The 57,671-nt window shown below is 52.2% G+C and carries 49 protein-coding genes and 1 riboswitch (2 of these 50 cut by a window edge); of the genes, 11 read left to right on the top strand and 38 right to left on the bottom strand.

Translation table 11 applies throughout. The annotated features are described in order from the left end of the window. Nucleotides 1-1,354: the 3' portion of a methyl-accepting chemotaxis protein gene (locus tag QQK89_RS21900; RefSeq protein ID WP_284240793.1), read on the top strand. 398 nt of this gene lie to the left of the window's left edge; the window shows 1,354 of its 1,752 coding nt (coding positions 399-1,752); the start codon falls outside the window, past its left edge; it ends in the stop codon at nucleotides 1,352-1,354. Nucleotides 1,355-1,421: 67 nt separating this feature from the next. Here QQK89_RS21900 and QQK89_RS21895 read toward each other — a convergent pair whose 3' ends face one another. From QQK89_RS21895 to nirB, 6 genes are all read right to left on the bottom strand, one after another. Next, on the bottom strand, nucleotides 1,422-3,446 hold the full coding sequence (locus QQK89_RS21895; protein ID WP_284240792.1) for an ABC transporter ATP-binding protein: 2,025 nt from the start codon (nucleotides 3,444-3,446) through the stop codon (nucleotides 1,422-1,424). A gap of 22 nt (nucleotides 3,447-3,468) precedes the next feature. Then, nucleotides 3,469-5,217: an ABC transporter ATP-binding protein gene (locus QQK89_RS21890; RefSeq protein ID WP_284240791.1), complete on the bottom strand. Its 1,749-nt coding sequence runs from the start codon at nucleotides 5,215-5,217 to the stop codon at nucleotides 3,469-3,471. 393 nt (nucleotides 5,218-5,610) lie between these two features. Then, nucleotides 5,611-6,387 carry a uroporphyrinogen-III C-methyltransferase gene (cobA, locus tag QQK89_RS21885; protein ID WP_284240790.1) on the bottom strand — a complete coding sequence of 259 codons (777 nt, stop codon included), beginning with the start codon at nucleotides 6,385-6,387 and terminating at the stop codon, nucleotides 5,611-5,613. Further along, on the bottom strand, nucleotides 6,387-7,250 hold the full coding sequence (locus QQK89_RS21880) for a formate/nitrite transporter family protein (RefSeq protein WP_284240789.1): 864 nt from the start codon (nucleotides 7,248-7,250) through the stop codon (nucleotides 6,387-6,389). The genes cobA and QQK89_RS21880 overlap by 1 nt, the downstream gene beginning before the upstream one ends. A gap of 203 nt (nucleotides 7,251-7,453) precedes the next feature. Beyond that, nucleotides 7,454-7,768, bottom strand: a complete 315-nt coding sequence (gene nirD / locus QQK89_RS21875; protein WP_284240788.1) for a nitrite reductase small subunit NirD — start codon at nucleotides 7,766-7,768, stop codon at nucleotides 7,454-7,456. Nucleotides 7,769-7,782: 14 nt separating this feature from the next. Continuing rightward, nucleotides 7,783-10,224 (bottom strand): nitrite reductase large subunit NirB, encoded by a 2,442-nt coding sequence (gene nirB / locus QQK89_RS21870; RefSeq protein ID WP_284240787.1) that lies wholly within the window; start codon nucleotides 10,222-10,224, stop codon nucleotides 7,783-7,785. A 342-nt stretch (nucleotides 10,225-10,566) separates the two neighbouring features. Between nirB and QQK89_RS21865 the strand changes: the two genes are divergently transcribed. Next, nucleotides 10,567-11,148, top strand: a complete 582-nt coding sequence (locus QQK89_RS21865; RefSeq protein ID WP_284240786.1) for an ANTAR domain-containing response regulator — start codon at nucleotides 10,567-10,569, stop codon at nucleotides 11,146-11,148. Between the two features lie 12 nt (nucleotides 11,149-11,160). Further along, nucleotides 11,161-12,219: an anthranilate phosphoribosyltransferase gene (locus QQK89_RS21860; RefSeq protein WP_284240785.1), complete on the top strand. Its 1,059-nt coding sequence runs from the start codon at nucleotides 11,161-11,163 to the stop codon at nucleotides 12,217-12,219. Nucleotides 12,220-12,347: 128 nt separating this feature from the next. On the opposite strand, the gene QQK89_RS21855 is transcribed toward QQK89_RS21860, so the two are convergent. From QQK89_RS21855 to QQK89_RS21835, 5 genes are all read right to left on the bottom strand, one after another. Then, entirely contained in the window at nucleotides 12,348-13,565 is a 1,218-nt protein-coding gene (locus tag QQK89_RS21855) for a multidrug effflux MFS transporter (RefSeq protein WP_284240784.1), read from the bottom strand. A gap of 118 nt (nucleotides 13,566-13,683) precedes the next feature. Further along, complete coding sequence (locus QQK89_RS21850; RefSeq protein ID WP_284240783.1) at nucleotides 13,684-13,914, bottom strand: cold-shock protein; 231 nt, start codon at nucleotides 13,912-13,914, stop codon at nucleotides 13,684-13,686. Between the two features lie 168 nt (nucleotides 13,915-14,082). Further along, a complete protein-coding gene (locus tag QQK89_RS21845) occupies nucleotides 14,083-14,541 on the bottom strand; it encodes a DUF2269 family protein (RefSeq protein WP_284240782.1) in 459 nt (152 codons plus the stop codon). 110 nt (nucleotides 14,542-14,651) lie between these two features. Beyond that, a complete protein-coding gene (locus QQK89_RS21840) occupies nucleotides 14,652-14,987 on the bottom strand; it encodes a hypothetical protein (RefSeq protein ID WP_284240781.1) in 336 nt (111 codons plus the stop codon). Nucleotides 14,988-15,172: 185 nt separating this feature from the next. After that, complete coding sequence (locus tag QQK89_RS21835; protein WP_284240780.1) at nucleotides 15,173-15,871, bottom strand: pirin family protein; 699 nt, start codon at nucleotides 15,869-15,871, stop codon at nucleotides 15,173-15,175. 116 nt (nucleotides 15,872-15,987) lie between these two features. Here QQK89_RS21835 and QQK89_RS21830 point away from each other — a divergent pair, with 116 nt between their 5' ends. Continuing rightward, nucleotides 15,988-16,164, top strand: coding sequence for a hypothetical protein (locus tag QQK89_RS21830; protein ID WP_284240779.1), 177 nt, complete (start codon nucleotides 15,988-15,990; stop codon nucleotides 16,162-16,164). A 122-nt stretch (nucleotides 16,165-16,286) separates the two neighbouring features. On the opposite strand, the gene yidC is transcribed toward QQK89_RS21830, so the two are convergent. Next, nucleotides 16,287-17,111 carry a membrane protein insertase YidC gene (yidC, locus tag QQK89_RS21825; protein ID WP_284240778.1) on the bottom strand — a complete coding sequence of 275 codons (825 nt, stop codon included), beginning with the start codon at nucleotides 17,109-17,111 and terminating at the stop codon, nucleotides 16,287-16,289. Nucleotides 17,112-17,698: 587 nt separating this feature from the next. Between yidC and QQK89_RS21820 the strand changes: the two genes are divergently transcribed. Next, the gene (locus QQK89_RS21820; protein ID WP_284240777.1) at nucleotides 17,699-19,792 is read left to right on the top strand and encodes a multicopper oxidase family protein; all 2,094 of its coding nucleotides are present in this window, start codon (nucleotides 17,699-17,701) and stop codon (nucleotides 19,790-19,792) included. 49 nt (nucleotides 19,793-19,841) lie between these two features. On the opposite strand, the gene QQK89_RS21815 is transcribed toward QQK89_RS21820, so the two are convergent. Continuing rightward, nucleotides 19,842-20,720: a LysR family transcriptional regulator gene (locus QQK89_RS21815; protein WP_284240776.1), complete on the bottom strand. Its 879-nt coding sequence runs from the start codon at nucleotides 20,718-20,720 to the stop codon at nucleotides 19,842-19,844. Between the two features lie 129 nt (nucleotides 20,721-20,849). On the opposite strand from QQK89_RS21815, the gene dapA reads away from it, so the two are divergent. Next, nucleotides 20,850-21,722 (top strand): 4-hydroxy-tetrahydrodipicolinate synthase, encoded by an 873-nt coding sequence (dapA, locus tag QQK89_RS21810; RefSeq protein WP_284240775.1) that lies wholly within the window; start codon nucleotides 20,850-20,852, stop codon nucleotides 21,720-21,722. 3 nt (nucleotides 21,723-21,725) lie between these two features. Here the strand turns inward: dapA and QQK89_RS21805 are convergent, their stop codons facing one another. Then, the gene (locus QQK89_RS21805) at nucleotides 21,726-22,139 is read right to left on the bottom strand and encodes a glycosyltransferase (RefSeq protein WP_284240774.1); all 414 of its coding nucleotides are present in this window, start codon (nucleotides 22,137-22,139) and stop codon (nucleotides 21,726-21,728) included. 220 nt (nucleotides 22,140-22,359) lie between these two features. Between QQK89_RS21805 and QQK89_RS21800 the strand changes: the two genes are divergently transcribed. Next, on the top strand, nucleotides 22,360-23,334 hold the full coding sequence (locus QQK89_RS21800; RefSeq protein WP_284240846.1) for an aldo/keto reductase: 975 nt from the start codon (nucleotides 22,360-22,362) through the stop codon (nucleotides 23,332-23,334). A gap of 237 nt (nucleotides 23,335-23,571) precedes the next feature. Here the strand turns inward: QQK89_RS21800 and QQK89_RS21795 are convergent, their stop codons facing one another. Beyond that, nucleotides 23,572-24,468: a LysR family transcriptional regulator gene (locus tag QQK89_RS21795; RefSeq protein ID WP_284240773.1), complete on the bottom strand. Its 897-nt coding sequence runs from the start codon at nucleotides 24,466-24,468 to the stop codon at nucleotides 23,572-23,574. 121 nt (nucleotides 24,469-24,589) lie between these two features. On the opposite strand from QQK89_RS21795, the gene QQK89_RS21790 reads away from it, so the two are divergent. Continuing rightward, the gene (locus QQK89_RS21790; protein ID WP_284240772.1) at nucleotides 24,590-25,630 is read left to right on the top strand and encodes a YeiH family protein; all 1,041 of its coding nucleotides are present in this window, start codon (nucleotides 24,590-24,592) and stop codon (nucleotides 25,628-25,630) included. A 48-nt stretch (nucleotides 25,631-25,678) separates the two neighbouring features. Here QQK89_RS21790 and QQK89_RS21785 read toward each other — a convergent pair whose 3' ends face one another. From QQK89_RS21785 to QQK89_RS21765, 5 genes are all read right to left on the bottom strand, one after another. Then, nucleotides 25,679-27,649 carry a GTP-binding protein gene (locus QQK89_RS21785; RefSeq protein ID WP_284240771.1) on the bottom strand — a complete coding sequence of 657 codons (1,971 nt, stop codon included), beginning with the start codon at nucleotides 27,647-27,649 and terminating at the stop codon, nucleotides 25,679-25,681. 213 nt (nucleotides 27,650-27,862) lie between these two features. Continuing rightward, complete coding sequence (locus tag QQK89_RS21780) at nucleotides 27,863-29,398, bottom strand: methyl-accepting chemotaxis protein (RefSeq protein ID WP_284240770.1); 1,536 nt, start codon at nucleotides 29,396-29,398, stop codon at nucleotides 27,863-27,865. Nucleotides 29,399-29,462: 64 nt separating this feature from the next. Next, nucleotides 29,463-29,552: riboswitch (cyclic di-GMP riboswitch) on the bottom strand. A 175-nt stretch (nucleotides 29,553-29,727) separates the two neighbouring features. Continuing rightward, nucleotides 29,728-31,947 carry a bifunctional 2',3'-cyclic-nucleotide 2'-phosphodiesterase/3'-nucleotidase gene (locus tag QQK89_RS21775; protein WP_284240769.1) on the bottom strand — a complete coding sequence of 740 codons (2,220 nt, stop codon included), beginning with the start codon at nucleotides 31,945-31,947 and terminating at the stop codon, nucleotides 29,728-29,730. A gap of 242 nt (nucleotides 31,948-32,189) precedes the next feature. Further along, complete coding sequence (gene map / locus QQK89_RS21770; protein ID WP_284240768.1) at nucleotides 32,190-32,936, bottom strand: type I methionyl aminopeptidase; 747 nt, start codon at nucleotides 32,934-32,936, stop codon at nucleotides 32,190-32,192. A gap of 155 nt (nucleotides 32,937-33,091) precedes the next feature. Continuing rightward, nucleotides 33,092-33,298, bottom strand: a complete 207-nt coding sequence (locus tag QQK89_RS21765; RefSeq protein WP_284240767.1) for a hypothetical protein — start codon at nucleotides 33,296-33,298, stop codon at nucleotides 33,092-33,094. 206 nt (nucleotides 33,299-33,504) lie between these two features. On the opposite strand from QQK89_RS21765, the gene QQK89_RS21760 reads away from it, so the two are divergent. Together QQK89_RS21760 and QQK89_RS21755 are read left to right on the top strand one after the other, a co-directional pair. Continuing rightward, on the top strand, nucleotides 33,505-34,008 hold the full coding sequence (locus QQK89_RS21760; RefSeq protein ID WP_284240766.1) for a hypothetical protein: 504 nt from the start codon (nucleotides 33,505-33,507) through the stop codon (nucleotides 34,006-34,008). A 197-nt stretch (nucleotides 34,009-34,205) separates the two neighbouring features. Next, on the top strand, nucleotides 34,206-36,467 hold the full coding sequence (locus tag QQK89_RS21755) for a sensor histidine kinase (protein ID WP_284240765.1): 2,262 nt from the start codon (nucleotides 34,206-34,208) through the stop codon (nucleotides 36,465-36,467). Here the strand turns inward: QQK89_RS21755 and QQK89_RS21750 are convergent. The 5 genes from QQK89_RS21750 to QQK89_RS21730 form a co-directional block, all read right to left on the bottom strand. After that, the gene (locus QQK89_RS21750) at nucleotides 36,464-37,336 is read right to left on the bottom strand and encodes an ABC transporter ATP-binding protein (protein ID WP_284240764.1); all 873 of its coding nucleotides are present in this window, start codon (nucleotides 37,334-37,336) and stop codon (nucleotides 36,464-36,466) included. The genes QQK89_RS21755 and QQK89_RS21750 overlap by 4 nt on opposite strands. A 3-nt stretch (nucleotides 37,337-37,339) precedes the next feature. Further along, complete coding sequence (locus QQK89_RS21745; protein ID WP_284240763.1) at nucleotides 37,340-40,183, bottom strand: ABC transporter permease; 2,844 nt, start codon at nucleotides 40,181-40,183, stop codon at nucleotides 37,340-37,342. Between the two features lie 39 nt (nucleotides 40,184-40,222). Next, nucleotides 40,223-41,242, bottom strand: a complete 1,020-nt coding sequence (locus QQK89_RS21740; RefSeq protein ID WP_284240762.1) for an efflux RND transporter periplasmic adaptor subunit — start codon at nucleotides 41,240-41,242, stop codon at nucleotides 40,223-40,225. Further along, nucleotides 41,220-41,945 (bottom strand): ABC transporter ATP-binding protein, encoded by a 726-nt coding sequence (locus QQK89_RS21735; protein WP_284240761.1) that lies wholly within the window; start codon nucleotides 41,943-41,945, stop codon nucleotides 41,220-41,222. Before QQK89_RS21735 ends, QQK89_RS21740 begins: the two co-directional genes overlap by 23 nt. 222 nt (nucleotides 41,946-42,167) lie before the next feature. Next, entirely contained in the window at nucleotides 42,168-42,734 is a 567-nt protein-coding gene (locus tag QQK89_RS21730; RefSeq protein WP_284240760.1) for a CatB-related O-acetyltransferase, read from the bottom strand. A gap of 189 nt (nucleotides 42,735-42,923) precedes the next feature. Between QQK89_RS21730 and QQK89_RS21725 the strand changes: the two genes are divergently transcribed. Further along, the gene (locus tag QQK89_RS21725; protein ID WP_284240759.1) at nucleotides 42,924-43,757 is read left to right on the top strand and encodes a lipoate--protein ligase family protein; all 834 of its coding nucleotides are present in this window, start codon (nucleotides 42,924-42,926) and stop codon (nucleotides 43,755-43,757) included. Nucleotides 43,758-44,114: 357 nt separating this feature from the next. On the opposite strand, the gene QQK89_RS21720 is transcribed toward QQK89_RS21725, so the two are convergent. The 13 genes from QQK89_RS21720 to QQK89_RS21660 form a co-directional block, all read right to left on the bottom strand. Further along, on the bottom strand, nucleotides 44,115-44,891 hold the full coding sequence (locus QQK89_RS21720) for a hypothetical protein (RefSeq protein WP_284240758.1): 777 nt from the start codon (nucleotides 44,889-44,891) through the stop codon (nucleotides 44,115-44,117). A 10-nt stretch (nucleotides 44,892-44,901) separates the two neighbouring features. Continuing rightward, the gene (locus QQK89_RS21715) at nucleotides 44,902-45,654 is read right to left on the bottom strand and encodes a GTP pyrophosphokinase (protein WP_284240757.1); all 753 of its coding nucleotides are present in this window, start codon (nucleotides 45,652-45,654) and stop codon (nucleotides 44,902-44,904) included. Nucleotides 45,655-45,753: 99 nt separating this feature from the next. Continuing rightward, nucleotides 45,754-46,635, bottom strand: coding sequence for a PhzF family phenazine biosynthesis protein (locus QQK89_RS21710; protein ID WP_284240756.1), 882 nt, complete (start codon nucleotides 46,633-46,635; stop codon nucleotides 45,754-45,756). A 3-nt stretch (nucleotides 46,636-46,638) separates the two neighbouring features. Beyond that, nucleotides 46,639-47,082 (bottom strand): threonine/serine exporter family protein, encoded by a 444-nt coding sequence (locus QQK89_RS21705; protein WP_284240755.1) that lies wholly within the window; start codon nucleotides 47,080-47,082, stop codon nucleotides 46,639-46,641. Nucleotides 47,083-47,100: 18 nt separating this feature from the next. Beyond that, nucleotides 47,101-47,874, bottom strand: a complete 774-nt coding sequence (locus QQK89_RS21700) for a threonine/serine exporter family protein (protein WP_284240845.1) — start codon at nucleotides 47,872-47,874, stop codon at nucleotides 47,101-47,103. A 25-nt stretch (nucleotides 47,875-47,899) separates the two neighbouring features. Continuing rightward, complete coding sequence (locus QQK89_RS21695) at nucleotides 47,900-49,288, bottom strand: MATE family efflux transporter (protein ID WP_284240754.1); 1,389 nt, start codon at nucleotides 49,286-49,288, stop codon at nucleotides 47,900-47,902. Between the two features lie 14 nt (nucleotides 49,289-49,302). Further along, nucleotides 49,303-50,439 carry an ROK family protein gene (locus QQK89_RS21690; protein WP_284240753.1) on the bottom strand — a complete coding sequence of 379 codons (1,137 nt, stop codon included), beginning with the start codon at nucleotides 50,437-50,439 and terminating at the stop codon, nucleotides 49,303-49,305. A gap of 39 nt (nucleotides 50,440-50,478) precedes the next feature. After that, a complete protein-coding gene (locus QQK89_RS21685; RefSeq protein ID WP_284240752.1) occupies nucleotides 50,479-51,651 on the bottom strand; it encodes a response regulator in 1,173 nt (390 codons plus the stop codon). A 6-nt stretch (nucleotides 51,652-51,657) separates the two neighbouring features. Continuing rightward, on the bottom strand, nucleotides 51,658-53,499 hold the full coding sequence (locus tag QQK89_RS21680; protein ID WP_284240751.1) for a sensor histidine kinase: 1,842 nt from the start codon (nucleotides 53,497-53,499) through the stop codon (nucleotides 51,658-51,660). Nucleotides 53,500-53,582: 83 nt separating this feature from the next. After that, nucleotides 53,583-54,458, bottom strand: a complete 876-nt coding sequence (locus QQK89_RS21675; RefSeq protein ID WP_284240750.1) for a carbohydrate ABC transporter permease — start codon at nucleotides 54,456-54,458, stop codon at nucleotides 53,583-53,585. A gap of 18 nt (nucleotides 54,459-54,476) precedes the next feature. Further along, entirely contained in the window at nucleotides 54,477-55,367 is an 891-nt protein-coding gene (locus QQK89_RS21670) for a carbohydrate ABC transporter permease (protein ID WP_284240749.1), read from the bottom strand. A 115-nt stretch (nucleotides 55,368-55,482) separates the two neighbouring features. Next, entirely contained in the window at nucleotides 55,483-56,853 is a 1,371-nt protein-coding gene (locus QQK89_RS21665) for an extracellular solute-binding protein (RefSeq protein WP_284240748.1), read from the bottom strand. 262 nt (nucleotides 56,854-57,115) lie between these two features. Then, nucleotides 57,116-57,671: the end of a polysaccharide deacetylase family protein gene (locus QQK89_RS21660; RefSeq protein WP_284240747.1), read on the bottom strand. It continues 656 nt past the right edge of the window; only the last 556 of its 1,212 coding nucleotides appear in the window; its start codon lies beyond the right edge, outside the window; its stop codon occupies nucleotides 57,116-57,118.

The following is a 57,671-nucleotide window of genomic DNA, read 5'->3' as shown; positions in this document are numbered from 1 at the left end:
GCCTTACGAGCTCTCCCCTCAATTTCAAGAAGGCTACGATACCGTCATGAAAGACGGCTTCGCCAAATTGGATACATACAAAGACGAAATGGGCACATGGGTCACTTATCTGATAGCCCTTAAAGACAATGCCGACAACACGGTTGCCGTGTTTGGCGCCGACTTCGACTACGATAACGTTCAAGCGGAGCTCGACCGCAGACAGTGGGAAGTCATCCGGATCGGGATCATTTGCGACATTATTGCCGTTATCATCATTGTCCTCGTCGTGAACTACGCCGTTAGACCTTTGAAACGTCTCAGCAAAGTCGCGGCCGTTGCCGCAAAAGGCGATTTGACCGTTACCGTCCCGGTTACAACGAGCAACGAAATCGGACAAGCCTCAAGCGCGTTTAATGATATGATCGGAAGCTTGCGCCAGCTGGCCAGCCAAATCCGCAATACGTCAAATGAAGTTGCCGAATCCTCCTCCACGATGCAAGAGAGCGCCGAGCAAACTGCCCGCGCTACCGAGGAAGTGTCCCATGCCATTCAGGAAGTGGCCGCGGGAGCGGATACGCAGCTTCAGAGCTTTCAGGAATGTCAGCGCGCCATGAGCGAGATGACCGTTGGCATTCAGCGGATTGCCGAATCCTCGTCTTCCGTCTCCGAGCTTGCCGTTGATGCTTCCGAGCTTGCCAATGCCGGCGATGCCGTCATTACCCGGACAGTCAGCCAAATGCAAGTGATTGAGAGCAATGTCAGCGAGACGGTAACGGTTCTTCAAGAGCTTGAGCAAATGAACAGCCAAATCAGTTCCATTCTGACCATGATTGGCGAAGTATCCAAGCAAACGAATTTGCTCGCCCTTAACGCTTCCATTGAAGCGGCCCGCGCCGGCGAGCACGGCAAAGGGTTTGCCGTTGTCGCCCAAGAGATCCGCAAGCTGGCTGAACGTTCGAAGGAATCATCCGACCAGATAAGCGACATCTTAAGCGGCATCGGCAGCCGCACCAGCGAAGCCGTTATATCGATGGAAAAAGCGGCCGAAGGCGCACGCGAAGGCTCCACGGTATCCCATCAGGCAGGCGAATCGTTCCGTTCGATCCGCGAAGCGATCCGCCAAGTATCGGCCCAAATCCAGGAGGTATCCGCCGCATCGGAGCAAATGTCCGCCAGCAGCGAAGAAATCGCGGCCTCGCTTGATCAGCTCGAGCATATCGCGGAGGCGTCTTCCATTCAAACGCAACGCGTTGCCGCAGCTTCGGAAGAACAGCTGGCCTCCATGCAGGAAGTCGCAAGCTCGTCCGCTCAGCTTCGCAGCCTTGCGGGCCAACTGAACAACGCCATCGATACATTCAAGACCGAAGAATAAACCGTACTCAAAAAGCACCTCCCGCAAGCCTTATCGGCTGCATGGAGGTGCTTTTTCTCATTCGATATTAGGATGCCGTAACGGCAGAACCTTGCTGAAGCTGGTACATTGCATAATATTTGCCGCGATGTTCCATCAGCTCGTCATGGTCGCCGCGTTCAACGATACGGCCCCGGTCCAGCACCAGGATTTGATCCGCTTGGCGGATCGTCGACAAACGGTGCGCAATAACAAAGGTCGTACGGCCTTTCTTCAGCACGTCAAGCGCGTTCTGAATAATCGCCTCCGTCTCGGTATCAATGCTTGCCGTCGCTTCATCTAATATAAGAATCGCCGGATCATAGGCAAGCGCCCTTGCGAACGAGATCAACTGCCGCTGGCCGGCGGACAACGTGCTGCCCTTCTCGATCACTTCAGCGTCAATGCCTCCAGGCAGTTGAGCAAACATGTCGTACGCTCCAACATCGCGGAGCGCTTGCTCGACTTGCTCCCGGCTAATCGCCGGATTGTTCAAGCTGATGTTGGACGCGATCGTGCCGGTGAACAGGAACGGATCCTGCAAGACGATGCCCATATGCTGGCGCAAATGCTGCTTCGGAATATCCAGGACATCCATGCCGTCGATTACAATTTTGCCCTCATTCGAGTCGTAGAACCGGAACAAAAGGTTCATGATGGAGCTTTTGCCGGAGCCCGTATGGCCAACCAGCGCAACGGTCTGGCCTTGGCGAGCGTTGAAGGAAATATTTTTAAGCACATATTCATCCTTCTTGTAGGCAAACGACACGTTATCGAACTTCACCTCGCCCTTATAACGTTCCATCGTACCCGGTTCCACCGGAGTGCCCGGTTGATCCATAAGCGTAAATACGCGCTCCGCGGATACCCTTGCCGTCTCCAGATTGGACAACTGGTTCACGACGCCTACAATCGGCTGGAACATCCGGTTCATCAGATCAACAAAGGCGTACAGCACGCCCACTCCAATCGCGGCACCAAACCAGTCGCCCCAGAAGAACCAGATTACTACAAGGAAAATAATGTTCCGAACGACGTTAACCAAGTTATGCGACGTTATGGAGTTGAGGCTGAGCAGCTTGTTCTGATACGTAAAATAAGTCTCGTTCAGCTCGTCGAATTCCTTGTATGTCTCCTTCTGACGGCGGAAAGCCTGGATAATCGCCATGCCTTGGATCGATTCGTTAATCATCGCGTTAATCTCGCTTAGCTTGGAGCGGATAATCCGGTTGTAACGGGCCGCGAACCGTCGGTACAGCTTAATCCAGACCAGCAAAATCGGAACGAGCGGCAACGCGAATAGCGCAAGCTTCGCATCGAGCAGAAACAACGCCCCGTAGATCGCCGTCATGTACACAATCGCCGAGAAAAAGTTCGCCAGTACCGCAACGTACAATTCGCGGATCGCTTCCGTATCATTCGTGATCCGGGAGACGACCTGCCCTGCGGCAAGCGTATCGTAATAGTTGACCGGAAGCCGCTGCGTATGGGCAAATACGTCATTGCGCATGCGGCGGACGATGCGGTTCGCCGACGTTTGCAGCAAAAGCCGCTGTCCGTATGTGAATACGGCACCTAGCAGCAGCAGGCCCACGTACAGACCGGCGAGCTTCATCAAGCTTGGAATTTCCGGCTTATAGAACGGATACAGATCCTTGGCCGAGATCAATGATACCGGAAGCGTCGCCGACTTACCGGTTTCTTTATCCGTGATGGTCATTTGACTGCCCGTCACCTTCCGCACGCCTTCCACCGCGGGAAGAGCGCCTTCATGCCAATAAAATTTTCTTCCGGACTGGAGCAGGTACACTTCCGTCCCTCTCGTCTCTCCGGCCGCGAAGTGATCCTCGCGTTTATACCATTTCCCTTTATAATTGACCGCGTAAGGTTCATTCGCCGGAACCTCGTACCAGGTTTTCTCGATGCCGAGAATGTTCTGGTCGATCATTCGCTTGGCGATAAACGGCCCTGCCAGCTCCGCGCACACGGCGAGCAGAAGCAGGACAAGCGCTCCGATAATCGGTTTTTTATAAAGCATGGCGTATTGAAACAATCGTTTACCTGTTTGACCCATTGTTCGTAAACGCCTCTCTTTCCTATGATTCAATAAGCGACTCAAGCTGCTGCCGCTCATATTGTTCTCTATACCAGCCATCCTGTTTCACAAGCTGGTCATGGTTGCCCTGCTGCACAATTCGTCCATCGTCAAGCACGACGATATGGTCCGCATGCTGCACCGCGGACAACCGGTGCGTCGTAATAAGCGTTGTTTTGCCGGCGCGTTCCGTCCGTATGCCTTCGATAATCTCGGCTTCCGTCCGTCCGTCTACCGCGGACAACGCGTCATCCAGCATAAGAATGTCCGGATCGGCTATAAGCGCGCGCGCAATGCTGACCCGTTGCTTCTGGCCGCCGGAGAGAGCTACGCCTTTCTCGCCAACCATCGTTTCCAGCCCGTCGGGCAGGAACTGAATATCTTTGGCGAACGACGCTCTTGCCAGCGCACGCTGCAGATCCTCTTCCGATGCGTTGCTCTTCTTGCCAAACATGATATTCTGGCGGATTGTCTTCGAGAACAGTATCGGCTGCTGCGGCACATAACCGATCCAGCCAAGAAGCCGTTCCATCGGAAGCTTCTCGAGCGGCTGTCCGGTAATATGGATTTTCCCCGCTCCAACCGGATATTCTCTCAGCAGCTGCTTGAGCAGCGTCGTCTTGCCGCTGCCCGTACGGCCCACGATTCCTAACGTTTGGCCTTGGCGCAGTCGAATCGTTACATCGCTTAAGTTATCGACAACCGACGAAGGGTAACGGAAGGTAACCTGTTCAAAAGCAATCGTTGCCGGCGCGGTCACATCAATCGTGCTATCCGCATCTTCCACATCCGGCTTGTAGCCAAGCGTCTCTTCCACCCGGTCAAGCGAGGCATTGCCGCGCTGCATAATGTTGATTAACTCGCCGATCGCGAACATCGGCCAGATCAGCATACCGAGATACACGTTGAAGGAGACCAGCTCGCCAAGCGTAATCTCGCTGTGGAATACCAGGTAACCGCCGTAGCATAGACCAATCAGATAACTAAGGCCGACGAGCACTTTAATCGTTGGCTCGAAGAGCGCATCGATTTTGGCTACCGCGATATTTTTCTGGAACACTTCATCCGTCTTCTTGCGGAATTGATCCTGATTCGCTTCCTCTTGAACGAAAGCCCGGATCACCCGCACTCCGGATACCGATTCCAGCACTTGGTCGTTCAATTCGCCAAACGCGTCTTGCGACTGCATGAAGCGCTCATGGATCTTGCCGCCAAAATGTTTCATGGCAAGCGCGATGAACGGCAGCGGCAGCAATGCCGCCAGCGTCAGCTTCACGCTGATCAGCGCCGCCATAATGCCAAGAATCGTCAGCATGAAGAAGGTCGAATCAATAAACGTAAGAATGCCGAACCCCGCTGTGGTAGCCACCGCATTCAGGTCATTCGTGGAACGCGCCATCAGGTCGCCCGTCCGGTTCCGTTCATAGAAGGTTGGCGACATCTTGAGGAAGTGGCGCATCAGCCGCGAGCGGAGCAGCCGCTCCAGGACAAAGGCGCCGCCAAACAATTTATAATGCCACACATAAGTGATCGCATAGCCAACAACCGTAACGGCGATCCAGCCGGCCACCACCTGCATAAAGCCTTTGCTGTCCAGGCTGCCTTGATGAATGCCGTCAATCGTATGCCCTATCAGCCACGGCGGGATCACGTCAAGAAAGCCGGTAACAATCAGCAGTACGCACGCAAGCGTATATCTTTTCCAATTCATTGCAAAAAACCATCGAAGTTTCTTTAGTACGATAAACATAATTCTAGTTAGACACCTCCTGTATCCATCCATGCATCTTTCCTTACGCAAAAAAAGAAGCGCACCGTAAGTTACGATACGCTTCCTTTGGGCAGCAGATGGCACATAAAGTCCTGCTGCAGCAAAAAAGGCGCACGGTTACGGTTGCGTAACCATGCGCCTTTGATTTTATGGGATACCCCTAAAGATCAAAGAGAGTTGATGCGCGGATGGATTACGTTCATAAATTTAGTATGTTGTTGATTGTGATGATGAACGCCTACAATTGGATTCATGCCGTAACCCTCCTTTCGAAATGTTTAAGATATTTGTCACTTTACCATCTGATGAAATAACTGTCAATCGGCATTTTTGTAAATCTTCGCCTATTTTTCAATGCGGAGCCTAGGGGCATTACATGACCCAAGCTTCCGCCTGCCGCTCCGCAAGCAGAAGCTGCTCTCGAACCTTGACCACTTCGCCGACGATAATCAGGGCCGGGTTCGTTACCTTGAGCGAAGACGCCAGCTTATGAATATCAGCCAGCGTCCCGGTAATAACGCGCTGCTGGCTTGTTGTGCCACGCTCAATAACGGCAACCGGCGTAGATGCCGCCTTGCCGGACTTCAGCAGCTCCTCGCGGATATTCGCGAGCTGGCTGACGCCCATATAGATCGCCAGCGTATCTACGCTATGCGCCAGCAAATCCCAACGCACCGGCTCCTGATCGCCGTGACACCGGTTGCCGGTTACGCAGGCGAAGGAAGCCGCTCTCCCGCGATGCGTCAGCGGGATGGCTGCCGATGCCGCCGCGCCGATCGCCGAGGTAATACCCGGCACGATCTCCCATTCGATGCCATGCTCCGCCAGCTCAAGCGCCTCTTCGCCGCCCCGCCCGAAGACGAAAGGGTCGCCGCCTTTCAGGCGAACGACCGTTTTCCCTTGCTTCGCATAAGCAACAAGCGCTGCATTTATCGCTTCTTGCGGCATCGCATGCGCGTTAGGCGCTTTGCCGCAGTACACAAGCTCCGCGTCCGGCTGGGCGTAAGCGAGCAGCTCTTCATTCACGAGCCGGTCGTACATAACGATATCCGCCATCCCGATTCGTCTCATTGCCTTCACGGTAATGAGCTCGGGATCACCGGGACCCGCTCCAACAATGTATACCTTCCCCGCTGCCGCCGCCCGCATTAGAGACCGCTTTTCTCGGCGGCAAGCGCCGGTTTTGCCGGGATTTGCGCAGAGGAATTTGCATGTTCGGCGCCTTCCGCCTTCTTGTTATGCGACCAGTAGAACATAAAGCCGGTAAACAAGGCGCCGCCTACAAAGTTGCCAAGAAGCACCGGGATCTGGTTCCAGATCCACCAATCGCTCACGGTTACGTCCGCGCCAAGCATCATGCCGGCAGGGATTACGAACATATTCACGACCGCATGCTCAAAACCTTGCTCGAAAAACATTAGAATCGGCAGCCACATTGCGACGATTTTGCCCAATGTCGATTTGGAGGTCATCGCCATAACAACGCCCAAAGTTACCATCCAGTTGCACAAAACAGCCTTGATGAAGACGAGAATAATACCGTCAAAGCCCATTTTCTGATAACCAAGCGTCTTCGTTTCACTCACTTGAATGAGCATTTGGGCAAGCGGATTCGCCATATCCGTTCCCATCTTGGTGACCGCCATGCCGTATAAAGCCGCATATACGGCGCAGCCGATCAGGTGGCCGATAATAACCAGCACGTAATTTACGAACATGCGGGACAGCGTTGTTGTCCGTTGGAATACCGATAGAGGAATGAGAGCAAAGCTGCCGGTTACTAGCTCAAGCCCAAGCAGGACGATGATGACGAAACCGATCGGGAATATGACGGCTCCCGCGAGAGGAAGCGACGTTTGCGTTGTGGCCGTATAAGCGAGCGTTGTGGCAAAAGCCAAGATGCCGCCGCCAAGAAATCCTCTCATCAGCATTTGCGATGCGCCCATCTCCGTCTTGGCCGTACCCGCTTCGACCATCGTTTCCAGTACTTCAGCCGGTTTTACGTAGTCCATGTTCGATTCCTCCTAAAATGAATGATCACCGTAATAGCCCGAAGGCGGGCTATCGTGATGATTCATACTTCGAAAGCATAACCTAATGAATTATTACCACAATAGCCCGAGGGCGGGCTATCGTGATGATTCATACTTCGAAAGCATAAATCTCATTCTTCGAAAGCGTTCCGCTCGTTGTTTCTCTCCGCTTTTTCTCTATTTTATAAGGTGATATAGATGTTGCCGCTGGCAGGATCTAGCTCCGTCTCAAAGGTTTTGATACAGCCTTCATCCGGTTCCTGTACCCGCCCGCTTCTCAAATCGATCTTCCAGTCATGCAGCGGACAGTGTACGGCCGTGCCGCATACCATCCCCTCCGAAAGCCTGCCGCCTTTATGCGGGCATTTGTTCTCGACTGCCTTGATGCTGCCGTCCGACAAGCGAAAAATGGCAATGTCCGTATTGTCGATCTGCAGCGTACGAGAGCCTAATACGTCGATATCCGATATTTTTGCCACAAGCACCTTTGTCACCATACATTCAGCTCCCCCTATCCTTGCACTGGCTGCGGAGCGGATAATTGCTCGAAGTTTTTGCGCAGCTCTTTGTTCTCTACAATTTCTTTCCACGGATCTTTGGTATGGCTAAGCGTGGTCTCGAGGCGCTCCACCAGAGCCATACGGTCCTCCCGATTCTCCAGAGCTTTCTTCACATGATCGAGCCCTACGCGCTCAATCCATTGCGCCGTACGTTCGTTCCATGTCGCATTCTCGCGGTAGTATTGCAGGAAAGCGGAAGACCACTCCATCACTTCGTCTTCCGTCTTCACGATGCAGAGCAACTCCGTCGCCCGTACATGCACGCCGCCGTTGCCGCCGACATGAAGCTCCCAGCCGCCGTCGATCGCCACAACGCCAAAGTCCTTAATCGTTGCTTCCGCGCAGTTGCGCGGGCAGCCGGATACGGCAAGCTTTACTTTCGCCGGGGCAGTCATTCTCTCGAACGCTTTCTCCATCCGGATGCCCATGCCGATCGCATCTTGCGTGCCAAACCGGCAGAAGGTGTTGCCTACGCAAGTCTTGACGGTACGAAGCGTCTTGCCGTATGCGTGGCCGGAAGGCATATCGAGCTCCTCCCAAATCTTCGGCAAATCTTCTTTCTTGATCCCGAGCAGGTCAAGCCGTTGGCCGCCGGTGAACTTCACCATCGGAACGTCGTATTTCTCCGCGACGGTAGCGATCTTGATCAGGTCGGCCGGCGTCGTAACGCCGCCGTATACGCGGGGAACAACCGAATAGGTGCCGTCCTTCTGGATGTTGGCGTGATAACGTTCGTTCGTAAAGCGCGATTCCTTCTGATCCTCGTATTCCCCCGGCCACAACATGCCAAGATAGTAGTTAAGCGACGGGCGGCATTTCGAGCAGCCTTCTTCGTTTTTCCAATGCATCACGTTCATGACTTCCTTGACGGTCATCAGGCGCATTTCCTTAATCGCCGCCACGATCTCGTCGCGGGAATGATCGGTGCAGCCGCAGATGCCTTCTTTCGCGGGAACGCCCGCGGCATCGCCCGCGTACAGCTTCAGAAGTCCTTCGACCTGCGATTTACATCCGCCGCAGGACGCTGAAGCTTTCGTGCAGCCTTTTATGCTCGCTAACGTATTGCAGCCTTTATTTTGCACGGCATCGGCAATTGCGCCTTTTGATACGCCGTTACAGCCGCAGACGATTTCATCGTCAGCCATCGCGGCCAAGCGGTCCGAGACCGAAGAGCCGCTGCCTCCCGCCGCCGGCGAGAAACCAAGCAGCAGTTCCTTCTCTCTCCCTTCAACCGACTCGCCTTTTTTCATAATCGAGAATAGCTCGGGACCGTCCGCCGTATCGCCAAACAGTACGGCTCCTACCAGCTTGCCGTCTTTGAACACGATTTTTTTATACGTACCGGACAGATCATCCTGCATGCGCAAAGCTCTTGTGCCCGGGCCTTCATTAAATTGACCTGCCGAGAATACGTCCACGCCGGATACTTTCAGCTTGGTCGAAGTAACGGAGCCTTGGTAGCCTTCCGTCTCGACGCCGGCCAGAAGTTTCGCCAGTACGGCGCCTTGCTCGTATAGCGGAGCTACTAGACCGTATGCTCTGCCCCGATGTTCGGCGCATTCGCCAACCGCGTACACATCCGGTACATTCGTCCGCATAAAGTCGTCTACTACAATCCCGCGGTTGACTTCGATACCCGATGCTTTGGCTAATTCGACGTTCGGTCGGATCCCCACCGCCATCACGATAAGATCGGCTTCCACTTCGCTGCCGTCTGCGAACTCCAAAGCCTTGACGCGGCGTCTGCCGGTAATGGAAGCGGATTGTTTGTTAAGCAGGAACTTCATTCCTTGCGCTTCAAGTTCGCGCTGCAGCATGCGTGCGGCCGGCTCATCGAGCTCACGGTTCATCAGAATCGAGTTAATATGAACGACATGAACGTCCATCCCCAAGTTAAGCAATCCGCGCGCCGCTTCGAGTCCAAGCAGGCCACCGCCGATGACGGCCGCTTTCTTATACTTCTGGGAGGTTTCCTGCATGATTTCGGTATCGCGGATATCGCGGAACCCGATGACCCCTTCTTTGTTTGCGCCCGGCAGCGGCAGCATAAACGGATTGGAACCGGTCGCGATGACCAGCACGTCGTAATCCGCTTCCACCCCTTGCTGGGAGTAGACTTTTTTCCGCTTCGTATCAATCTTCGTCACCGCGTGGCCGGCATGCAGCTGTATATGATTGTCCGTATACCAATCCCAGTCGTTAATGACGATATCCTTCATGTCCGTACCGCCCGCAAGCACCGAGGACAACATAATCCGGTTATAGTTCGGATAAGGCTCCGCTCCGAATATCGTAATGCTATAGGCATCCGGCGCAAGCTTGATCAAATGTTCGATCGCCCTTACCCCCGCCATTCCGTTGCCAACCAGCACTAATTTCTTCCGATCCGCCATTGTCATTCTCCTCTCGACTCCACTCTCTCTAGCTCTAGATCCCGCTGATAAATAGAAAAAGCCCGACTCCGGATTTCGCGAGGCACACACGTGTGTTGTCCCGCAAAATACGAAGTCAGGCTTCATTGCCGCTTCAGATGAATACGCCATTGTATTCATGAAAGATTTTCAATTAGTCCCATAAAAACTAGTGGATGTTAACGTAACTATACAATGGCATGATCTTCATGTCAACATACTTAACATTAAAATTGAACATTTGTGCATATCGACAGTTTCACAGTTCCCATGTTATATATAATAACAAATGATATTTTGTTCGTAGGGGAAGAGGAGGATGACATGCGTTCTCTGTTAGTAATCGACAATCCCGGGGAGAAAGCTGAAATACAGTCGCTGGAGCAAATGTTGGAGGCGTACGGCTATTCCGTCTTATATGCCAGTTCGGATGAAACGGCCAAAACCCATCTGGTCAAAGCCGATGCCGTTGTGCTTCATCTGCCGCTTGGCGAAGTGAAGGCTTGGGGCAATAGGCTTCTCCAGCGCAAGAGAGTGCCTATGTTATGGTGGTGCAGCGCGGACACGGCAGCCCTGTCCGCCGCCTTTTGCGAGGATGATCTGCCGGTTGACGGCATTCTAACGCCATCGATGAGCGAGCAGCAGCTGCATTGGGCGCTGCATTTCGGCTCGAAAACCTGCTTTGAACGGCAACAGTGGCAAAACGAACGGAAACAGCTGGAAGCGCGGCTTGAAGAGCGGAAATGGATTGACATGGCCAAGGGGATTCTATGTAAAATAAAACAGGTATCCGAAGCGGAAGCTTATGATCTGCTGCGCAAGCAGGCCATGAACGAGCGGAAACGGATCGTTGATGTCGCGATGTCCATCGTGAAAGTTTATCAGCTGCTGCAAGAGCAGAAATAAGGGGTGCTGACGATGTTTACAAAACTATTAAAAGAAGTCGGCCGCGGTAAAAGAGGCGCTAGAGATTTGACCTACGAAGAAGCGCTGGAAGCGGCTGACTGGATCATGAACCGGAAAGCAACCCCTGCCCAAATGGGCGCCTTTTTTATTGCCGAACGGATTAAGATGGAGAGCGTCGAGGAGCTGGAAGCATTCGTAAATGTATGCCGCAAGAGCGCCTACCGCGCGCCTATTCTCGAAGGATTGGACTGCGCAGGACCATACGACGGTCGGGTAAAAAGCTTCTTCGCTTCGTTTGCGACAGCTTTCCTGCTGGCCTCTGCCGGCTTGCCGGTTACGCTGCACGGCGCGAAGTCGTTGCCGCCCAAATGGGGCGTTACGCTGCTTGATATGCTCGCCGAGATAGGAATTAGCAAGCCGCAGCTGGCGCGCGAACGGGTAATCCCCATAGCTGCCGCAACCGGGGTACTCTTTGTCGATACGGAGGAATGGTGTCCCCCTCTTAAGGAACTCCGGGGTATCCGGGAAGAGCTTGGCATGCGTACGGTTTTGAATACGGCGGAGAAACTCATTGATTTCTCCCATTCGCCTTACCTGGCTTTTGGCGTCTTCCACAATACCGTCTTTGACCGGATGAGCAAGCTGCTCACCGATTTGCAATACCGCCGCGCCCTTATCGTCCAAGGGACGGAAGGCTCGGAGGATCTGTTCATCGACCGTCCGACCCGTACGTATATCGTGGAGAACGGCGAAGCACGGCTGCATGTCATTGATCCGGAAACGTTTGGCCTGGAAGCGATCCTGCCCGAGAAAACCGAATGGACCGCCGCAGAGCAGATCGAGACGGCCGAAGCGGTGCTGCAAGGAAACGCGCATATCGGTTATGTGAATCAGGTTCTGCTGAATGCCGCGGTCCGACTTCGCCTCGCGGACCGCGCCGAATCGGTCGAAGAAGCGTTGTATCAATGCAAAGCGCTGCTCGACAGCGGCGTCGCCTGGGAACGTTATAAGACATGGCGCAGCAGCTTGCTCGGCGAAGAAACGCCGGCGCCGATCGGCGGCGTTAAGTAAGGTAACATCAACCTCTTCCATTCAATAAAAAAAGAGCGATTGCCCGGCTGAACCCGCCGAGTCATCGCTCTTTTTGTTGAACGCGCTGCTGGACCACCGAGTTAGATCATCGACGGACAAGCATCTCATTAGCGCAACCTTGCACGCCGCACTAGCAGGACGTAACTAAGCACCGCTGCCGTCTCCGCGGCGGCTATTACAATCCCCATCGGCAAGGCCGCATCGCTGCCGCCAAGTCCAACAAGCGGCGCCATGCAGGCGCCAAACACAAACGATAACAAACCTAGCAGCGCCGAGGCACTGCCCGCCGCTTGCTGCTGATTCTGCATCGCAAGCGAAAAGCTGGCCGTCTGCACGATCCCGACGCTGGACACGACGAAAAATAACGGAACCAGCACCGCAAAAAGTCCCCAGCCAGCCAAAATCGAGAGCAGAAGCACAAGTCCGCCCGCAAACGCGAGGCTAAGACCCGTAGCTAGCAAAGCCCTTGCGCTAACCTTGCCCGCGAGTCGCCCTGCCGTCTGGCTGGCCGCGATAATGCCAAGCCCGTTGATGGCAAAACATAAGCTGTAGCCTTGCGGAGAAACGCCAAACAAGTTCTGAATGACAAACGGCGAACCGGAAATATAAGCGAACATCGCAGCCACCACAAAACCTTGCGTTAGCGCATACCCCATAAATACGCGGTCCTTCAGCAAACCGCCAAACTTGCGCAACATGTTGCCAAGACCGCCCTGCGAGCGGTTGTCCTCCCGGAGCGATTCCTTCATCCCGAGCCACACTGCCACAAACATCACGGCGCCTATAACGGTTAACACAATAAACACGCCGCGCCATTCCGTCCATTTCAGAATTTGCCCTCCGGCGATTGGAGCCGCAATGGGCGCAACCCCGTTCACCAGCATTAACATCGAGAAAAACTTCGTCATTCCCGCTCCTTCGAACAAATCCCGAACGACCGCGCGCGAGATGACAATACCCGCCGCGCCGCCAAAGCCTTGAACAAACCGAAGCACAATAAAGGTTTCGATGGACGGCGCCGCCACGCACAGAATAGAAGCCGCTATATAAACAATAAGTCCAATTAACAAAGGCTTCTTCCGTCCCCTGACGTCGCTGATCGGGCCAATAAACAACTGCCCCAGGGAAATGCCAAGCAAACATGCCGTCAAGCTAAGCTGGGACATCGATGTCCCCGCCCCGAAATCGCCCGCCAATTCCGGCAAAGCCGGCAAATACATATCGATCGAGAGAGGCGCAAACGCGGACAGCGATCCTAGAAGCAAGGCCATCCACAAGACGGACCTTGGGGCTGCAGCCGGCGAGGGATCCATACCTTTTGCCATTAGCCATACACTCCAAACTAACGTACCGTTTTATCGCACCCATTCTAATGAGGATCGAGAGTCCTGTCAAGAACGCAAAAAGAAGGCGCCTCCTCAGGCGCCCTCCCATAACCGCCGACTACTCAGCCGTAGTGACGACAGCACTCAATTTCACTTGGTCATTCATATTCACAAGCAGCGGCAACATCCGTTCCCCGCTCGTCATTGGAGATTGACACAACACGCAGGACGGTGTGTGGTCAAACGAGAAATTAGCGCGCATCCAGCCATTGCAATCCTCGCTTGTGCAAGACCAGATTTTTGTAACGACTTCCGGAATGTCTTCTTGAATCTTCTTCCGACTGTACATGGGCACTCCTCCTTCTGCTCGGTCAATTGGTACGGTCTTCATCAACCCCGTCACTTTAGCGTGTCTAATCCTACGAATTTCATACATGCAAATTATCGGGAGATGCAACCAAAAAAAGCTCCTCCGCCTCCGGCAGGAAGCGAAAAAGCTTGATGTATGTACGTAAGGTTAGAAGGTCGGCTTAAACACCATAAGCAAAATAAGCAAAAACGCGAGGAAATGAGTGACAAGCTCCCATTGCAGGCTTTTTTTTCCGATCACGCGGAATTCGGAAGGAATATCTTCCGTACGATGATTCTCAAGCACGGCCATTTGCGCATTGGCGAACTTCGGGAACATGCCAATGACAATCACTTGCGCGAGCAAATAAAGAACGATTGATGCGATGTACCAGCCTGTCGTAAAGAGATCCGGCTCCTGAATAGCTAGAATTATTCCGGTCAGAAGAAGGGTAATGCTACCGACCTTCGGCATAATCTCCATATTCTTCAGTAGCTCCAGCGTAAACTTCGCCTGCGTAGCGTTTTTGGCGCTTCTGGCGAGCAGCGGGAATCCAAACGCCGTGCCAAGACCCATCACGGCTGCGAGGATATGGATAAATAACACAAGACTGTACCAGCTCAACATTGACTTTACCTCCTCCCCAGTCAATCCCAACCATGTCTATTGTACTAGGGACTAAAGGTATAGTAAATCAATATTTTTCCAAATTAATCTATATTTTCAACACGGTTTGTCTACAGCTTATATCCGTATTCATCGGGTACATATTCAATGCAGGAGCCCGCCGCAAACGTCAGCTTTTCCTCCGCCGCCACGTAATTAACCGTATCCGGCAAGACCGAGTACCAGATCTTTAACATAGGACTGCCATCGGTATAGCTTCGAAAAACAAACACGTTCAACTCCTGCTTCCAAGCCAGAATCTCATCGATTCCGGGATCCCGCGGCGTAACTACGGTGAACCGCCACTGCCCTTCCTCATGCGCAACCTGATAAGGCACCGCCTGTTTGGACGAGTCCACGAAAGTCCTTCCTCCAACGGCGTGTTTGATTAATAAGGTTTCTTTCATTGGTGTTTCCTCCTAAAAAGAATTGCTATTTTGATTTGGCAATACATTGCCATAAGTAGCAATTCTTACTTCGTAAGCATTCGCTTAAAGAATTGCCACATTGTGACCTGATACAGGTCAATCGTGGTGATTCTTATTTCGTAAGCATTCGCTTAAAGAATTGCCACACAGTGACCTGATACAATCTAAGGCAGATCGATCAGCATAACAAACGCCGGAACTTCGGCGGATAGTATATAGTCAGGCTCGAATTCAGCTCGAACCGAATCTTTGGGACCAAGTGCCATACCGTTCAGGTTAAGCTCGCCTTCCAACACCATAATAAACGCGCGGCGGCCCGTCTTCTGGTTGAAGAGAATCCGTCTGCCCTGCTGCAGGCGGCCCAAATAAATGGTCATGTCCTGATTGATGCTGGCCGTACCGTCAGCCCCATCGGGCGTTACAACCGGCACCAGCGCATTCTGAAGCTTCGCATCGTCATAGCGGGACATCTCGTAAGAAGGCGCAACACCTCTCTCCTTCGGCATAAACCACATCTGCAGAAAACTGCCCTCTTCCGTATCGGAATCGTTATATTCGGCGTGAATAATGCCGGTGCCGGCAGACATGCGCTGAATCTCGCCAGCGGCCGTTACTTCCGCGTTGCCGAGATTATCCTCGTGCTTCAGCCGGCCCGTAATCGGAATGGTTACAATCTCCATCTCGCTGTGAGGATGGGCGCCAAAGCCGCGTCCCGGCGCAATAACGTCATCGTTAAGCACGCGCATGACGCCAAAACTCGAGTTCTCCGGATCGAAATACTCGCCAAACGAAAAGCTTTGCGCACTACGCAGCCATCCAAGGTCGACGGCATGGCGTGCAGTTGCCGGAAAAAGTTTCATCATGAACAATACGCCTCCTTTTATTCAAATCAATTATTCAGTTGTATGTAAGGGTAATGGTGAAAGAGGTTATCGGGCATTCTAACGGCAGAAGCTGATTAAAAGGGGTGCAATGGGCGATGGACAACAAGGAAGATCTTGTGACAGAGAGAGATATCGATCCGAAATTCGGCTTATTTACAGAGGAGGAGCCTAACATCGTCTTGCCGGATCTAACAAGCAAGCTGATCGAGAGATATCCGACAAACAGCAGGACAGCGCCGCCTCCAAGCGGACCGTCGGACGGTTCGCGTTAAAGGCACTTATTTAAGTATAGCATTTTGGGGCATGCCGCAAACACCCCTTTCAGGGAATAGTTCACTAAATACTTTAAAAAAAGGACGCATGACCTGTCCGCGACAGGCGATGCGTCCTCTTCTTATTTCGCTGGAACAGCGGGCGTATCCGCTACCGGAGTTGCGGGCAGCGTAGGATAGAGCCGTTTGGATACCAACGTCTGAACAATCATAAAGACGCCCCCGACAACCCAATACAGCGGTACGGCAGCCGGCGCGCTGAAGGAGAAGATCCCCATCATAACCGGCGAGAGAAGCCCCATCACAGCCATCTGTTTCTTCTGGGCAGCGTCTACGCCAATCTGCGATACGCGGAACTGCACATAATAAATAGCGGCGGCCAGGAAAGGCAATACGTGATCCGGAGTTCCTAACTGGAACCAGAGGAACGAGTGCTGAGCAAGCTCCGGCGTCATTTTGATCGCATAATACAGCCCGGTCAAAATCGGCATTTGAATCAGCATCGGCAAGCAGCCAATCGCCATCGGATTGAACTGATGCTTGCTGTAGAGTTCCATCGTTTCTTTTTGCAGCTTGGCTTGATTTTCAGGCGTTTTTTCTTTGTATTTCTCTTTGATCTTGTTCAGCTCCGGCTGAATAAGGCTCATCTTCTGCTTCATGCCCTGCTGGCCTTTATATTGGCGAAGCATCAGCGGCAGGAGCACGATCCGCACGAGCAACGTCATAATAATAACGGCAATGCCGTAGCTACCGCCAAAGAAAGACGCAATGTGCTGAATCAGATAGGAGAACGGAAACACGACGTAATGATTGAAAAAGCCCGGCGTATCGGAATCAATCGTTCCTTGCGCGCCGCAGCCGCTGACGATAACCAGAATCGCGATTGCTGCTAGAATTCTATATTTTTTAGTAAATGCGGTGAATGCATTGTTTGTGTGTGTGCCCATATTGGCCTCCTCGTTTTGTGTGCATGCTTGGCATTATTCACAAACGAGTGAAGACAATCGGCTGAATCACCATCCGGCGCTTCTTTTCTTTTTATCCTTCTGGCGAGCCAGTGCTGAATCCGCTCAAAGCGGCTAATCATAACCACAACGGGAACGACCGGCTCCCACACAAACCGCTTCAATACGGTGCTAAATTCCGCATCCGCGCTCTGATGGGCGAAATACGCTACATAAGCGAGTGAACATAAGATGCTGATCGAGAAAAAGTATGGGATTAAATCCTGTAATTCCAACAATGCATTTCACCTCCTTCAAAGAATTGCGCCTTTCATTGGCTACGCCAATTGGCACCGTTCTTACTTCGCAAGCATTAGGCTCTCTATTACGCTAATTAACCGGCAAACGTTTCTTCTCCCGGCCTAAAGTCTAGTTTCAGTCCGTTCTATAGACGGTTAAGGCGGCTATCATGCCGCGCTACAATAACTATGACTATATTATCACATTGGAGACAGGTTGACCTCCTAGGCTTCTTGGAATCCGATGAACTATTTTCCGCGGCAACGGCCGGGACGGAGGAATGTAATTATATGTATTTTGCAGCTATTAGCGCGGCGAGGGGTTTTCTGCTTCTCACCCTGCTGCTCGCCTGGATCGCCGGCAACAAGGCATCCCTGCTGCTCTTCAGCAGTACAGAAGCGAATTTGAACCGTAAAGCGCGAAAATTAATGACCTGGGCGGTAGTGTTAACCTTATCCAGCGCCGGCGTTGTTGGCGGAATAGCGTGGCTGATGGCCATAACCGACTCTATATTCTGGCGGGATCGTCTGCTCATTCCGCCGTTGCTTATCGTACCGACGGTTATGATCTGGACGGTTTCCGTTCCCCGCCTCCGCAAAATCCGGCAAGCTACCGGACGGAAGACCAACTCGCCGCTTGATCTCAGGCTGCTTGTCCGCGCATCGCAACCGGCTATCATCGCCCCTTATCAATTCGTTGCGCTAGGCGCTTTAACGGGCATGTACTGGACTTTTACGACAACCGTGCCGTTTGATATATGGAATGGAGCCATACCGCTTATCTTGCTCCTCATCGCCGGCATGGCGCTGTGGCTGTCCCATCTTAACCGCAGTTCCAGAATTAGTCTAGACGGCAAGGCGCCGGCCAATCGTCCGTTCATGCGGTTAATGCGGCGGTTAGCTGTTCTTGTCGTCGCAATAGCCCTCGGAAGCGTCCCGTTCTATAGCGCTCTTAAGGCGAGCCGCCTGCCGGAGACGGTCTCCATGGCGGAAGGGCCGATGGATAACGGCAGCGGCATGTCACTTGCCCATCATAATCATAGCGAAGCCGTTACCGCTTCGGCAGAGCCCGTGAAGGAGATCTCCGTTGACAGTCTGACAGGTCCAGCCGAAGGCAAACCCGATGTATCTTATACGCTGACCGCCGAGAAGAAGACCGTCAAGCTTGCATCGGGGCGAGCCGTAGAAGCATGGACCTATAATGGTCAAATTCCCGGACCGGAGCTCCGGTTCAAGAAAGGGCAGCTGGTCGAGGTCAAGCTTGCGAATAAAGATATCGAAGAAGGCGTTACGCTGCATTGGCACGGTCTTGACGTTCCCAACGCCGAGGACGGCGTAGCCGGCGCTACGCAGAACGCCGTTATGCCCGGCGAAACGCATACGTACCGGTTCGTCGCCGAACAGGTCGGCAGCTTCTGGTACCACTCCCACCAGGATTCGCGGGAAGCGGTGGAAAAAGGGCTGTTCGGCTCGCTTGTCGTAGAGCCCGAAGAAGGGATGCCCGCGGATGTAAAGGACATCACGGTCATGACCCACTTATGGGATAACCATGGAATTGCCATTGGCGATAACGACGGTATCCAGCATATAAAGATTGAGCCCGGAACGCCGGTACGGCTCCGACTTGCGAATACCGACGATTGGATCCGGCAAACCTACAAGCTCCTCGGAACAACGTTCCAAGTGGCGGCCATTGACGGGACGGAGCTGCATGAGCCCGGCAATCTGAATAAGGTCAGCCTCGATCTTATTACGGGCGGCCGGTATGACGTGACCTTTACGATGCCGGACACGCCGGTAACTCTAAACGTCGGGCAAGGCGGCAAGCTTGGCATCGTCATGAGCCCTGACGGCAATGGCGAACTGCCCAAACATGCGCCTAACCTGCCGGTATTTGATCCGACCCATTACGGAACGCCAACCTCCACGCCATTTGATGCAAACAGCCATTTTGACCGGGAGTTTACGATGGTGCTGGATAATCAACTCGGCTTCTTCAACGGCAAGCTGGCGTTGAACTACACCATTAACGGCGAAGTATTCCCGAATACGCCGATGTTTATGGTACGCGAAGGCGAACTTGTAAAGACAACGATCGTAAACCGGGGCGCCGTTGACCATCCGATGCATCTTCACGGTCATCATATGCTTGTGTTATCCCGCAACGGCGAACCCGTTACCGGCAGCCCTTGGTGGACGGATACGCTGGATACCGCTCCGGGTGAAGTGTACGAGGTAGCTTTCGTAGCGGATAATCCCGGCCTATGGATGGACCACTGTCACAATCTCGCCCATGCGGCATCCGGCATGACCATGCATCTGATGTACGAAGGCATTACGTCGCCTTATACCGTCGGGACGGCAACGAGTAACCATCCGGAATAATAAGCAAAGACGCGCGCAGCTTCTTCCGGGAGCTGCTCCGCGTCTTTTGTTATTGCATTTCGCCGCCTAGCAGCCGGACAAACGAAGCAAGCGGCTGCGACATCCATTTGCGCGGATGAATCAAATATTGAAGATCAAAGCGAATTTCCGGATGGACAAACGGCAACGCGCGCAGCAGCCCCTTCCGGATATCTTCCGCCACGACCATTTGGGGCAGCAGCGCAAGGCCAAGCCCGTTAAGAGCGCATTGCTTCACTGCTTCCGGATTGCCAAGTTCGAACAATGCGGTATAAGCAATTCCATTCTCCTTCAGCACCTTCTCGAACATGCCCCGGTATACGCAGCTTTCCTCCGACATAATAAGCTCCATTCCGTTCAGATCATGAAGATCAATCTGCGAATGCCCGCATAACGGGTGATCAACTGGCGCAACGAGCAGCAGCGGCTCTTCCCGAAGCGTCTGGCAATTAAGCGCTGCATCCGCCGGCTTGGCATCAAGCAGCAGTCCGATATCGTATTCGCCGTCTTTCACTTTGCTGATGATCTGCGATTCGCGGTCCGGCTGAAGCTGAATGGTCAATTCCGGAAAAAGCTGACGCAACCGCTGCAAATACGGCGGAAGGAAATACGCCGCAAGCGAATCAATAGCCCCGATGACTAGCGTGCCTCCCGCATAACCCGCAACCAACTCCTTCGACTGCCCGTACAGCTCGAGCATTTGAACGGCTAACGCAAACAGCTTCTCGCCTGGCGGCGTTAGCCGCATTTGCCTGCCGTACCGCTCCAGAAGCGGTGCGCCATACTCTTTTTCCAGCTTCTGAATTTGAATCGTAACGCTGGATTGCGCATAACCAAGCTCTTCCGCCGCCCGCGTAATACTCCGTTTTCTCGCCACTTCGCAGAAGGTCTGTAAATAAACTAACTCCATAATCTGGCTCCAACCTTTCGATTATGAAAATTATTGATGATAAGCATGAATAACTATAGATAACTGTAATACTTCAGGCATGCTACAGTAAAGACAGAGATCGCACAACCATACGGGAGGCGTTGCAATATGCTGAATGAGCAAGATTTGAAAGGGATTTTTGTGCCTGTGGTTACCCCGCTGCTGGAAAGCGGAGATTTGGATTTGGCTTCATGGGAACCTTATTTGGGGAAATTGCTTGAGGATGGCGTGAGCGGCATTGTCGTTAACGGTACAACCGGCGAATCCCCCACGGTGACTTTAGATGAATTAGCGGCCCTTACTACAGCAGCCAAATCCGTCTGCCGCAAAGCTGAGCGGCCCGTTATCGTAGGTACCGGAACAAACGATACGGCATCCACCGTACGCAAAACGGCATTCGCCGGCGAGCATGGCGCGGACGCGGCGCTTGTCGTTGTTCCTTATTACAGCCGTCCTTCACAGGAAGGCATAATTGCGCATTACAAACAAGCAGCCCGTACCGGCCTCCCCATTATTGCTTACGAGGTTCCTTCGCGTACGGGAATACGACTAGCGCCGGATACGGTACGAACCATACTGGAGATCGACGGCGTAATCGGTCTAAAAGACAGCTCAGGCGGAATCGACCTGATGACGGAGCTTGCCCGGAGCGGCAGCCACAAGCCTGTCTTATGCGGGGAAGATGCCTATTTCCATGCCATGCTCAGCACCGGCGCAGCCGGCGGCATGCTTGCCTCCGCTAATATTCGGACCTCTTCGTTTATCGAAATATATGAGCAGTTCGGGCAAGGGCAACTTGAAGCTAGCCGAAGGTCTTTCGGCGCGTTGCTGCCTCTAATCCGCTTGTTGTTCCAAGAGTCTAATCCTGCACCGCTCAAATGGCTGCTGGCCCGGCAAGGCCGCATCCAATCGGATGAACTCCGTCTCCCGCTCACTCCAATCTCCAATGAGCTACGGGAGCAGTTGGCATCGTGGATCTAGCCATTAGGCAGACGGGATCATATCCCATAGCGGAGAATGCGTAAAACCTTCCATTGACCGGATTTTGTAACTAGGCTGCTTGCTCCCCAGCTCGTCCATATTGGCTTTTCGGTCTATCGGCTTTAACTCCATAACGGCAACTCCATTGCCAACCGCATGGTCAATGCCTGCCGCAATGGCGGCAGCATGGCCGCAGCGGCCGGATAAATAGATGACTCTAACCCGAACATCCGCCGCGCAAAACACGCGAAGCATATCGGCAGAACGGTCTGTACTATGATTATCTACAAATATAAATTCATAACTGGCGGCGGTAGGTTTCATAATATGCTTCAGGCGCTTATAGGCGCCAAACAACACTTCCTCGTCATTACATACCGGAACGATAATCGAGTAGGCAACAGGCTGACGTGTCATTTTCCCCATCCCCTTCGAAACAAAAATGTGCTCCATACTGCCATTATAATTGACGCAGCTTAAATCTCCCTTAATTTAGTATAGGTAAGCGCTTAACATTTATGTCAAATATAGCACGGAATGCCTGATTCGCATATAGCCCCCGGTCCGCGTGTTTTGCTATACTAACTGCAACGAAGGAACCATGAAAAAAAGCTTATACGGAGGGATTAGCATGGCAATGTTGTATAACCGGCTGGGAGGCAGCGGGCTGAAGGTGTCCTCGCTTGGACTTGGGACAAACTCCTTCGGTTCGCGGGCAGACGAAGCAGCTTCAGCGCGTATTCTGCATACGGCGATCGACCGCGGCATCAACTTTATCGATACGGCCAATATTTATTCCGGCACGGCTTCGGAATCCATCATTGGAACAGCCCTTGAAGGCAGACGCCATGAGGTTGTGCTCGCTACCAAAGCGGGCTTGCCAAGAGGGGATGGCCCTAACGACAAAGGTTCTTCCCGTTATCATCTGATGCTGGAGCTCGAGGGCAGTCTGAAACGGTTGAAGACCGATTATGTCGACTTGTACCAAATCCATACCTTTGATCCGGAGACCCCGCTGGAAGAAACGCTGCGGGCGCTTGAAGATATGGTGAGCTCCGGCAAAGTCCGTTATATCGGCGCGTCAAATTATGCGGCATGGGAGCTTATGAAAGCTCTTGGCATTAGCGACCGCCTAGGCCTGAACCGCTTCGTCTCGACTCAAACAAGCTATTCGCTTGCCGACCGGACGCCCGAACGGGAGCTAGTGCCGCTATGCCTGGATCAAGGCGTTGGCATTATTCCTTACTTCCCGCTGGCAGGCGGAATACTGACGGGCAAATACCGCGCCGGGGAAGCCGCGCCGGAAGGTTCGCGCGCCGCGACCAACCCGGGCTTCACCCGCTTCTTCGCAGGCAGCAACCTGGCGCTAGGCCATCAAGTTAGCGAGCTGGCAGACAAGCTGGGCTGCTCCGCGAGCGTGCTCTCCCTTGCATGGCTGATGAAGCAGCCAGCCGTTGCCACCGTCATCGTAGGCGCTAGCCATTCCGATCAGCTGGAGCATAATCTGGGCAGCGTTGAACTTGCGCTTGATGCCGAGGCTCTGGGCGAGCTGGATACGTTAAGCCGACCGTTCCGAAACGGCGAGCCGTTTGCCGTATACCGCTTGCCTTAACGAAACCCCATAAGCTTATTAGCCTCAAAAAACCGCAGCTCTAATTGCTAACGAAACACAGACACGTTATTGCCGCTTATTGAACGGCTATACCGGTTACATTGGACAAATAGCGATACAAGGATTCGTTAGAATCCAGAACCAGCTGCAAATGGACGAATGAGACTACCAAGATTCGTTAAAACAACTATACGAAAAGGCCGTTCCCGCAAGCAGTGCGTGGGGACGGCCTTTTTTTCACGCCTGCTCCGGCCAGCCTTTCCGCTTCCGCAAGATGCCGATGAACACCTCGGCTGCCTTCGTATGCTGCTGATGGTGCTGGGTAAGCAACGAAAATTCGCGTTCAACCGGCTTGCCGCCGATCGTTAGCTTGCTGATGGTCCCCAGCGATATTTCCTTGCGGACTGCCCAATGGGACAAGAGTGAGATGCCAAGACCCGCTTCAACGGACTCCTTGATAATCTGCGTACTGCCAAACTCCATTCGGGAAGATGGATTCAAGCCCTGCTCCAGAAACATCCGCTCCGTTACTTCCCGCGTTCCCGAACCTTCTTCACGGACTATCCACGTCTCCTGCCGCAAACTTGCGGCGCTGACATCCTCATCCTTGCCAAATCGATGCGACGACGATGTCACCACATACATAAGATCCCTGGCAAGCGATTCCGCGTGCAGCTTGTCATGTTCAAGCGCGCCCTCAACGATCCCGATATCGAGCTGCCCTCCGGCTACAAGCGAACTAATTTCTTTTGTATTTCCAATCGTGATCGTTGGTTTGATAAGCGGATAATGATGCTGCAAATAAGCGATGGCATGGGGCAGAACATATTCGCCGAACGTATAGCTCGCACCGATGGATAATGTTCCGCTGGCGGTATGCATCAGATCGTCCACCAGCCGCTGCATGCGCGTATATAAACCTTCAATCTCCTTGCCATGCCGATAGACGATCTCGCCTGCCTTGTTTAACCGGACGTGCTTATTGCTCCTGTCGAGCAGCTTGGTTCCGATACTGTTCTCCAGCGCCTGTATATGCTGGCTTACCGCGGGCTGGGTCATATGAAGCGCCTCGGCGGCGCGCGTGAAATTATGTTTCTCTGCAACGGTCATAAAAACAAGCAACGATTGATCCATAGCTACTCGCCCCAATCATAAGTTAATAATTATGACAATGATTATAACTATTTATTTTTCTTATCGTAAAGTCTGGCGTATGCTTTACTCATCAACCACTTACCTGCCGAGGTGATAACAGATGAGTATACTAACCATTCCTAAAAATAAACGATTCCTCCGTTACTACCCGCTCTTGCCATGGCTCGCCGGCCTCTTTCTAACAGCCGCCATTGCAACGGCCGCTTATGAACTGGCCCGCCTGCCCGGACTGGACCGCATCGGCCAGATGGCGATCGCTCTTGCCGGTACCATTATTGCCCGTCAATTTGTTGGTTATCCTGAAAAACTCCGTTCCGGCATTGGGTTCGCCTCCAAATATCTGTTAAGACTAGCGATCATCCTATGCGGACTACGGTTAAACATCAACCTGCTGCTTCACCAAGGCCCTGCTCTCTTGCTCCAGGGTGCGGTTACCATCATTGTTGCCTTAGGTCTGACGCTTGGGATTGCTCGCCTCTTGAAAGCAGATGCCCCTCTGTCGCTGCTGCTTGGGATCGGAACCGGCATTTGCGGAGCGGCAGCCATCGCTGCCGTATCGCCCCTCGTGAAAGCACGGGAAGAAGACACCGCGATTAGCGCCGGTCTAATTGCCTTGATCGGTACGGTCGCCGCTATCGGCTATACCTTGCTGCAGCCGCTGCTTCCGCTTAGCGCGGAACAATACGGGATATGGAGCGGCCTGACGCTCCATGAGATTGCCCACGTGCCTTTGGCTGCCGCCGCGGCAGGCCAAGACGCCGTGAATGCCGGCCTGCTCGCCAAGCTAAGCCGGGTACTGCTGCTTGTTCCGGTCAGCTTTATTCTCATGCTGATTATGAAGCGCAGAGGCGCAGGCGGTCCGGGAACGGCAGTATCCTTCCCTTGGTTTCTGTTAGGCTTTGCGGCTATGAGCCTGTTCGGCAGCCTGACGCCAGGCACGCCGCTCGAATTGCCTGCTCCCACAATGGATCAACTACTCAAAGCCCCTTCTTTCCTGCTTACGATGGCTATGGTCGGACTTGGTTTAAATGTTGATTTCCGCGCCTTAAGAGCCAAGGCCCTGCGTCCTCTGGCCGCAATGGCAGCCGCTACCGTCCTGCTCTCGGTTATGACCTACCTGCTGATCTTCTATATCTACTGAAAAAAAGCTGACCGCTCCTCCTAAATACGGGGAACGATCAGCTTCTTCTTATCCTTGCAGCGCCTTGCGCGCGCTTAATATATATTTGGACTGATCCAGCGGATTAACACCGCGTCGCGTCCGTTCCGCCGATACATCCGCGGGGCATTCCTCGTAACCGGCGAAAAACGTCGCCATCGTGCCGCGTCCCTTCGTCAGCGAGTTCAGCTCCATCGAGTACTCAAGCGACGTTGCCGCCGGCACGCGCCCTTCGATAACGAGCCGGTCGCCTTGCAGCATTGGCGCCTCAAACGTCCCGCGCATGAGAACAATATCATTCATGACGCGGCCGCCGCTTTCTTCCGGCACAACGATCCGGAAGTTTAATACGGGTTCAAGCAGCTTTGTGCCTACCGAAGCAAGTCCGTTCATAATCGCCATTGGCGTCGCGATTACAAAATCAAGCGGATGCGTATGCCACACATGATGCTGGCCTTCAACGAGCGTGACCTTGAGATCAACGACCTCCCAGCCTTTCAGCCCTTGCTGCAGCGCCTCCGGAACGCGCCTTGCCACTTCGTTCTGGTATTGGGGCAGCAGATCCTCCGAGCGGACGAACGCTTCATATTGCAGCCCGCTTCCCCGCTCGCCCGGCTCCATGCGGAAACGCAATATCGCCCAACATGGCTTTGGCATCAAATAAGCAATATAGCCCTCGCCAGGCTGGCTTAGCGTCTCCTTGTAAATAACCGAAGGCTGACCGAACTTCACCTGCAAGCCGTACCGGTTCTCCAATACGGTGGTCAGAATCTCGAGCTGGATCGGTCCCATTACTTTCACATGCAGTTCCCGTTCGTCCTGCAGCCACTGCACGTCCAGCAGCGGATCCTCATCCGACAGCTCTTGCAGCGCCGCGACGACCGCCGGATATTGCTGCTGCTCTGCCCAATGCGCTTGCACCGTAAGCAGCGGTACCGCAAGCCGCACCTCTTCCGGCACGGCATCCGGATCGCCGATAATATCGCTGATCCTCACATGCGACATGCCGCATACGGCCGCGATATCGCCGGCTTCCAGCAAACCAAGATCCTCCGAACGGTTGCCTTCCACCTTGCGGATTTGCGTTACCTTTTCTTCAATGTTCTGCATATGGTTCCGAATCACGTCGCGGTTGCGCATCGTCCCTTCATACAGCCTAACAAAAGCCATTCGTCCCATCGTCTTGTCGCGTTCGATCTTAAACACGATGCCTGACAAAGGGGCTTGCGCATTGCCGCCCGGTTCGGGCAAATAATCGATGACCGCATCCATCAGCTGCGTTACGCCTATTCCCTTGCCCGATGCGCCGTACATCACCGGGAACAACTCTGCCCGCTTCGCCATGCTCGCCGCATGACTTTTCCAATCCTCGGCTTCGCCGCTTATATATCGCTGCAGCAGCTGCTCATCCCGTTCCGCAATCGCTTCCACAAGCGCGGTCCTATCACCCTCGGCGGCATCTGCTCCCCACAAATCTACAGCGCCCGCGAACTGCTGCTCGCTTCCGACCGGGTGTTGCACCTCGATCAAGTCCGGCGTCAGATAGCTGCGTATATCGCGCAAGACCGCTTCCTTGTCAGCGCCAATGCGGTCCATCTTATTGATATAAATAATCGTTGGAATTCGCAGCTTGCGAAGCGCGCTCCAGATCATTTCCGTCTGCGCCTGCACGCCTTCAACAGCGGATACAATCAACACGGCGCCGTCCATGACCCGAAGCGAACGTTCGACCTCCGACAAGAAATCGACATGTCCCGGCGTATCCACCAAGTTGATGTTTGTATCCCGCCAGCTGAAAGAGGTTGTTGCCGCGCGCACCGAAATGCCCCGCTCCTTCTCCACCTCAAGCGAATCCGTCATTGCCGTTCCCGCGTCTACGCTGCCAAGCGCGCGAGTCCGCCCGCTTACGAACAGCATATGTTCCGTCGTTGTTGTTTTCCCCGCATCCACATGCGCGAAGATGCCTACGTTGCGCCGCCTAACGATATCTTTGCCTGTCATCGCTCCGGTTCTCCCATTCTTGCCGCGACTAAGCGGCCTGATGTCCTTGTTCCTTTCCTACAGACTAACGCAACGGGCCCGGTTGGACAATATGAAAATAGGCTCTTCCGCAGGCGACTACAACCACCCTGCACCAAGGGATAAATGAAACGGCATGCGCGGGTCAATGACCGCACATGCCGCTCAGCACTCTATTTGTCCTCTGTTTTGTTTCTATCCCATGCTAAAGCTTCGCTTCGTATCCACGATAATGCCGTTAAGGCTGTCGCTTTGCTTGGACAACATTGCCGCTAACTCCGAGGAACGGTGGATAAGCTCATTCTGCTCCTGCGCGCTGCCATTAACCATCACCACGCTGCTTGCAAGCTCAGCCGACTGATCGGAAATATTGGCTAGCGCCTCGCTGAACTGCCGGGTGCTTGCCGACATTTCCTGCGAAGCCGCGGAGATTTGTTGAATCTGTCCCGCGACCGAACGAACCGATTGCAGAATCCTCCCGAAAGCATCCCCTGCTTTCCCAACCGCCTGCTCGCTTCCTTGCACTTCATTCAGCACCTGATCCATCGAAGCCATCGACATCCGGTTGCTCATCTGAATATCCTGCACAAGCCCGGCAATCCGCTGCGCGGACTGGCTCGTTTGCTCGGACAACTTGCGCACTTCCGTCGATACTACCGTGAAGCCTTTGCCATGTTCACCGGCGCGGGCTGCTTCAATAGCGGCGTTAAGAGCAAGCAGATTGGTACGCGAAGCAATATCCGTAATGATAACCGTAATATCGTCAATTTCCTGCGACCTTTCGTTGAGCAGCTTAATCATGGCGGCCGTCTCATTGACGGACTGGCTAAGGGATTGCATTTGCCGGATCGTTAGCTGGATGGAATCATTGCCATTGTCAGCCTCGCGCGCAACTTCTTCCGAGAAATTCGAAGCTGCCGATGCCGTTTCCGCGATCATCATCATTTCCGCCAGCATCCCGCTGATGGCGCCTTTGCTTGATCTTACCCCATGTTCCTGGAGATGGGCCGTGCGGTCTACCTGTTCCATGGACTGAATGACGCCCGCCGCAAGCAGCCCAAGCGAGTCCGAGTTGCTTGTCAGCTCTCTCGCATTGCTTAGAACATGTCCGGAGGCTTCCGTTACCGTATCAATAATTTGATTAACGGCTTCTTTGATCTTCCGATCTTGCAAGTTTTCCATATCGCTAATTAATGTTTTGCGGGTCGTAATTTGGTAGAAGGCTACGCTGATGAACAAAATAACGAAGATCAAATGAATAGCTACCATGCTAAAGGAGTAGTTCGCTATTCCATATACTATTTCGGGGAAATATAAGAATCCAAGAAGATGCTGGGCGGCAAATACGACCGTACTGGCCAGCAGTAGAGGAATACTTTCATAGAACAAAATAATAGCCAGCACCATAAAAATAGAGAAGTGGTACTCGACCAAGCCCTTGCCGCCGGCAATAATGGCAATACTGCTGAAAGTAAGCGATAAGGTGACCAACAGCGCGGCCGCCCGATCATTGTGAAAGCGCGTACTAATCCAAGCAGCCAAATAGAAGAGAAGCGCAAGTCCAACAAACAGACCGTTAAGCAGAGGGTTGCCGCCAGTATGATGCGTCATTTCGGCACCGTGTTGATGCTGCATGCCCATTCCTTCAAGATCGAGAATTTGAATGAAACCCATTAACGCCAAAATCCCTAAAGCAATCCACAACATGACGCGATTCTTCTGTCTTAACACGTCTAATCCTCCTCAATGATTTATAAAGAAAGAGTTTACCATTAAATGGTGTTAACTCCTTATTACAGGTAACCGGTCCGCCATGGCACCCAATTAGGTACTTTAGGCCTCGGCTTTGCGTCCCATCATTTCTGATGGTTTGCCTTTTTCTAGTAAATATGACTTTATAATGATTGGGAAAATAGTTGGACGTTTTCGATTATACATCGGCATGGGATATTTTGTATACACCATCCTAGTCATATACAAAATATTAAATATTTTAAATATAATCCATATAAAAAGCTGACTTCCGATAGCATTCGGAAGTCAGCTTTTGAAATATATCTCTATTTATTTGCCGGAATCTTTATTTTTTGCCCAACGTAAATTCGGTTCGGATTGGTCAGCTTATTGTATTTCGCAAGCTTCTGCCACGTTGTCCCGTATTGACGGGCAATAGCCCATAATGTATCGCCTTTCTTCACCGTATAGATGAGATCGGCCGCTGTCTCCGGTTTGGGCTCAGGTTTAGGTTCCGGTTTGGGTTCAGGCTTCGGTTCAGGCTTCGCCGGCGGCTCAGGAGCAGTTGTCGCCGGTGCGGCAAAGCTTAATTTATACTCCGCATAACCGTCATCGGTTGGCCCTACATAAGTTAGCGACTTAACCGCGTTCGCAGCAGCTTTGGCATCGGGCGAGGTCTTGAAAGCAACATTCACTTTGTCATTGATTGGGGCAAGCGACCAGTTGCCGTCCGTTGCAGGATTAATGGTCTTGAACGAACGAATATAATCTATAATGACCTGGCGATTCTCGTCCGGCGAAGCAAGAATAATGCGCTTGCCGTCCGGATTGGCGAATTTGCTGGAAGAAGCCCGGTAGTTGTTCGAAGCTACCACGAATTTTTTCGCCGGGTCAATCGCTTTGCCCTCGTATTTCAGATTTACGATCCGGCTGGAGCCCGCGTTCAATACGGTTCCGTCCGCTTTGTATTTGGCAGGCTTCGATACGTCAATCTGATACGTGACCCCGTCAATAACGTCAAAGTTATAGGTCGGGAAGTCGTAGTTGACTAATTCTTGCTTCTCCGTTGCCGAAGGGTCGATTGTATTGAATTGGCCCGCCGACCATTCCAGCCATTCCTTTAGCTCCGCGCCGCTTACGAGCACGGCGTTTACCGTATTGGAGTATAAGTAGAGATCCGCTACGTTCTTAATCGCGATGCTTCCTTTTGGAATGTTCGTGTAGTAGGCCGGACCTTGGCGTCCGCCCGCCTTAAACGGCGCTCCAGCCGACAAGACCGGGATTCCCTCGTAATCGGTCCCCTGAAGCTGCTTCTCGACATACCACTTCTGCGCATTCGTTACGATTTGAATGGACGGATCATCTTGCACCAACGCGAAAAAGCTGTTGATCGGCGCCGTTGTTGTCCCTACCGGACCACGCACGTAATCAAGCGTATGCTGATGATCCTCTGCTACCGCGTCCAGCACCTCCTGATCGGCTTCGACCAGCGGCTTTTTGTTCGCCGAGTCATAGATCGGCTTCACGGACGTCTTCGAATCCGCAACGTTCCATTTGCCGCCTTCCAGCTGCAGCGTCAGGTCTATAATGCCCAGATTATTGCCCCAGAAACCAGGTTCTACCGCCGGCACCCCGTTGATGGTTCCTTTGGCTAGATCAACGCCGCTCTTGCCTTCAAACGACTTGTCCGGGAATACCTTATGCGCATGCCCAAACAAAATCGCGTTAATGTCCTTCACTTTGCTCAGATAGAGCACGGAGTTCTCCATCTGATCCGATTGGGGAATATCCTCAAAGCCGGAATGCGGGATCGCAACGATGATGTCTGCGCCTTTTGCTTTCATCTCCGGCACGAATTTCTCCGCTGTCTTCACGATATCCTTGGCGATTACCTTGCCTTCAAGCTTAGCCTTATCCCACTGGGTAATCTGTGGCGGAACAAACCCGATAACCCCTACCTTCAGCTTGTGCACGGCGCCGCTGTCGTCCGTTACATCCTTGTCGAGAATAAGATAAGGGGTGAAATAGTTCTTGTCATTGGTCTCGTCTTTATCGCCGTCATCGATATACACATTCGCGTTCACATAGGGGAAATCCGCTCCGCCAAGCGACGTCTTCAAGAAATCGAGACCGTAATTGAATTCATGATTCCCGACGTTCCCGGCATCGTAATCAAGCAAATTCAACGCTTTGTACACGGGGTGGGTTTCCCCTTGCTGCAGCGGGTCTACCGTAGCGACATAGTCGCCAAGCGGGTTGCCTTGAATCAGATCCCCGTTATCGAACAATAGACTGTTCTCCGCTTCCCCGCGGGCCTGCTTGATCAGCGTTGCCGTCTTGGCAAAGCCGTACTCATCGGTAGGCTTGTCCGCAAAATAATCGTAATTCACCATGTTCACGTGCAGATCCGTCGTCTCCATAATCCGCAGTTGAACGGTTGCGCCGCTTCCCGCCGCAGATGCAACCGCCGTGAACGGCAGAGCCGTTAGACTAAGCGCAACCGCTGTCGAGAGCGTACGCCTCCAAGCTGTGTTTGTTGCCTTCATCCCGTAAATCCTCCCTCTTTCTCCTCAAAATAGATCGATATTTAGCTTGCCCCCCGTTATTTTCCTCATTTTAGGGTAAGATATCTGAATTGTCACGCAATTATTATGTAAATTTCTTACTGAATATGTAAGGTTTTCTTTTGTTCATAAGAGGTCTTGAACAGATGTAAAACCTGCGCACATAAAAAAAGAGACTTCCCCCGGACATTGTCCAAGGAGAAGATCCCTTGTTGCTTTCGTTATTATTGCTCCGTCAGAATGATCGGACCGTTCGCCGTAATGGCAATCGTATGCTCGTATTGCGCCGACAGCTTGCCGTCTCTGGTGCGCGCCGTCCAACCGTCCTGATCAATCTTCATTTGGTAAGTTCCCACGTTCAGCATCGGTTCAATCGTAAATACCATGCCTTCCTTGATACGCGGGCCTTTGTTAGGCGGGCCGTAATGCGGCACCTGCGGATCCTCGTGCATTTCCTGGCCGATGCCGTGCCCGATGAAGTCGCGGACGACCGAGAAGCCTTCCGCTTCCGCGTACGCCTGAATCGCATGGGAGACATCCCCGATCCGATTGCCGGCTACCGCTTTTTCAATTCCTTTGTACAGCGACTCTTTCGTTACCCGCAGCAGGCGGTCCGCTTCTTCGGAGACTTGACCAACCGCGTAGGACCATGCGGAGTCGGCCAGCCAGCCGTTTAAGTTCACGACCATATCAATCGTTACGATATCGCCGTCTTTCAGCTTCTCCTTTTTCGGGAATCCGTGGCAGATGACATCGTTCAGCGATGCGCAAGTCGCATACGGATAACCTCTATAACCTTTCTGCTCGGGTGTCGCGCCGTATTGCTTCATCAGCTTCTCGGCGAACTGATCGATCTCTTGCGTCGTAATGCCAGGGGCGATCAGCGTGGCAATTTGTCTATGGATTTCGGCAAGAATTTTGCCGGCTTCATGCATGCGGTTAATGTCCGCTTCAGTCTTAATTGTAATCATTTGTACTACTCCCTCTTAACGTGATGGTTAATAAAGAGCATACCAAAGCGACAAGCTTACATGCAAATACTATATCTGCCCGAAATCGCAAATAATCCCCTTCGGGGCCGAAGGGGATTATCGAAAAAACGCTATATTTTATAAAATGACCGTAATCATTGTTCCTCTTCTTCGTCATCGGATGCTTCTTCAGCATCAGCCGCCTCTTCCTCTTCGGCTACAGCAGCTTCTTCTTCCGCTGCTGCCTCTTCTTCCTCAGCTGCTTCAGCTACCTCTTCTCCGGCAGCCGCCACAACCTCTTCAACGCTTTCTTCAGCAACCTCTTCCGCTGCTGCTTGAACTACTTCTTCTTCATGGCTCATTGTAATCACCTCCTGTATCTTTATACCTTAATAATAGCGCTTTCATAGAATTCTACAAGAGGTGTAAAATGTCGTAATTTAAGAGTTTATGACTAATACGACGAATTTTTTACAGGACTGGACTTTAGTCGGGTTTCACTTGTGACCTAAAGAATGAGGAATTATAAATAGGCTCATGATATGCTTTATCTAAAGGAGATGAGCGTATGAATAAAAGGTCCGTCCTCGGCCCTGTATTTATTCTTCTCGGTGCATACTTACTGTTGAATAAAGGAACGCATTTCGGTCCGGGCAACCTGTTCGGTTACTTCTGGCCAAGCTTGTTTGTGATCCCTCTGGGACTATTTTTCCACTGGTTATATTTTTCCGTTACGGGGCGAAAAGGCATTGGAGTCCTGATTCCCGGCGGAATCCTGCTGGTGTCCGGCGTAACCTCGCAGATCGCCATGTTGTTCGATAATTGGGCTTACATGTGGCCCGGCTTTATTATCGCGGTCGCAGCCGGCCTATTCGAGTTCTACTGGTTCGGCAACCGGAACAAGTGGCTGCTAATCCCGATCAATATTCTTGTCGTGTTAGGCCTGTTGTTCTTCGCTGTATTCTCGCTTGGAACATTCCTCAATCAGGTCGAGGTTATACGTCCGTTCCTTGCCATTGCCCTGATCATCGTGGGAGCAGCAGCACTGGTTATCCGCCGCAGAGAGAATTAATTCGCGGGCAAGAACCAAGCAAAAAGGAGTCGTCTTCCGCCGAAGACGGCTCCTTTTTGCTTGGTTTCCATCTCTTCACATGAATTATCGATAATTTCGACATATTCTGCTATGTCCCTGTTTTCCTATCTGCGATATACTAGATTTCATGTAAAATAATCTCATTGCTGTGCAATTTCATCAGGAGGAATACCGTTTTGTCTATCAAGACTAAGCTGGCCTGGTTCATATCGTTGACGGTAATCGTCATTCTAACGTTAAATCTATCGATTTATTATTTCTCTACCTCGTCTCAATTGAAACAAGACGCGGAGAAGCAAATGATCGGCGTGGCCAAGCAAGTCGGCGAAATGCTTGACGCTACGCAAAAATCAAAGCAGCTTATCGAGGACAGCGTTGGCGAGAAGCTGCGGCTTGCTTCCGTTACCGCGCAAGCAAGGCTGAATCCCGATCTTGCCCAGGTGACTAATGAAGAGCTGGTTAATCTAAGCCATACGCTGCACGTCGATCATATTACGTTATGGGCGAAAGACGGCGATGACATTACGGCGCAGAAATCATCCAATGCCAGAGCGATTGGAGCAAGCTCCAAGGCGCTTGGCTATTGGTATACCGCCTTCAATCAGCTATTCGAATTGCGTCAGGTCATTATCCCGCAAGGACAAAAGCTGAATCATTTCTGGTCGCCGCCTATTACGATTATTCCTTCCGACTTGAACGACGTAAACAAGCTTGGTTTTTATTACAACGACAAGAGCAATTATATTATTAATCTTATCGTGCATACCGGCGCCTTCTTCCCGCTTGATGATCTGAAGAGTCCCGATGCCGTTGCCCAGAAGCTTATCGAGGACAACCCTTCTATTCTGGAAGTCACGGGGTTTAACCCGGCTTACTATAAGGACCCCCAAGCGATTGCACAATTGGAATCGGTACCGCCTTATATACTCGACAGCCAAAGCAAGATTTTCGGAGAATATCATTATGCGGATATTCATGACTACGCGAATATGATGAAGGCTGATTTGACCGGGGACATCGTAACGACCAAAGCGTGGATTAACGGCAAAAAAGTAATGAAAAGCTTTATTCCGTTATCGGGAACAAGCCAATCGGTCATTATCGTCAATTTTGCCTACAGCGCCATAAAGGGCCCGCTTCTAGACCAGCTTCTTACGCAGATTCTCATCTCAGTAGGATTGATTGCGCTAGCTATCGCATCAAGCTCCTTTATTGCCGGTCTGATGATTCGGACGCTGGAGATGATTATGCTGCGGGTGCATGATATCTCGCGCGGCAATTTTGGCGAACAGATTATGATCGACAGCAATAATGAGTTTGGGGCGCTGGCTTCGCAGGTTAATGCCATGAGCACGAATCTGTACAGCTACCAGACGCAGTTAACCGCCGCAGCCAAGGAGCTCCTCCATACGAAGCAATATATGGAGTCCTTCGTCAACAACACCTCGGATGCGATTCATGTCGTGGATCTCGAAGGCAGAACCATTGACGCGAATAAAGCTTTTGAAGGGATGTTCAGCTGGACGCTCCAGGAAGCCTGCGGAGAAAAGCTGCCGATGTTTACGCCGGAGGTTCTGGCAGAGCTCGAGGAGAAGGGCCAGCTTGTGCTAGGCGGAGGACAAGTAACCGATTATGAAACGGTACTGTGCAGCAAACAGGGACAGCCCATAGACGTCAGCATTACCTTGTCGGGAATTAGGGATGAGCAAGGCGTGATCGTCGCCTATGCCTCTATCTGCCGGGATATCGCGGAACGGAAACGGACCGAAGAGATTTTGCGCCGCTCCGAGAAGTTGTCGGTTGTGGGCCAACTCGCGGCCGGCGTAGCCCATGAGGTACGAAATCCGCTTACAACGCTGCGCGGATTTGTTCAATTGATGCAGAGGGACAGTAAACTTGACCGCTCCTATATGAATATCATGCTCTCCGAACTCGACCGGATTAACCTGATCGTCAGCGAGTTCCTCGTGTTTGCGAAGCCGCAAGCCGATCGTTACCAGGAAGCGGATTTATACGCCCTTATGAATGACATCGTGGTCCTTCTGGACTCGGAAGCGAACATTCATAACGTTCAAATGGTTACTAGGCTTGCGCCAGGCATACCGCGTCTCCGATGCGAATCCAATCAGCTCAAGCAAGTGCTTGTCAATGTGATGAAGAACGGCATGGAGGCCATGCCGGAAGGCGGCGAATTAAAGCTGGAGCTCTTGCGCGAGTCGGAGAATGACATTCTGATCCGAATCCAGGATGAAGGCATTGGCATTCCGGAAGAGGATTTGGCACGGCTTGGCGAACCTTTCTTCACAAGAAAGACCGAGGGCAACGGCCTCGGTCTCATGATCAGTCAACAAATTATTCAGAACCATAAAGGGAATATCCAGTATAGCAGCAAGCCGGGCGAAGGAACCTGCGTCGAAATCCGCATTCCCCTTTCTTAACCTTCCTCTGGCGGAGACAGCATAATTCTGCCGTTCTCCAGCTCCACCCGCGCTTTGCGATGATCTTTGAATCCGGCCGCTTCCAAATAGCCATGTGGCACTTGGAGGCGGCCTGCTTTGTCTAGGACGGCGTATTCGACATGCGATTCCTTCTCGTCCTCCGCTAGTTCGGCAAGCTCTTCCATATACGATTTGCGCCGCAGCATCTCCGATGAGATTTTCCCGTCGCGGATGGCTACCACGCGGTCAACTTTCCGGGCCAGCTCCGGATCATGCGTAACGATAACGACGGTCAAGCCAAGCTCCCTGTTCAAGGTGCGGAAGAGCTCCAAGATTTGCGCCGCCATCCTTGTATCTACCGAACCGGTTGGCTCGTCGGCAAGCAATAGCTTAGGATGATTCGCCAGCGCGATGGCGATGGCCACCCGCTGCTGCTCTCCGCCGGACAGCTGCTGCAACTTATGATGGGCGCGGTGGGTCAACCCCACCGCTTCGAGCAATTCCCGCGCCCGCTGCTGCTTGCGCCTTCCGTTCAGCAGAATCGGAAGCTCGACGTTCTGCTGCGCCGTCAAATAAGGGATCAGGTTTCTGGCATTGTTTTGCCAGACGAAGCCTACGCTTTCCCTCTTGTATTTCACGAAATCCCGTTCCTTGAATTTCATCAGGTCCTTGCCGTCTACCGTCAAGCTGCCCGCTGTCGGGCGGTCGAGACCGCCCAGCATATTCAGGAGCGTGGATTTGCCGCTGCCGCTGTTGCCGATGATCGCCATCAGCTCACCGTCCTCCACATGGAGGTCAAGGCCCTGCAGCGCGAACACTTCCAGCTCGTTTGCCTTGTAGATTTTGACCAATCCTTCGCAGTGTATCAACGGTTAATCCTCCCCCAGCTTAATGGCCTGATGAATTTTGAGGCGCGAGAGCATGTAGCCCAGAATAAGAAGGCCGATCAGAATCGTCGAACCAACAAACACGTAAATCCGGATGGAATCGATCGGATCCACCATGACGCGGAACGGCGGTACCAGCTGTTTGGCATCAAACGCGTTCTGGAACAGCGGGACAAACAGCCGGCTTGTCGTTATGCCAGTCGCAAGGCCGATCACAATCGCCGCCCCGGATGTCAACAGCTGTTCTACCGTCAACATGCCTATGAGCTGGCGGAGCGAAAGCCCCATTGCCCGCATAATGCCGTTCTGCAGCATCCGCCCGCGCAGCACCAGCGTCCAATAGAGTAAGAAGCCGGCAAAGCTAATGACGAGCGAGATAATAAATCCAAGCGTTAGCGTACCGTTGACCGCCATCAGGAACGGATCCGATTTGGCCGTGGTCAGTTTGCTTTTCATATCGGTAATATCGACGATGCTTAACTTCTTCTCTTCGATATCGCGGTACAAGTCGTTTACGCTTGCCCCTTGCTTCAGCTTGAGCCACACCTGATAAGGCTCAAGCGACAGATAGGTTTGAATTTGGAGACGGCTGCCCACGATAAGCTTCGGCGCCGGCATCTCGGCATCCCTCGGGTTCGGGTTAAAGGTAGGGAAATAATCCACCACCGCATAGACCATAAACGGCTGCATATCGATGCCATCCCAGCCTACCCAAATCGTATCTCCGGGCTTCAGCTTTTCTTCGTCGGCGAGCGTCTTCGAGATTAATACCGCGTTAGGTGCCGCCGCCAACAGGTTCAAATACTCATAAAACGGATAATCGAGCAGGCCGTCGCGGAACCAGGCCGTCTGGCCGAATTCATCCGAATCAATGCCGAGCAGCTTGGCCGAACCGGAACCTTCCTCGGTGCTGTAGGAGGCATTGTCGTGAACAAGCACTTTAGCCGTGCTTTCCACGCCGGCAAGCTTCGTATACGGCTCAAACGGCGGCTCGACATAATGGATAACGTCCGGAGCCGCGACAGGCGATTGCTGCTGCTGCGGACCTCCTCCTGGCGTCTCCGGCGGCTTGTCATTGGGCCAATTCGCTTGAAGAACAACATCCGCCCCGCTCGCATACCGGATCCGGTCCTCGCCATTATGGTTAATGGTGCGGGCGGCGCTTGCGCTGAACATGCCGGTGGCGATCGTCATCATCAGGAACACCATCAGGAACTGGTAACCGGCGCTTGAACGGCCGACCTGGATAAGCGTCGCATACATCGATGGCGGCCACCATTTGCGCCCGACCCAATAGATGATCCGCAAGAAATAAGGATATACCCGGAGCAGCAACATGCCGCCGCCAAGAATGAATAAAGCGGGCACGGCGAATTGCAACGGATCAATATGGAGCGCTTCATTGTCGAGACCCAAGGTTTGCAGCGTCTTCATCCGCTGATGGAATACCCGCAGCCCGTACAAGGAAACGGCAAGAGCAATCACGTCAAGGAACAGCTTATGCCAGAACGGCGTCTGCTGCATGCGGGCCATCTGTTGCTTATGGCCGACAATTGTCGTTTTGGTAGCAAAGATAACCGGTACCAGCATAACGATTAGAGCCGTTATCGCGGCAGCCCCGGCATACAAATAAACCTCGCTGTTCAGATGGACGCGGATGCCGGAACGCTGGACGAAGGACATAAAGCCGTTCGAGGAACCAAGCACCTTCGTCAGGAACAATCCAAGCGGCGGACCCGCAGCTACGGCCACCGCGCCGAGCAGCGTATACTCAGCAAGATAGGACAGCAAGATCTGCCAGCGGGCCGCACCGCGGCTGCGCAGGACGGCGATCTCGGTTTTTTGCCTGTTCGTAATCAGGTTCGACACCATAAAGACGTACAAGCCCAGCATCGCCAGAACGGGAACGTTCAGCGACCACATCAGAATACGCAAATTGTCGGAGCTTTTAAAATAACGATCAATAACATCGACATATTGCGCTTCCAACGTGTATTGATAATTGGATTTCACTTGCGCTTTCAGCAATTCGGCCGCCTTCAAATACTGGTCAATATTGCGAAGCTCCAGATTCTCGTATTGAGGTACGATATGCCAGGAGTTGGCGTTCACAAGAAGACGATGGGTCTGAATGAATTCCTTATCCAGCATGTCGCTGTTCATCACAAGGGAATTGGAGAACCCGCCGAGATCCGGAGACAGGAAAAACAGATCGTCATCCTCTTTCTTCGTCATGACCCCTACCGGCTTCACCCGGACTTGCTGTTTGTTGATATCCTGGAATACAAACACCGTGCCGAGCACGGTACGCAACGTATTGAGTCCTTTTTCCGTTACGAGCACTTCATACACGCCGTCCACCGGCTTATCCGCCGGCATCCGTCCGTCAATCAGCTTAATGTGCTCTTCCAAGCCATTAACGCTGGTTATGCTGGTACGGAATACTTTTTTCTTCTCGCCTTCCGGGGTCGGCTGATCGACGCTAAGATCAAAGGCTGAAGTGATCAGATCGGAAGTACGCTCAATCAGAGGAACTGGGATTAACGGAAGCACCTTGTTCTCCATTAACTGCTTGTTCGTCTGCATCTGCTTAATCCGTTGCTCCGCGTTGTTCACCCCGATATAGGTAAACCGCATATTCATCGTGCCCGGATAAGAACTCAGCTGCGAAGCTTCCAGCTCCTTCACCAGCATGCGGGACAAGATAGCCTCCGTATAGGTCGGAATGCTGGAGACTAGGCCAACTGTAAGGACAAGTCCAATCAGAAGGCTGAGCTCCAGCCATTTGTTTTGCGTCATTTTACGCACAATCATGGACAATAAAGCCACAGGTAAGCCTCCACTTCACTAAAAGGGGTATAAAACGCATTAGTTCAGGACGATAGTCTGACCTTCCTTAAGTCCGCGTACGATTTCAACCTCCGTTGCCGACTGAATGCCTACCTCCACATCCACTTCGCGCAAAGCTTTGCCGTCCAGAACGCGGACAAACGTACGTCCAAGATAGGAACGAAGTCCGCTCTTCGGAATCAGAACGACGCCTTTGTGTTCCGTGAGGACGATGGATACGTTAGCGCTTGAGCCGATTTGAGCATCTTCCGGGAGCTTATCGATGTTAATATACAGCGTATTGCTGTATCTGGCCTTCAAATCAGGGTCGTTCGTCAGCGGGGCGGAACCAGGAGTCTGCACTACCTTGCCGCTTGATTCATAATTTTTGCCTGCGGTGATGGCCGCGTTCATGCCTACTTCCACTTCGCTAATGCTGCCGGCATCGGAGGAACGGTATGCAAACCGCAGCTTGGTTGGATCGGCGACCCGCACGAGCGTCTGATAAGGCTGTACGAAATCCCCTTCCGCCAGCTCCTCGACAAATATGACCTGGCCATTCATCGTGGCCCGCAGCTTGCTCTCTTCTGCCGTTTGCTCCAGCTTGCTTTGCTTCAGCTGTTCAATGTCGAGCTGCAGCTGGGCGATATGTATTTCCTCCGCATTGCCGCCTTGCTTCGCTTGTTTTAATGCCAGCTCCGCCCGCTCTACCGCCAGCTTCTGCTCCAGCGTCTGCACGTCAAGCCCGTCTACTACAAGCTCGGCGAGCAGATCGCCTTTCTTTACCGTATCTCCCGAGGCGACATCCAGCTTCTTCAGTCGTCCGCCCTGCGATTTGAACTGTGCGTATTCGCTCGCCGTCGATTCGAACACGCCAGAGCCTTTCACTTCGCGGCGGATATCGCCCGTCTTCACTTCGTCGGTTGAATAGTTCTGCTCCGCAGGCTTCACGAGGGGCGGCTTGAGCGGCTCCTCTTCGTCAGGAATAAGGGAGCAGCCGGTCAGGGACAAGCTAAGGGCAAGCGCTATGGCGAGATTATATTTTCGCAGCTTCAACAATGGTTCCATCCTCCAATTCATAGACTTCGTCCACAATTTCCATAATGGCCGGATCATGCGTCGTCATGACAACCGTCATGCCCTCTTCCCGCACAAGGTTGCGCAGCACGCTCAGAATATGCAGCCCGGTCCGGCTGTCCAGCTCGGCCGTAGGCTCATCGGCCAATAGCAACTTGGGCTTATGCGCAATCGCCCGGGCAATGGCCGTCCGCTGTTGTTCGCCGCCGGACATCTCGAACGGACGGTGATGCATGCGGGGCTTCAGCCCAACGTAATCAAGCGCCTGCAGCGCCGCTTCTTTGCGGGATCCTGCCGGAACGCCCGCGATCCTCATCGCGAACTCTACATTCTCGTAAGCGGACATAAGAGGAAACAGCGCAAAGGATTGAAAGATAAGCCCCATCTGCGTTCTGCGGATATCCCCTCTTGCTTTGTCCGACAATCCGCTCAAGATCACGCCGTCGAAATTAACGGTCCCTTCCGTCGGCGAATCGAGTGCTCCAATCAAGTTGAGCAAGGTTGTTTTGCCCGAGCCGGAACGGCCTTTCAAGGCAACCAGCCTCCCCCTATTAATAGACAGATTAACGCCTTGCAGAACTACCGCGGCGCCGGAACCGCGGCCAAACGTACGCTTTAAGCCCTCCACCTGGAGAAGGGCATGCTCCTCTGATTCATCGCTGGCGTAATGAGCAGAATTCGTCATTCTCCTCTAGGCCCCCCTTTGTCGTAGGGTTATTTTTACCCTCTATCGTGTAACCGCTGTCAAAATTCGTCGTCGCCTTGGATTTTACAGGAACTTACAGAAGGTGTAAATGCTATTTTTATAGGATCTGTAGCAAACTTATAGAAGGCGTAAAAAAGAGCATACCCTGGTCAATGTCTTCCTGACTTTGACCTTTAAGGGCATGCTCTCTTCGTCAACCGGTCACTTCCCAATCCGCGTACAATAACGGAAGAAAGGTTGCAAATTTTTCTGTTGCAGCAACGGAACGGCCGTTTCGATCTGGTGCATTTCCCAGTCCCACCACTTCACCTGCAGCAGCCTCTCGATCACTTCCGGCGTGAACCGGTACTTCAGAACGCGGGCCGGATTGCCCCCGACAATCGCATAAGGAGGCACATCCTTCGTCACGAGCGCATGCGTGCCAACAATCGCGCCATGACCAATCGTCACCCCGGACAATATCGTTGCATAGTGCCCGATCCACACATCGTTGCCAATGATGATATTCCCGTTCGAATAGGCGCCTTCCGTATAGTACTGCGTCATATAGGCGGTGAAAGGAAACGTGCTGGCCCATTCATAATGATGGTTGCCGCCCAAAAAAAGCGTTGCCGTGTTCGACACCGAGCAAAACTTGCCGATCGTCGCAACCGTATTTTCCGTCCACGACAAAACGATTGGCGTCCCGAGCGTAAACGGTCCGATAAAACATTTATTGTTCACCTGGCGTGGAGGCAACGCCTCCAAAATCGACTTCAAATCTCCCATTGCTATATCATCCTCCGCTACCCTATCATCGTGCATCGCTTAAGCAGTATATTCATGGAGCGGCCGCAGCGTACAGGCTATACCCGGCTGGCAGCGGCGGATATATGCAAGAAAACGGCATGTCTTGTCTTGGCGGGGGAGGACCAGTATGATGGGATTAACGGAGCTGGTTAGAGAGAGGTGCTGTAGATGAAATGGAGCGCAATCGAGCAATTGGGTGAGCGGGACCTTGTCCTGCTTGACCGGATGAATGATTTTTCGGAGGAAGACCCGCTGCATGCCTTTGCCCTGGACGAGCTGTTATGCAGAAACACGGGACGGGGAGGGCCGGCGGTATGCCATTTATGGCGCCACAAACGCGCCTTCATTATGGGGCTGCGCGACAGCCGGTTGCCTGGCGCAGGAGCAGCCCGCGATTTGCTCGAGACCGCAGGATGGGATACGGCCGTGCGCAATTCGGGAGGAGCCGCTGTCCCGCTCGACGCGGGAGTCGTGAACCTGTCGCTCATCTTGCCGAAGAGCAACGTGCTTGATTTCCACTTCCATTACAATTTCGAGCAGATGTATGAGCTCATTTCGCTAGCGCTTCGCGGTACCGGGAGACGGGTCGACAAAGGCGAGATCGCCGGCGCCTACTGCCCGGGCGACTTCGACCTGAGCATCGGCGGCCTTAAGTTCTGCGGCATTGCCCAGCGGCGCCAAGCCCACGCGGTTGTCATTCAAGCCTTTATCGTGGCGGAAGGCTCGGGGGCCGAACGTGCCCGGCTTGTCCGTTCATTCTATGACATGGCGGCAGTCGGAGCGGACCCCGCTAACTTCCCGATCGTAACCGCGGATAGTACCGCTAGCCTGGAAGAGCTCGCCGGACTTGGCGCCAACGCCTCGCAAGCATTCGCGCAGGCCGTGAAGCAGGTCGTCGCGGAAGCCCAGCAGGGCCGTCCCGCCGCGGGCAGCCTGATCCTGCCGACAGTGGGCCAAGTGCGCGAGATGACGGAAACGCTGCATAATCGCTACGCGATCTAGCGTGCGATCTAACGTGCGATCTAGCGTGCGATCTAGCGTGCGATCTAACAAAAAAAGACCCTGCCAGGGTCTTTTTTTCCTTAAGATTTGCCGTTATGCCGGCTTTCCGCCGTATGTGACTGAATTCGGTCTCGTTCTAGGCTCTTAACGATGTGCCGCATCGTTAGGACCTCCACACCATGCCTTCGTTGCCTCCTTAACGATGTACCACATCGCTAAGGCCAGCAAAAGCACCGATTTCGGCGGGTTTTCGCTCCATTTGGCACAGCTTAACGATGAGCCGCATCGTTAATACCTACACGCCGTGCCTTCGTTGCCTCCTTAACGATGTGCGACATCGTTAAGACCTCCACGCCGCTACTCTACGATCTCCAAGCTATCGCCCAGCAGCTCCTGAATCCGCGGAATAACCGCGGCTTTGAAATGCCGCTCATCCGCAGCCGAGATGAGCAATACCATGCCGCCATCTCCGTCTTCGGTATAATTCAAAAAATAGCGATACTCTTCGACCGCCCGATCGCGCTCCACGACGGCACACGTAAACCACCAGTCCGCGAGCTCAAAAGAATGAATAATATCTTCTTCCGAGTTGGCCCGGTACCACAATATATTTTTCAAATAAACGGGACGATCATAAGGCAGCAGCCACACCGAATTCGTGTCGACCAGCCGTCTGTTTACGAACTCTTGGGTAGCTTCGTCCTTATCCTCCAGCGTGTACACCGCCTGGTCTTCATGCACAATGGACCCGATCTTCCGCAGAACCTCTTCATTTAGCTCCTCGAACGGGACCTCCTTGAAATAGGCAAGCAGCTGATCCATCACCGCCTTGCTTTCCTTAGGGTCGCGTTCCGGCGCATAATGCTGCAGCAGAATCTCCTTCACGGCTTGGCCAATCGTCTGATCCGGATCCAGAATAGCCCCGGCATGATACGTCTCCGCCGCATCCAGAATGAGATTCTCCTTATGCGGATCCTTGTCCTTGTCCCAATTCGTATATTGAAAAAGAATATCCGTCTCCGGCTCGCGAAAAGCGAGAATAACTTTGGCCATCGTCTCGTACACGGCACGACCAAAATCCATCTCGCTTCCCTGTTCCAGGCGATACGGATTCGTGTTTGTAATCAGTTTCAAACTGTCTCCTCTATTCATTTCCCGACTTATCGCTTATCATCTCCAAGAGCGCAATCGGAATGTTAAACTGCTGGTTGTCGATTTGCAGAAGTCTCAACTGCTCCTCGGCATCCATATCGTTGTCTTCCTTAATCTCGCCCATCTCCCGGTGAAGCCGCTCCATCTGGCGGTCAAGCGCGGTCACCGATTCGGCAGCCGCCTTCAGCTCCTGCACGAGACGATCCGGCACCGAAGCATTGTATTTGTAAAAGATCTTATGCTCCAAACTTGCCCAGAAATCCATGGCAATGGTCCGGATTTGCACCTCGATGCATACTTGCTCGACGCGGTCGGACAAGAACACCGGCACCTCAATGAGCATATGCAAGCTTTGGTAACCGTTTGGTTTGGGATTCTTGATGTAATCCTTCACCTCGAGAACCTTTAGATCCGACTGCCGTTTGAGCATATCCGAGATCAAATAAATATCCTTGATGAAGGAGCAAGTAATGCGCAGCCCCGCGATATCGCGGATATTTTCTTTGATGCTTGGCAGCGAAATGTCCATGTTTTTGCGGACTAGCTTATTCATAATGCTTTCCGGCGACTTCAGCCGGGATTTGGTATGTTCAATCGGATTATAATCATGGAGCATTTGAAATTCTTCCTTCAAAATTTCAATCTTTGTCTCCATCTCGTCCAGCGCAAACTTATACGTCATCATAAAACGCGTAATCAATTGTTTCAGCTGCTGAAATTGCGAAACGCTGCTAAGAAGATTCATGCTTGTTGCCTCCTGGCTCCGGCCACCCTCGTTACGAAAGACCGGTAGTATTCCTATTCAGTATAACGTCCCCAAGACAGCAATCGCAATTTTACCGCCCTACAGCCATTCGCCTTTGGCCACGGGAAACACTTTGCCGCCGATATTGATATCGAACAATTCTCCGCTTTTCGAGGCATCCATCAGCAGCAAGGAATCCCTGCCGACGGAATAACCTTGCTCCACCCGCAGCTCAATACGGTCCTTCTCCAGCACCCGGTTTTCCAGCAAGTAGCTTGCCAAATTCCCGTTCGCGCTGCCGGTCGCGGGATCCTCGTAATACCCGGTATCATTGACGAATACGCGGACATGAAGGTCATTGGCCTCATGTATAGTCTCCGGCGCGTACACAAGAATATTCGCATCCGCAACATCCTTCAGGAAACGCTCAAACTTTCCGTGATGAATAGCACAACGCTGTACCACATCAAGCGTCTTCAGCGGGACAATAACCGAAGGGAGACCCGTGGAAACGGTACGAATCGGATACTTCGCATCTATCGCTTCCGGATCGATCTGCAGAATACCGGCCACAACCGCCGGATCGATAGCCGCGCCGAATTCCGGCTGTTTCTGCTTCATCCACAGGACCGGAATATCCCCTTCTCCCTCCGAAAAGCTTACCGGAATCTGTCCAACGCCAAGGTTCAGGACAACCGGCTCATCTTTAAGGTCCTCTTCCAATAAATGTCGGATCACATAAGCCGTCCCTAACGACGGGTGGCCCGCGAACGGAATTTCCAGATCGGGGGTGAATATCCGCACCTCATACCCGCCATCCGTCTTCCGATCCGACAGGATGAAGGTAATCTCGGAGAAATTGAATTCTTTTGCAATCTGCTGCATTTCGGAAGTGGCAAGCTCCTTGTCAGGCAGCAAGACGGCTAGCTGATTCCCTTGATATTTCCGCTCCGCAAATACATCTACCATATAAAATTGCATTTCTTACCCTCTCCTCACCAAATACGTCCTGCGAATCATCTGATTGACGACTTCGGACAGCACTAGGCCAATTGCGATCGTACCGGAGATCATAAACGCTTTTACGCCGAGCTGAACCGCAATATCGTATTCGTTCTCAACGACTTTGCGCATCGCATCGTAAGCGGTACCTCCGGGTACAAGCGGTATAATGCCCGCTACGCTAAACACGATAATAGGCGTCTTGTACAGCTTGGCGAACAACTGACTGATAATAGCAACGATAATTACCGCAATCAGAGTAGACGGAATCGCCTCCAGCCCCATGTCCGAACAGGCCAGATACAGCAGCCAGCCGATCATGCCAACAACGCCGCATTGAGGAAGCGTCTGCCTTGGCGCATTAAAGATAAGGCCAAAGGCGACCGCCGCCATAAAGCTCAAAATCGCTTGCTGAATCCAGGGCAAACTTGTCCCCTCCTCCAGTTAATAAAATGACAGCGCGGCTGCCATGCCCGCTCCAATCGCGAAAGCGGTCAGAAACGCTTCCACGCCTTTGGACAAGCCCGATACGAGATGCCCCGCCATTAAGTCCCGCACGGCATTTGTAATATGCAAGCCCGGTACAAGCGGCATCACCGAAGCAATAATCACAAGGTCCTTGTCCATTGCGATTCCGCTCTTTACGAACAGAATCGCCGCGCCGCCCAAGATTAACGACGCCACAAATTCCGCGAACAGCTTAACCGGTACAAGCCGGTGCAGCATGACGACGCTCATAAACCCTAATCCCCCGGAGCAAAAGGCAGCCGTAAAGTCATGCCAACGCCCGCCAAACATAACGAGGAAGCAGCCGCTGGCAAGGGCGGCGACCAGTACCTGAAGCCAAACCGGATAAGCAAATGAATGCTCGTCGATCTCAACCAGCAGCCGGTGGGCTTCGTTCACGTCCAGCTTTCCTTCGCTGATGCGCCGGGATATATCATTGACGAGCGATACCTTGCGCAAATTAACCGAACGCTCCGAGATCCGAATCAGCCTTGTCGTTGGTATGGAGGCGTCCATCGCGAAGAGGATCCCGGTTGGCGTCACATAACTTTGCGCATCGGAAACCCCATAAGCAGCGGCGATCCGCACCATGGTATCTTCTACCCGGTACGTTTCGCCGCCGTTTTGCAGTATGATTTTCCCCGCCAGCAAGCAGGTTTGCGCAATCAGATGATAGGAGTTAAGAGGCTGCTCCGCCACAGTTGAAGTCATCATTTATTGCTCCCTTTAGCTTTGGTTACGTTGCCGTCGTGACCGGCTGCTCCGCTATATCCCGATTTACAAGCGCATGTTTCTCCCATGCCCGGCTGCGCCAACGGAAGAACATCGCAAAGGCGCGAAGCCACTCATCGGCCGCAATCGCCAGCCAAATGCCCGGCAGCCCCATATCCAGCTGGAATACAAAGAGATAACCAAGCGGCAAGCTCATGCCTACCATGGATACCGTCCCCGCCCATAACGGGAACTTCGCGTCTCCCGATGCCCGAAGCGAGTTCACGAGAATAATGTTGATGGTTCGGCCGGTCTCCAGAATGACGCTGTACAGCAGGACGTTGGCGCCAAGCCGGATAATTTCCGGATCGCTCGTAAACATCGTCATCAGCTGCTCGCGGAAAATCATAACAACCGCAATCATCACCGCGCTGGAAGCGGAAGCCCAGCCCGTGCTGTACCATACCCGGTAATACGCGTCCGTCTGGCGGCCCGCGCCAATCATCCGCCCAACGATAATCGAAGTGCCGAGTCCAATCGAGAAAGCCATCAAATAAATGAATTGCGAGACATTCGCCGCGTATTGGCGGGCAGCGAGCGACTCCTCGCCGAGGAACGTCGCATAATAGAGAAAGACCATCTGGCAGCCCTGATACATCACCTGTTCGAGTGCGGACGGTATGCCGATCTTTAATATCTTGCCAATATAAGCCTTGGATAATGTGAAGTAGTAACGCATCTTCATGCGCACTTCCATGATGCGATACAACATCCAGAAGAAAACGACAAGCGCAAGCGCCCGGCTGATGACCGTCGAGACGGCCGCGCCATGCACGCCCATCTCCGGGAATCCGAAGTGACCGAATATAAGGGCGTAGTTGCCGGCAATATGGATCACGTTCATCCCAAGCGATACAAACATCGCTTCCTTCGTGAAGCCATGTACCCGGATAATCGCCGACACCGAATTAATAAGCGCCTGCAGAAAAATAAACCCGCCAACGAAGGATAAATATGTCTTCGCGTGCTCAAGCACTTCGCCTTGCAAATTGAGGCTTTGCAAAATAAGGCCGTTAAATGCGATAAACGCAAGACTCATGAGAATACCAACAAGAAGGTTAAGCGTAACGCTAAGCGCCGAGATTTTGGCCGCTTCTTTCATTTGTCTTGATCCGATATATTGCGCCACCACGATGGAGGCTCCGTTGCCGATGACTTCAAGCACTAGTAGAGCTATAAACAAATATTGATTGGAAGCCCCTACGCCCGATACCGCATTATCCGAGATCGCGCTCAACATTAATGTATCGGCAACGCCCATTAGCATAAACAACAATAATTCCAGAAAAATCGGCCATGTCAGAAAAAAGAGATTAAATTCTCTTGATGGCTTCCCCGCATGTGCGGCTGTCATGATGACACCTCTTCTTAAGTCAAATTCTTTTGCGGCAGCTGCTTCAGCACCATTACCGCCGCCCCGGCCGCAACAGCGTCTTCCTTCAGCAAACCTTTGGAGAACAGCGGTTTATATTGCGGATAATAATACGTATGGCTGGTTGCCACCTCTACGGCCGTTTCAAACACGCTATCGTGCGCGTTAATAAGCGCGCCGCCAAGTATGACTTGTTCCGGGTGCAGCACATTGATCAGATTCGCCAATCCGATTCCAAGGTAAGCTGCCGCCTGCCGGAACTTCTCCCGAACGACCGTATCGCCGGCCGCCAAAGCTTGCAGCAGCTGGTCAAAACTTCTTGCTCCGTTCTCAATGGAATGAACGGATACGATCGATTCCAAAGCTCCGTCCATCGAGCTGCCCGGCTGCAAAGGATTGCCGGCTTGAATAATCATCCGGCCGATGGCACCTTCCATGTCCGTCGCTCCGTATACGAGCTGACCGTTGGACATAACGGCCGAGCGGAGGCCGGCGCCCACATGCACGTAAAGCATATGCTGGTAGCTCTCGCTTCTAAGCGCCCAGTGCTCCCCGACAAGCGCCGTATTCGCTCCGTTATCGAGTAAAACCGGAAACCCCAGCCGGTCTTCCAAGAGCTCGCAGATCGGCAGGTTATGCCAGCCTTGAGCAGGGAAATAGACGGGATCCAATATAAGACCCCGCTCCCGATCAAGCGGACCAACTGCGCCAACGCCCATTCCGATGATGTTGGCCTGCTCCAGCCCGTGCTCCTCCGCGAATTGGCGGACAGCGTCATGCACCCGGTTCATAAATACATCCGGCGACATGGTCTCATCCATGGTCCAGCGTATGGCCGATAGCCGGTTCATATGCATGTCGTACAGACCCATAGACGAGTAAATCCGCGAAATCTCAAGCCCAAACAAATAGCCATAGGTTGGATTGGTTTCGTATAAAATTGGTCTTCTGCCGCCTGTGGAGCTGCCAAAACCGCGCTCCTGCAGCCGATTATCTGCGATCATTTCTTCCAGCAGCCGCGTCATGCTGCTGCTTGTCATCGCGAACTCCTTCATCAGCTCAGCCCTTGAGACGATCCCCCGCTGCGCGATATAGGTATAAACCCGATTGGCCGGTGTCTTGTTAATGGACATAGGACTCCTTCTTATAACCCTTACGGTGGAAGTTTTAAGCTACTTCTCTATGCTCTCCCGCTGACGGAACTCGGACGGCGTCTCTCCGTACTTTTTGCGGAACAGCTGCGAGAAATGACGCATGTCTTGATAACCGATCCGCTCGGCTACATCCGCAAGCTTCAGCTTCGGATTAAGCAGCATTTGCTTCGCCTGCTCAAGCCGCAGGCCGATGACATACTCTTTGAACCCGGCCCCCGTCTTCTGCTTGAACAGCTGGCTGAAATAAACCGGATTTAAATAAACAATGGACGCAACCTTCTCAAGCGACAAATCGGCATGATAATGCGTGCGGATATATTGAAGCGCCACCTCGATCGATTGATCGCTGCCGCTAGCATAATGCTCATATACCTGCGTGGACGATGCTTGGCGCATACGCTGCACTTCGCCCGGTACGGCATCGATATCTTCAATCCGATCGGTGTGCATGATCTGGAACGGCACGCGCAAATATTTGATTAGATGCTTGCGCAGCTCCTCCAGCAGGCTTGTCATGGATCCGCCTTCCGGAAGGGTAACCAGACCAAGCAGGCTTTTGCTGTCATAGATCGTGACGAACCCTTGGCCATGCTTCTCAATCAGCTCGCCAAGCACGTTTTCGATCATAAAATGCTCGAGCTGAACGACCTTATCGCTCTCCATCTTGACCATAATCAGGTTGAAATGCGGGTGGCTGTCCATCACCGGCTTCATATCGAATCTTCCGATATCAAGCCCTTGCGCCCAGCGCTGAAATACCGCTTCGCGCAAGTAATTGCGGTTCAGCTTCAGAAGCTCCGCTTCTTCCATCAGCTCCCGCTCGCGCTCGATCTCGGCGCTGATCTTCTCGATCATCTCCGCCAATACATCCTTGCCGATCGGCTTAAGCAAATAGTCCTTCGCTCCAAGCCGTACCGCTTCTTGCGCATAGCTAAACTCCGAATAAGCGGAGATCACGACCCATTTCACATGCGGATAAATCGTGCGGGTCAAATTCATGAGCTCGAGTCCTGTCATCCCCGGCATCAGAATATCGGTCAGCACAATGTCAATCCGATGCTTGCGCAATTGAGCGACCGCTTCTTCCGCATTCACGGCCAGAAAAGTACTGGATTCCGGAAACCGGTTGCTTAATGTTCGTTGGATGCCTTCCCGTATGACGGTCTCGTCATCCACGATTAATATGTTCATCGCCCGTTAACCTCCTCTGGCAGGCAGCGGTATAGCGATCACTACCGTCGTCCCTTTTCCTCTTTCGCTTGAAATTCTAAGTCCATACGGCTCGCCGTACATGAGCACAATCCGGCGGTGCACGTTAGGCAGACCAATTCCTCTGCGCCCGCCTTCTTGCGCATTGTAGTTGCGGCCAAGGCTGGAATCGCGGAGCATCGTTTGCAGCTCCGTCAATGCTTCCTCTTCGATGCCAACGCCATTATCTTCAATAACAATACGCAGTTCGTTCGCTTCTTCATCCGCTACCGTGAACACGCTCAGCAGTCCCGGGCGGTCAAGCGGCTCAAGTCCGCTCTTAACCGCATTCTCGATAACCGGCTGGATCGTCATCTTCGGAACGATCGCATCCAGCCAGACCGGATCGACCTGAATCTCCGTGCTCACCCGGCCCACCAGACGGTTCTCAATAATCGTCATGTAATGCCGCATCTGCTCCAGCTCCTGACGGAGCGTTGTCTTCGACGCTTCCTGCCAGTCGCTGCTGTAGCGGAACATATGGGATAGCGACAGGATTACCCGGCCAAGCCGGTCATTCTCCCGCTCGTCCAACATCCAATAAATCATGTCGAGCGTATTATATAAAAAATGTGGATTAACCTGCGACTGAAGCGCCTGCAGCTCCGCGTTTTTTTCGCTGATCGAGGAAAGCGTAATCCGTTCGATCAATTCATCCATCCGATGAACCATCCGGTTAAAGGATGATACGAGGCTGTTGATTTCTTCGAACGAGTTCACGTTCACAGAACCTCTGAAGTTACCAAGTTCCACCTGCTTCATCTCTCTGATCAACAGCTTCAGCGGAGAAGAAATATTTCTGGATATTAAAGTCGCGAGCATAATGGACAGCAAGATGACGGCAATAATGACGGCAAGCAAATACAACCTCGTCTGTACCAGCTCTTCGCTGATATCCGACTTTGGCGTCAGCGCGAATACCGTCCACTCCGCAACGGCGGCTTTTGCCGCTACAATGAGGTTGTCCGTCTTGTTATCAACGATAATCTCGTCGTCTTTGGGCCGGGGAAGTCCGCTGAAGGAAGGGACCGGAAGCTGCTCCGCGCCGCTTGCCTCTATCGACAGATCGTCCTGCTGCTCGTCCGTAGAAGCGATAATATCGCTTGTTTTATTGACGATAAAAACCCGGCTGTTCGGACTAATCGAGGCGTTGGATAACGCCGACAGAATCGGCTTCGGATCCGTCTCAATCAAGACAACCCCCACCGGTTTATAGTTGGTGAGGTCATAGAGCTGGCGGCCGAATATAAAGACCGGCTCCTCCTGCAGGAAGCTGTTCAATACGGAACCCCTCGACAAACCAAGCCACACCATCTCGCCTTTGGAGCTGACCAGCTTGTTGTACCAATCTGTTGAGCGGTAATCCTGGTCAACCAGACCGGCAAACCGCCGTTCATAGTTGAACAGCTTGCCGCCCTTGGACATGACGTGAATGCCTACAATATCATCGCGGGAAAAGTAGGCGGCACCAATAATATTCGTAATCGAGCGCTCGTTCATAACGCTAACGCTGACATTCGTTTCTTTATCGGCTTCGAGCAGCAGTCTCGACAGCTCATAGTTGCTGTTAAGCGACTTGGTTACGCTGTCATAGCCCTCAAGCAAAAGATCAAACAAACCTACGGTCTGGGATACGTTTTTCTCCGCAAGATCACTGATCTTGGAGTGGATAATCTCAGCCGTTTTCTGATAATAAAGAAAGCTGACCAGGATGAGAAGAGTCATCATCGAGGAAAACAATAGTAGAAACAATCGGTTTTGTATGGAGTGTATGCCTGGGTAACGCGCCAACCTTTGCACCATCCTATAAAGGTTTATCGAACAAATCTACATTTCATTGTAGCATAAAAAAACGCAAAAAAGCGGGAAGGGGATTAACCCTTCACCGCACCTGCTACCATACCTTTAGTGATCTTATCTGCGAGCAAGAAGTAAATGATGATAACCGGCAAAGCCCCTAGAACGAGGAATGCACCGATTGCACCATAGTTTACCGAGTATTGGCTGACGAAGCTGTATACCCCGAAAGGCAAAGTCTTCAGCCGCTCTGTCGAGATGAATGTAGCTGCCAGGATGTATTCATTCCAGATATTAATGAAAGTCAGAATACATACCGTCATCATTGGCGGAACCGATACCGGCAGGATGATGCTCCAGAAGATCCGGAAGACGTCTGCTCCGTCCACGATTGCCGATTCCTCAATCTCATTGGGAATCGACTTCATAAATCCGCTTAGAATAAATACGGCAATTGGCGTCTGGAATGCGATGTAAGGCAGAATGAGCGACCAATGCGTATTCAGAATGTGAATGTTTTTGAAGATAATCATCAGCGGCAATAGAGTTGCCTGCATCGGAATCATCATCCCGATTAGGAAAAGCACCATAACGGCCTGACCGTATTTCCACTTGAAGCGGCTGATCGCAAATGATACAAGCGAGCTGAGGAACAACACGCCAACCATTGTAATCAAGGTTACTTTCAAGCTGTTAAGCAAATATTTAACGTAATTGCCCGACTCCATCGCCGAACTATAGTTGCTCCACTGTGGAACATGCGGCAGAGCGAAAAATTGGCCGGACAAAATTTCTTCATTAGTCTTTAACGAGTATATTGCCAGCCACAAGAGCGGATACAATTGGGTGACTATCAGAATTGACAGAAGAATCCACATCAATGTTTTCCCGATCGAAAACTTTCTTTGCGGCTTAATTCTTGGCAACGCTGCAGTAGTTGTACTTTGGCTCATGGTCGTATCCCTCCTTCGTTACGTGTATTTCCGTTCCAGACGGTTGAATCCATAGTTGATAACTACTGTTGCGACAAGGCAGACTACAACCAGAATGGCTGCAATGGCACTTCCGTATCCATATTTCATCGACAAGATTGACATTCTGTACATATGCGTCGCGATAACGTCTGTTGCGTTACCAGGACCGCCGCCTGTCATAACCATAATCATGTCGAACGATTGAAGCGAGCCGATAAAGGCAAGGACAATCGAGATTTTGAAGATCGGAACGTTCATTGGCAATGTAATATGCCAGTCAGCTTTCAAGCCCTCAGCGCCATCAATCTTAGCGGCTTCATAAATATCCGACGGAATGTTCTGAATACCCGTGAACTGAATGAGAGTGTGATAACCAAGGTATTGCCACAAAGCTACGAAGTACAAGCTGTACATCGCGATATCTGGATCCGTCAACCACTGCTGGGACCAGCTGCCGAGGCCTACCCAGTCAAGTACCTGGTTAAGCATGCCGCCCATGGACGCAGGGTTGTAGATTGTTTTCCAAAGTTGTCCGATAATAACTACCGACAAAATTACCGGCATAAAATAGCTGGAGACAAGGAAATTCGGCTTCTTAACGAAGCGGCTAAGCAAGATTGCGACAAACAAAGCGATTGGAATTTCAAGCATAGAGAATACTGCAAACATTAACGTATGGCGTACAGCTGGCCAAAATACGGCATCATGGAATAACAATTTGTTGAAGTTATCCAGACCGATAAATTTCGATTCGCCGATCCCGTTCCATTCGAGTGTGCTGGTATACAGGGAAACGATGATTGGAACAAATACGAGGCAGACATAAAGCAACAAACACGGCAGCACGAACAGCGCTATCGTTAACTTCGAAACCTTCAGTACGTTCATCTCGTGTGCCCTCCTATCTTTATTAGCTGTTTTTATACATCAGAGCGAAAGGAGTTCCTGGGAGAGAACTCCTTTCGCACCGTGTGTAGCTTTTTATTTTATTGTGAGCTAGTTATTATTTGTTGCTTTCGAAAGCCGATTGGTGCTCTTTCGCAACTTCGGCAGAATCTTTCTTCTGAACGAAGATGTTTTGGATGGAAGTCAAGTGACCTTGGGAAGTACCAGGGTTCATTGTGTTATCGAACGACAGGTCGCCGCCTTTAACTTCTTTGAACAGATCCAGAACGCTGATTGCCATGTCGGAGTAGCCAGCTGCTTTGAAGTCGCCGTCAACTTTTTGAGCGATACCTACAGCACCTTTAACAGCGAATGCTTCTTTAGGGAAGTTCAGCATGAAGTAGTTCAGGAAATCTTTTGTTTCTTGCAGGTGTTTGCTGTCTGCAGAGATCGCGAACGCGGATCCTGGAGCAAGCATGAATTGGTTAGGGTCGCCTTTGCCGTTTACAGTAGGGAATTTGAATACGCCTACTTTATCCTTCAAAGCTTCGGATGTTTCGATGCCGCCAGTTGCCCACGAACCCATGTAGTACATAGCAGCTTTGCCTGTTTTGAAGATGTTCTCGCCAGCGTTGTAGTCGAACGATGTAACGCCTTCTTGGAACGCGCCAGCTTGGATCAGGTTTTGCATAGCGTCAACCGCTTCAACGAATGCAGGATCTTCGAATGTTTTCTTGCCAGCTACAACGTCAGACAGGAAGCCAGGGCCGCCGTTTGTGCGAAGCAGGATGTTCATGAACAGGAACGAACCCGTCCAAGTATCTTTTTCGCCGATTGCCATTGGCTGGATGCCTTTAGCTTTCAATGTTTTTACGTCTTCGATCATTTCTTCGAACGTTTCAGGAGTTTTTGTAATGCCAGCTTGTTGGAACAGATCTTTGTTGTAGTAAACAACGCCGATGTTGTTGCCGTCCGGCAATGCGTACAGGTTGTTGTCGAATGTGTAGAAGTCAAGAACGCCGTCTTGGAATGTATCTTTCAGGCCGTTTTGCTCAACCATGTCGTTCAGTGGCGCAAACAGTTTTGCATCCACGTACGGTTGCATTTGAGCTGCCGGGTTAACAACTGTGATGTCCGGTACTTCTTTGGAAGCCGCTTGTGTTTTCAGCTTTTGTTTTTGTTGGTCTGTATTTAGGGAGTCCAGCTCGATCTTAACGTTTGGATGGTCTGTTTCGTATTGTTTAACGATTTTAGCCATCATTTGGTTTTTAGGATCGGTTGGATCTGGATAAATGTTTTGGAAAGTGATTGTTACTTTTTCGTTGCTTGCCGGTTTCTCTGTAGCAGCGTTAGTAGCGCCTGCATTGTTGGAAGCTTCTGCGTTTGCGTTGCCTTCGTTATTGTTTTTGGAACCGCAAGCCGTCAAGCTGATTGCCAAGGAACCTGCAAGTACAAGACCAAGAACGCTTTTCATGTTCATTTTAGCCATTTGTTTATCCCCCTTGTTTGTTATGCTCTTATTATCATGAAATCTGCAAACCCTTACAATGTGTGAACTTAAGGTTTTGAGGTAGGTTTTCTTTAGGTCTTGAGATTCCCCCCTTAAAAAACCCCACCTCGAAAACTGTCGAATAACCTTCGCTCTACCCGTTAGTATCGGCTTCGGAGAGGATGGTTTACTCGAAAAAAAAGCCGCATCCCCTGGTCCCTTTTACCCAGGAAATGCAGCTTTTTCATCTTGGCTTAATCGTCTACGCTGATATCTTGTATTGCTTTTTCCACTTGCTGTAGTGATATTTCATGCCTTTTATTTGACAGTATTCCTTAAGCGGAATCATGACGCCGCTTGGTCCTTTGTACGGTTGCTCCTTGAATGCCGCTGCCTGGCCGTCCACGTGCACCGTAACCGCCGCATGATCCATGGCCAGCGCCTTCAGCTTCTCCATCAGCTGCGCTGCAGACTCGCCTTCCTTCGCCCCGTTCACGCGGAAGCCGTTTGTTTGGCCCCGTCCGTTAATTCCTTCTTTGACCGTAAAGGATAACGTAATGCCTACTTCATTTAATATAGCAAGCACATCGGCATTATAAGCGCCATACGGAAAAGCAATGATGCTCCGCTTGTTGCCAAGCTCGGCTTTCAGGTGCTGCTCGGCTTTCTCGAGATCCGTCTTGACGCGGTTATGGTATTCCTCGTCCGTCTCGACCCGCTGCTCCTTCTTCAAATATTGATGCCGGGTTAATACCGGCTTCGTTAATCCGTCGGCGCGCATCACGCCGTATTTATGGCTGTCGTATGTATGGTTATAG

It is taken from the genome of Paenibacillus glycanilyticus, from assembly GCF_030161375.1.
In the GTDB taxonomy this organism is placed as follows: Bacteria; Bacillota; Bacilli; order Paenibacillales; family Paenibacillaceae; genus Pristimantibacillus; species Pristimantibacillus glycanilyticus_B.
This window is presented reverse-complemented; position numbering and strand designations above follow the sequence as displayed.

Coding starts and splice junctions, on each gene's coding strand:
- QQK89_RS21895 (WP_284240792.1), bottom strand. CDS start 3,446: ATGGGTCAAACAGGTAAACGATTGTTTCAATACGCCATGCTTTATAAA.
- QQK89_RS21670 (WP_284240749.1), bottom strand. CDS start 55,367: ATGAACGTACTGAAGGTTTCGAAGTTAACGATAGCGCTGTTCGTGCTG.
- QQK89_RS21730 (WP_284240760.1), bottom strand. CDS start 42,734: ATGGGAGATTTGAAGTCGATTTTGGAGGCGTTGCCTCCACGCCAGGTG.
- QQK89_RS21765 (WP_284240767.1), bottom strand. CDS start 33,298: ATGAGCCATGAAGAAGAAGTAGTTCAAGCAGCAGCGGAAGAGGTTGCT.
- cobA (WP_284240790.1), bottom strand. CDS start 6,387: ATGCGGGCGGCGGCAGCGGGGAAGGTATACATTGTTGGAGCGGGTCCC.
- QQK89_RS21795 (WP_284240773.1), bottom strand. CDS start 24,468: ATGGATCAATCGTTGCTTGTTTTTATGACCGTTGCAGAGAAACATAAT.
- QQK89_RS21735 (WP_284240761.1), bottom strand. CDS start 41,945: ATGACGAATTCTGCTCATTACGCCAGCGATGAATCAGAGGAGCATGCC.
- QQK89_RS21710 (WP_284240756.1), bottom strand. CDS start 46,635: ATGCAATTTTATATGGTAGATGTATTTGCGGAGCGGAAATATCAAGGG.
- QQK89_RS21800 (WP_284240846.1), top strand. CDS start 22,360: ATGTTGTATAACCGGCTGGGAGGCAGCGGGCTGAAGGTGTCCTCGCTT.
- QQK89_RS21860 (WP_284240785.1), top strand. CDS start 11,161: ATGTTTACAAAACTATTAAAAGAAGTCGGCCGCGGTAAAAGAGGCGCT.
- QQK89_RS21665 (WP_284240748.1), bottom strand. CDS start 56,853: ATGGCTAAAATGAACATGAAAAGCGTTCTTGGTCTTGTACTTGCAGGT.
- QQK89_RS21880 (WP_284240789.1), bottom strand. CDS start 7,250: ATGGACTACGTAAAACCGGCTGAAGTACTGGAAACGATGGTCGAAGCG.
- nirD (WP_284240788.1), bottom strand. CDS start 7,768: ATGGTGACAAAGGTGCTTGTGGCAAAAATATCGGATATCGACGTATTA.
- map (WP_284240768.1), bottom strand. CDS start 32,936: ATGATTACAATTAAGACTGAAGCGGACATTAACCGCATGCATGAAGCC.
- QQK89_RS21815 (WP_284240776.1), bottom strand. CDS start 20,720: ATGGAGTTAGTTTATTTACAGACCTTCTGCGAAGTGGCGAGAAAACGG.
- QQK89_RS21790 (WP_284240772.1), top strand. CDS start 24,590: ATGAGTATACTAACCATTCCTAAAAATAAACGATTCCTCCGTTACTAC.
- QQK89_RS21685 (WP_284240752.1), bottom strand. CDS start 51,651: ATGAACATATTAATCGTGGATGACGAGACCGTCATACGGGAAGGCATC.
- QQK89_RS21845 (WP_284240782.1), bottom strand. CDS start 14,541: ATGTTGAGCTGGTACAGTCTTGTGTTATTTATCCATATCCTCGCAGCC.
- QQK89_RS21830 (WP_284240779.1), top strand. CDS start 15,988: ATGGACAACAAGGAAGATCTTGTGACAGAGAGAGATATCGATCCGAAA.
- dapA (WP_284240775.1), top strand. CDS start 20,850: ATGCTGAATGAGCAAGATTTGAAAGGGATTTTTGTGCCTGTGGTTACC.
- QQK89_RS21835 (WP_284240780.1), bottom strand. CDS start 15,871: ATGATGAAACTTTTTCCGGCAACTGCACGCCATGCCGTCGACCTTGGA.
- QQK89_RS21890 (WP_284240791.1), bottom strand. CDS start 5,217: ATGTTTATCGTACTAAAGAAACTTCGATGGTTTTTTGCAATGAATTGG.
- QQK89_RS21725 (WP_284240759.1), top strand. CDS start 42,924: ATGAAATGGAGCGCAATCGAGCAATTGGGTGAGCGGGACCTTGTCCTG.
- QQK89_RS21690 (WP_284240753.1), bottom strand. CDS start 50,439: ATGTCCATTAACAAGACACCGGCCAATCGGGTTTATACCTATATCGCG.
- QQK89_RS21785 (WP_284240771.1), bottom strand. CDS start 27,649: ATGACAGGCAAAGATATCGTTAGGCGGCGCAACGTAGGCATCTTCGCG.
- QQK89_RS21675 (WP_284240750.1), bottom strand. CDS start 54,458: ATGAGCCAAAGTACAACTACTGCAGCGTTGCCAAGAATTAAGCCGCAA.
- QQK89_RS21700 (WP_284240845.1), bottom strand. CDS start 47,874: ATGACTTCAACTGTGGCGGAGCAGCCTCTTAACTCCTATCATCTGATT.
- QQK89_RS21715 (WP_284240757.1), bottom strand. CDS start 45,654: ATGAATCTTCTTAGCAGCGTTTCGCAATTTCAGCAGCTGAAACAATTG.
- QQK89_RS21855 (WP_284240784.1), bottom strand. CDS start 13,565: ATGGCAAAAGGTATGGATCCCTCGCCGGCTGCAGCCCCAAGGTCCGTC.
- QQK89_RS21820 (WP_284240777.1), top strand. CDS start 17,699: ATGTATTTTGCAGCTATTAGCGCGGCGAGGGGTTTTCTGCTTCTCACC.
- QQK89_RS21760 (WP_284240766.1), top strand. CDS start 33,505: ATGAATAAAAGGTCCGTCCTCGGCCCTGTATTTATTCTTCTCGGTGCA.
- QQK89_RS21805 (WP_284240774.1), bottom strand. CDS start 22,139: ATGACACGTCAGCCTGTTGCCTACTCGATTATCGTTCCGGTATGTAAT.
- nirB (WP_284240787.1), bottom strand. CDS start 10,224: ATGGCGGATCGGAAGAAATTAGTGCTGGTTGGCAACGGAATGGCGGGG.
- QQK89_RS21775 (WP_284240769.1), bottom strand. CDS start 31,947: ATGAAGGCAACAAACACAGCTTGGAGGCGTACGCTCTCGACAGCGGTT.
- QQK89_RS21865 (WP_284240786.1), top strand. CDS start 10,567: ATGCGTTCTCTGTTAGTAATCGACAATCCCGGGGAGAAAGCTGAAATA.
- yidC (WP_284240778.1), bottom strand. CDS start 17,111: ATGGGCACACACACAAACAATGCATTCACCGCATTTACTAAAAAATAT.
- QQK89_RS21695 (WP_284240754.1), bottom strand. CDS start 49,288: ATGACAGCCGCACATGCGGGGAAGCCATCAAGAGAATTTAATCTCTTT.
- QQK89_RS21850 (WP_284240783.1), bottom strand. CDS start 13,914: ATGTACAGTCGGAAGAAGATTCAAGAAGACATTCCGGAAGTCGTTACA.
- QQK89_RS21840 (WP_284240781.1), bottom strand. CDS start 14,987: ATGAAAGAAACCTTATTAATCAAACACGCCGTTGGAGGAAGGACTTTC.